Origin of the sequence: Azomonas agilis, assembly GCF_007830255.1 — a bacterium.
Lineage (GTDB): Bacteria > Pseudomonadota > Gammaproteobacteria > Pseudomonadales > Pseudomonadaceae > Azomonas > Azomonas agilis.
In genome coordinates, this window is the sequence record NZ_VLKG01000005.1 from 173,015 (window position 1) to 228,728 (window position 55,714).

The following is a 55,714-nucleotide window of genomic DNA, read 5'->3' on the forward strand; positions in this document are numbered from 1 at the left end:
AGAGGCTCCGGGGTTGAAGGAGCGAGAAACCTCTACTTCATTACCTTTGCTGTCCAAGATGGGGATACCGCCCCAACTGGAGCCTGTGGGAATGCTTTTGTTGTAATCAAAGCCCGCCGTTAGAAGCGTAGCGGGGGACAAGTCAAACTCCATAATCCCGTAATAGGCTTTATTTTGGCGTTTGTAATGATCTAGGTAGGAGTGCTTATCTTGAAAGGCACTGGCGAATCGTCCCCGAATACTGCCGCTCTCGTTTAAGGGGCCGCCTATGTCCACTTCTGTGCGGTAATTGTCCCAAGAACCGGCTTCCGCCGTCATATGGCCGGACAGCTCGTAGGTAGGTTTTTTACGGATCAGGTTTAGGGTCGCGCCCGGTGTTCCTGCGCCTGTGGTTAAGCCGGTGGCTCCTTTTAGGATTTCCACCCGGTCGTAAATAATCATATCGCTCAAGTTGTTGCCTGAGGCGTAGGCCGCGTTACGCTGAATGGGAATACCGTCGTACTGATAGGTGGTAATGGGAAAGCCTCGGGCGTAGTACTGGGTGCGCTCAGAGTCGAGGGTATTCACCGTAATACCTGGTGTGTGCTGCATGACTTTGTCGATGTCAGTCAGGTTAAAGTCATCCATATGCTGGCGGGTGATGACGGTAACCGTTTGCGGCGTTTCGCGTGGAGTTAAGACCAGACGAGTCGAGGTAGCAATAGTCCCCGGCGTATAGGATTTTGTTTTCTCGCTGATGGTGCCGAGTTGGTTATCTTCCACCCGCATCATATCCAAACTGAGGGGATCGCCTAGGTCGCTAACCTGTTCAATCAGCAGCGTATCGCCGGTTAGGGTGCCCACTAAACCGGTATCCGCCAATAACTGCTGTAAACCCTGTTGAATACTGTATTGACCTTTGAGTCCGGGGCTTTGATGGCCTGCCAGCAGTTCACTGGCTACGATTAAACGCAGTCCGCTCTGGTCGCTAAAGCGGGTGAGCACTTGTCCTAAGGGGCCGGGAGCAATGTTGAAATTTTGAGTGCTGATTTGTTGAGTCTGTTCAGCGGCGTGACTGACGAGGCTATTGCCGATCAAAAAGCTGGTAGCTGCGCTGAGGGCTAAATAGATAAGCGTAGGTTTAAAAGATTGCCGCATACTGTCTTCCCCGCCTGATTGGCGTATTGAAAATTAATCTCAACAAAGAAGACGCTGATGTTTAAAAACCTGACAGTGGGGTGTGAAAAATTTTTGAGGAAGAGGTGTTTAGGGGTGTTGGTCGTCGCGCTCAATCAGCGTTAACCAAGGCAGGCGACGAATGCGGATAGGCAAGGAGCGCTCCAGCAATTCCAGTTGGGCTTGGGGGTTTTTTGTATCGAATAACCCCGTAACCGGTAATTGACGTAAGTCTTTATCCGGTACCCACAAAAGTCCCGAATGATAACGGGATAGTGCGTCCAGTACTTGGCCCAAGGGTTGCCCATCAAACACCAAGCGATCCCGTCGCCATGCGGTGGCGCTTCTGACATCCACTGGGACGGGGACAGATAATCCCTGTGCGTTGTACTGTAGCCTTTGTCCGGCCTGAACTTCAGCTTGTTGCTGGTCTATCTGTACTTGGACAGCATGTTCAGTGACGATCAGTTGAACCTGTTCAGCGGTACGTTGTACATCAAAGCCGGTTCCCAGCGCGCGAATTTGACCTCCAGCCGCTGTAACGAGAAAGGGACGCGTGGGGTCTTTAGCGACTTGTACATGCAGCTCTCCGGTGTAGAGGTGTACGATCCGCTGCTGATCATTGAAATCCAAATCCACACGGGTTTGCGGAGCCAGTTCGAGCAGGGAGCCATCGGCTAGTTGCAGCCGTCGGTGTTCTCCCACGGAGGTTTGATAGTCTGCCATCCAACCCTGTTCTTGTCCTTGCCATAGCAAGAGGGAAGCCGAACCCAGCGTCAGCATCAAAGCTACCATAGGAAGTAAACGCCGCCGGGGTGGACGTTGTAAGCTACCCAGTTGTTGCCACAGGTGCTCTGCGGTTTGGGCCGCCGCTTGGTGCTCGGTACTCGTTTGGCACCAACACTCGTAAGCTTCCCAGTCAGTGTCACGGGCATCACCTGCGTGTAGACGTACCAGCCATTGCAGGGCTTCTTCAATCAATGGTGGTAAGGATTGATCCAGTTCTTCGTCGGAGGGTTTGGGCATAGCTTTAGTTCATTGGTCCACTAAACCCAGATGCCGGATGCAGTGACGTAAGGCGCGCATGATGTACTTACAGACCATGCTAGGAGATACGCCCAAGCGTTTGGCAATCGCCACATGGCTTAAACCTTCCACGCGATTGAGTAATAAGGCATCTCGACAAGCCGGGGACAGCTCGTTCAAAGCTTGGTGGAGTAAGGTCAGTTGTTGACGCAGTTCCAGCAGTTGTTCGGGATTAGGCTGCGGATCATAAAGCTCGGCCGCTACTTCATCCAGCAGTGCATGTTCCCCACAGCGGACTCGATTGCGGCCAAAGTCGGTAATCAGGTTGCTTAGAATGCGCCAAAGAAAGTAGCGGGGCTGATTAATGGGCTGGTTGGGTTGTTTTTGGGTAAAGCCTGCGTAGCGTACAAAGGTATCTTGTGCCAAATCCGCAGCTAATTCGGGGTCACCGACGCGTTTATAAGCCAGGTGCCGCAGCTCACGGTGATATAGGCGAAATAACTGATCAAGATCATCAGCCACAGTCAAGCCCATCCTATGCAAGCATCAAGCCTCTAGTGGCGATGCTTAGATTGCTCACTATAAATAGGAATACTTCGTGATAAAAGCACAGGATGGTGAAAAAGAGACCTCAGTCACTTTTAATCCAGTGAAAGGATGTAGGCGTTAAATGGATCTATGCCGCTTGAGGCCTGTGTTTTTAAGGAGGTAAGGTTTTAAGGCTGGTTAAAAAAACGAAAGGTATTTTTACCGGCTCGTTTGGCTTGATATAGGGCTTGATCAGCGGCTGATAGCAGCGTTTCTGAGTCTTGTCCGTGTTCAGGAATGCAGGCAATACCGATGCTCAGCCCCACTGAAATGTCTAAAGCACCGTATGAAACGGGCTGAGAAATACTGGCAATCAGTCGCTCGGCCAGTAACGCAACTTCAGTACGATTGGCCTCAAGCAGAAGGGTAAATTCGTCGCCACCCAAGCGGGCTAGCTGATCCCTAGACCTTAAAGCCGCTCGAAAACGCTGGGCTACTTCTTGCAGCAAAGCATCCCCCGCTTGATGTCCGTAGGTGTCGTTGATCTGCTTAAAGTGATCAATATCCATAAACAACAAAGCAAAGGATTTATCGGCCTGAATTTGGGTTAAAGCTTCGTGCAATTGTTGGTTGAATAACGCTCGGTTGGCCAGTCCGGTGAGGCTGTCGTAGGAGGCCAAATAGGTTAACTGGGTTTCCAGCGCCTTGCGCCGATCCATCCCGCGTACAGAGGCCACATAACCGTCGGGAATGCCGGTTGTGGGGTCGCGGGTGAGGCGTACCGAGGCTTCTAACCAAACCCAAGTGCCGTTTTTGTGCCGCTGACGCTGTTCAGTAGTGCCGACTTCTAAACGGCCTTCGCGTACCTCTTGCATCAGGGCTTTAAACGCGAGGGCATCCTCCGGGTGGGTTAATTCAATGGCTTTACGGCCAATCAACTCCTCAGGCTTATAGCCCAATAGAGTTTTCACTGAGGGGGAGATATACAACCGCACGCCGTCTAAATTGCCGCGCACAATGGTATCGGTTGAGGTTTCGGTTAATAGGCGAAATTGAGCCTCTCGGGTTAGGGCCGATTCGGCAGTTGTCCACAGATTCAGCCATTGGTGGGCCATTGCCGCTAGATGTTCAAGCTGAGACAGGGCTTGCGCTGAGGTGCTATGGGGGTGGGTGTCGAATAATCGCAGCCAACCGCCGAGTTCTGGCGTGCCAAAGGGAGCATGGGCTATAAAACGCACGCTGGGTGTGAGGTAAATCTGGGGGCCGGTTCGGAAAACTTCATGGGTTTGTGTGTCCGCTATCCAGAGCAAGGCACTCCCTAGTTTGAGACTGTTTTCCGGTTGCATCAGCCAATCCCAAGCCGAGGCCTGCACTTCAGGAGCGCAATCCAGCCAATAACGCTGGGCGTTAGGAAGGTAGAGCAGAACCACCGGAACCTCAAACAGGGTTCGGGCCATGCGGCATAACAGCTCAAACTGAGGTTCAGGCAAAGCAATCACGACTCAACATCCTGTGGGAAACCCTCAGTGGGCATACTACCGAATGCCTGCTGAGGTTCATTGGGTTTTTACATTGATTTATACAATTTGGAGCCTGCATCCTTAATGCGTTTAGCCTGTTCTTTGGCGTAGTTGCCTCCTTATTACCAGCCGATTCCAGTGCTTAGTGGATGGGCACGGATGATCCATTTGCCCGCTCCATTGATAGGAGGTCGGAACTATTTTTGCGCCTCATCCTCTAATCAGTAAGAAAGGTAGCTATTTAGGCTACTGCGGTCGCCCTCAATTTTGGAGAGGACATTTCCATGAAACGCCTACCTGCACTCCTGCTCGGCTTGGGTCTCAGCCTATCGCTGAGTGCCCCCCTAATGGCAGGCGAAAAAACTGAAACCGCTATCGGTGGTGCCCTCGGCGGTGCGCTGGGCAGCATTGTCGGTGGATCAATGGGAGGCTCTACAGGCTCGACCATTGGCGCAGGCGTTGGTGGCGCCGCCGGTGGTGCTCTTGGCTCCCATAAAGGCAACCGCACTGAATCCGCCATTGGGGGCGCACTGGGCGCTGCCGGTGGTAACGTACTGGGCCGAGGTATGGGGGGCAGTACAGGCGGTGTGATTGGTGCCGCTGTGGGGGGTGCCGCGGGTGGCGCGCTGGGTAATGCCTATGCCGATAATGATGATGACGACCGTCGTGATCGCCGTCGTTACCGGGATGATGATCGTCGCTACTACGACGGTCACCGCCATCCGGGCCGTGGCTACGCTCATGGCCATTACAAGAAACACCATCGCGATTGATAACTTAGGTTATCCCCCACCAAAAACCCCCAGCTTAGACTGGGGGTTTTCGTTACTGCTCTAGGCGTTAAACCGGCTTATACAGTTTCGATCCTTCATCCTTAAAGCGTTCGGCCTGCTCTTTAAAGCCTACTTCGATGGCTTTGGTTTCTTCGCTCATGCCGTGTTCTTTGGCGTAGTCGCGCACCTCTTGGGTGATCTTCATGGAGCAGAACTTCGGCCCGCACATGGAGCAGAAGTGCGCCACCTTGGCTGATTCTTTAGGTAAGGTTTGGTCGTGGTAGCTGCGCGCGGTATCGGGATCAAGGCCGAGGTTGAATTGGTCATCCCAACGGAATTCGAAGCGCGCTTTGGACAGGGCATTGTCACGGATTTGCGCCCCCGGATGGCCTTTGGCTAAGTCCGCCGCGTGGGCCGCCAGCTTGTAGGTGATGATGCCGGTTTTGACATCATCCTTATTCGGCAGGCCAAGGTGCTCTTTGGGGGTGACGTAGCAGAGCATGGCGCAACCGTACCAACCGATCATCGCCGCGCCGATGCCGGAAGTGATGTGGTCATAGCCGGGGGCAATGTCGGTCACCAGCGGGCCTAGGGTGTAGAAGGGCGCTTCGTCACAGCACTCCAACTGCTTGTCCATATTCTCCTTGATCAGGTGCATGGGCACATGGCCGGGGCCTTCGATGATGGTCTGCACCTCGTGCTTCCACGCCAGCTTGGTCAGTTCGCCGAGGGTTTCCAGCTCACCGAATTGGGCGGCATCGTTGGCATCCGCCACCGAACCGGGGCGCAGGCCGTCACCGAGGGAGAAGGCTACATCGTAGGCCTTCATGATGTCGCAGATGTCCTCAAAGTGGGTGTAGAGGAAGTTTTCCTTATGGTGAGCCAAACACCATTTGGCGAGGATGGAACCGCCGCGCGACACAATGCCGGTCACGCGCTTGGCGGTCAGGGGCACATAGCGCAGCAACACACCGGCGTGGATGGTGAAGTAATCCACACCCTGTTCGGCCTGCTCAATCAGGGTGTCGCGGAACAGCTCCCAGGTCAGGTCTTCGGCAATACCGCCGACCTTTTCCAGCGCTTGGTAGATGGGCACCGTACCAATGGGCACCGGCGAGTTACGGATGATCCATTCGCGGGTTTCGTGGATGTGCTTGCCGGTGGACAAGTCCATGATGGTGTCCGAACCCCAGCGAATGCCCCAGGTCAGCTTGGCCACTTCTTCCTCAATGGAGGAACCCAAAGCCGAGTTGCCGATGTTGCCGTTGATCTTCACCAAGAAGTTGCGGCCAATAATCATCGGCTCCAGCTCAACGTGGTTGATGTTGGCGGGGATGATGGCGCGGCCACGGGCGACTTCAGAGCGCACAAACTCGGGGGTGATTTCTTTGGGGATGGACGCGCCAAAGCTTTGCCCCGGATGCTGGGCAATCAGCAAACCGGCTTCGCGGGCCTCGGCCAGCTTCATGTTCTCGCGGATGGCGACGTATTCCATCTCCGGGGTGATGATGCCTTTGCGCGCGTAGTGCATCTGGCTGACGTTTTGGCCTGACTTAGCGCGGCGCGGATTGCGCACATGGGCAAAGCGCATGGCGGTCAGTTCGGGGTCAGACAGACGGCGTTGGCCAAACTCGGAGGACAGGCCCGGCAGTTTTTCAGTATCGCCGCGCTCCTCAATCCAGCGTGAGCGCACATCGGCCAGACCTTTGCGCACGTCGATGACGGCGGTGGGGTCGGTGTAGGGGCCGGAGGTGTCGTAAATGGTGACCGGTGGGTTGATTTCCCCGCCAAAAGCCGTGGGTGTCACGTCTAAGCTGACTTCACGCATCGGCACGCGAATGTCAGGCCGCGATCCTTGAACGTAGATTTTCCGCGAGCGCGGGAAGGGCTGCACGGACTGTTGATCGACCTGTGCGTATTCGCTGAGGTTTTTCGGGGCTTCGCTGGACATCGGTTGACTCCTCTGGGCTGTCGGAGTGAACCTGATGCAAGGAGGCACGCCCAAAGGCGTTTCTTGTTCCCTACGCGGGCCTTAACCCGATCAGGTTCAACGGGATCCGGAACTGTCCGATCTCAGCCTCTGCGTTAAGGCACCCCGACAAGAACTGCTTAGAGTCTAATCAAGGGTGCGTCAGAACACCACAATCTTCCATCACCCCTCCCCAAAAGAAGGGGTGGAGAGGGTATTAGGAGAGGATTGCAACATCATCTTGATCATTGGCCGGACGAAGGTTAAAGATGCGAAACGCCTGGATATGGCCGTGATGCTGATGCACTTGGGCCGCTACTTTGTCACTGCGTGTTTGGCCGCCTGTGCCCATATGCATCTGAATCTGCGTGGGGTGCCATGATGAACCAAACTTTCGGTACCATATCGAATGCTCTACGTTGGGAAAACGGCCTTGGAGTCTCAGCGGGTCTGGCTGAGAATGATACGGTCGAACATACGGTCGCCTAGCCAGATGCGCATGTGGATCAGCATTTTGGCGAACTTGCCGGCTGCATAGCGCGTGTTGGGCTTACTGCTGGCGACGGCTTTGGAGACTACGTCTGCAATGACGCGCGGATCGCTGCCTGTGCCATGTCCATAGGTGTTTTTGATCGACTGGGCCACCATCTGCACTAGTCGACCATAAGGGCCGATGGCCGAGCGCTTGACGATACTGTCCGTGGCGACATCGCCAAAACCTGTCTCGATCACGCCAGGCTCAACGATCACGACCTTGATGCCGAACTCGCTGACCTCCAAGCGTAGGCAATCCGACCAGCCTTCTAGTGCATGCTTGGTCGCATGGTACCAAGCACCTAGGATGCTATACATTTTGCCGCCCATTGAGGTGATGTTGACGATGTAGCCAGAGCGCTTGGCCCGCATAGTGGGTAGCAGCAATTGAGTGAGTCGCGCCGCACCGAAGAGATTGACCTCGAACTGGTAGCGTGCTTCATCAATGCCTATTTCTTCCACCGGGCCGTATAGGCCGAAGCCGGCATTGTTGACCAGTACATCCACGCCACTCGTCTGGGCGAGGATAGTGTTGACACCGGCGATAATCTCCTCGTCCTTGGAGACATCCATGCGCAGAGGCTGTGCGCCTAGTTGGGCTAGATCCGCCATCTTATCGACGCTGCGTGCGGCCACATAGACTTGGTAGCCATCTTGGATCAATCGTTTGGCAATGGCTTTGCCCATGCCTGACGATGCGCCGGTGACTAAGGCCATCTTCTTTCCTTTGGTGAACATGCTGTACCTCGCTTGTTAGGTTGCTGTTAGTTTTTCAGGAAAGGCTAAAGTCAGGTCTCGCATCCTGTGCCAAGCGGCTTGCTATTTGCGCCATTGTGTTGGGCGCTATGCCAGTCAATGGGCTTTCTGAACGTGGCGTGTCTAGCGCCACACATCGGTAGGTGATATTCATGCTGTCTGGGTCAAGCACTGCTTCTACATGCACGACCGGGCCCTCACCTGTCTTCGCATAGGCGAGGCTGGAGGGGGCTTCACCATAGAGGGCTAACCTTTGTTGTGTGGATTTGGGCACATCTGTGAACGCCCCCAGCATCAGGGGTACAAATGCTTTCTCACCTCAAGCCCGCTCTGCACCGAGGCGGGCCAGCACGTTGGATGGGAGAGCAACCACGCCCTGGGCCGTGGGCAGGGTTCGCACCAGTGCTTGAGCAACGGCCCGAGCGTGCACGGGCTTGTACGCGCCGGGCAGGATGGGTGCAAGCAGCTTGGCAATGGGAATTGCGATGATCTCACCGTAGCGTGTCGGCTGGCCTAGGCCGTCGCGGTAGTCCAGCAGCAACGAAGGTTGCGCGATTACTAGAGCTGTGAGGGGCATGGCCTTGAGCGCATCTTCCAGTTCGCCCTTGACGCGGTTGTAAAACATGGTCGACTTAGCGTTTGCCGCTCCGGCGCTGATAAGCCCTACCCGCCGTGCACCCGCCGCGAATGCAGCCTGGGCTACGGCTAAGTTGGCGTCGAAGTCTACTGCACGGAAGGCCGCTTTACTTCCTGCCACCTTGATCGTAGTACCTAGGGCTAGGTATACCTCATCAGCCGGTGGCAGCTCGGGCAGGCAGGTGAAGTCTACTAGGTGAGTCTGCAGCTTGGGGTGACGGATTGTCAGGGGCCTGCGGCTCAGGGTATGCACCTGTGCGACGCTTGGGTCGATCAACAGGGCCTGTAGCATAAAGCTGCCCACGAGTCCGGTCGCACCGGCCAGCAGCACGGTGCGTTGTTCACTTGGCATCGTCATAGCTCATTCCAGTTAAATTCAAGCGCATGGCGTGGCGGGCAGTATCGGGTGTTTGCCCAGTCCAGCTTTGGAAGGCGCGGTAGAAGGAGTTTGGATCTTCGAAGCCCAGCAAGAAGGCGATCTCGCTACCGGACATGTTGGTGTTGCCCAGATAATGGCGGGCTAGGCTTTCCCGGCTGGCATTGACGAGCGCGCGAAAGTTCTCTCCCTCGTCTTTTAAGCGGCGCTGCAGGGTACGTTTGCTCAACCCTAAGCGCTCGGCTGTCTTCTCGATGGTGGCGGCATTGCTGGGCAACAACTCCAGTAGCACGGCGCGTACGCGCTCAGCTGTGGTGGCTACTGCATCAAGTTCACTGAGCCGGCGGCGCAGGTCGGGTTCGAATACGCACCACATGCCTTCATTCAGGGTCAGAAAGGGGCGCAAAGCATCGACTGCGGCAAAGCTGATGCAGGGGGGCTCACCGTGCCGCACGGGTACACCGAAGAAGCTTTCGAAGCGCCGTGCGTAGCCATTGGGCGGAAGCTGCGGTAACACAACCCGCAGAGCCTGCACGGGTTCGCGCGTTGCTAGCCGGGCTAGCCGCAGGAAGAATGCAAGCTCGGCTACCTGTAGCGAGTACGGCAGCTCAGTCTGCACCGGCAGCCAGCGTGGCGATACTGTCAACACGCCTGCCCGGTTTACGTTCACCTCTAAGTTCATGGGTGCCACAAGTTGCTTGTACTTGGCTAGGCGTTGTACTGCCTGCATCAGGTTGGCACTGCACAAGGCAGCGAACAGAGGCGGGTCGAACACTTCAGCCGACACTATCTCAACCAAGTGTAAAGGAAACATAGCATCGCCAGCCTCCAACTCTAGCGCGTGCCAGAAGCGGAAGTACTCGTCTGTGTCGAGCCCATACCCAGCGCGGGAAAACAAGTCTTCGGGCAGCCCAGCCTTGCGCAGCACGTATTCGGGCTGTAGGCCGAAATCCTTTAACAGCGTGCGCCAGCCGATGTCTAGGGAAAAAGTAAGATTACGTGCCATGGGAATGCTTCTGCTGTCGATAATGACCAGACAGGCTCTGGCGTGTGGTGACAGTTTAGCCCTGAATCACGATTGCCGATATGCGATATACGCCACACTGCTGGCAATACGCGCCACACTGTATGGCCCGTCAGTACAGATTTGTGTGAGCTAGGTGTGTGCAAGGAGCCGTTTTGCATGCAAGCATGGCAGAGGTTACGCATTTCACGGCTCGTTGTTGCTCGCTCTAGTGTGCACTGACAAGGTTCCTATGTGGTTATTGATCGAACGTGCGCGCAATCAGCGCTGAGATAAAACTGCTCTAACCTATTAGCCTGAAAGGCTTTTTACTACTATCAGTTTCAACGCGGGCCTCAACAGCAGACATTTTTCATGGATATTAAGGCAACAGCATGGCGTGGGCGGAACGTTTTTGGGCGTTAGATCAGTGGCTGGTGCAGCATCAAAACCTATGGCGGCCTCAACCCTTTATGCACCTAAGTTTGCCTTGGGAGGCTCTGTATCCGTGCTTAGCCCAATGGTTGCGCCAGCAGACATTGGAGCAGGCCGAGTCTTTAGAATACCTCCAAGCCCCTGCGCCCTTCGGAGATTGGTGGGCGCAGGCTCAGGCGTTAACCGCTTTGCCTTCCTTAACTCAGGTCAGTGCGCCGCCGCGTTTAAGCGCCCACCTCAGCACCGATATTCCGGGGCGCAAAGCACAGCAAATCGAAGCTTTTGCCGCTCATCTGAATTTTACTCAGCCGGTACAGCATTGGGTGGATTGGTGTTCTGGCAAAGGTCATTTAGGGCGTTTATTGGCTCAGCAAGCTGAAAAGCCGCTGACCTGTTTGGAATACGATGCCGAGTTGGTGGCTGCCGGTGCGCAACTGAGCCAACGTTGGTCAATCTCGGCCCAGCATATCCAGCAGGATGTATTAGCGGATGACGTGGGCTTGCACCTGTCTTCTGAATCTACGCCCGTGGCTTTGCACGCCTGCGGTCTGTTGCATCGGCAATTGTTAAGGCAAGTTGTGCGCAAGGAGTGTCGGCAAATGGCCCTTGCTCCTTGCTGTTACAACCGCAGCAGCGAGCCTATGTATCAGCCGCTATCCGCCCAAGCCCAAAAGACTGAATTAAGGCTGAGTGCCGAGGATTTACGCCTACCGATCCGGGAAACCGTTACCGCTGGGGCGCGGGTGCGGCGGCAGCGCGATCAGTCTATGGCGTGGCGATTGGCCTTTGATTTATTGCAACGCCAGATTCGTCAATCTGATGAATATTTGCCTATGCCTTCTGTATCCGCGCAATGGCTGCACAAGCCCTTTGCGGATTATTGCCAAGACCTAGGCGCATTACGCGGGGTTCAAGTCCCACCACAACAGGATTGGAGCACCTTAGAAGTCCAAGGCTGGCGGCGTTTGGCCAAGGTGCGCAACTTAGAGCGGGTACGCAATCTGTTCCGGCGGCCTTTGGAGCTGTGGCTGGTACTGGATCAAGTGCTGTTTCTGGAGGAACAGGGGTATCGGGTACAGCTTGGAGCTTTTTGTGCCCCCGAATTAACCCCCCGCAATCTGCTGTTGTTGGCGGAGCGAATTAGCTGAGCTGCACCACAGAAACCTGAGGGTCACGGGACTTACCCGCCTGATGTAAGGCGTTTAGGTATTCCGCCCATAACTCAGCTTGGTGGGTGGCCAGATGCTCCAAATAATCCCAAGAATACAGGCCGGTATCGTGGCCATCGTCAAAGCTCAGTTTGAGGGCATACTGGCCCACCGGCTCCAGATTTTCTAAGGCGACCTGCTGTTTGCCGTACTGTAATACCGGATTGCCATGCCCCCGTACTTCTGCCGAGGGTGAATGCACGCGCAAAAATTCCGCGCTGAGGGAATAGCAGTCAGCGCCGTAGCAAAGCTCTAAGGTTTTGATGCTTTTGTGCAGCTTGATGCGGCTGGGGATACGCATAGAAGAGCCTCCGCGTAAGCGCTGTATCGTGAAAGGATGATCATTATGCAAAACGAAGGCACATTTTTTACAGTCGTTTAAGAGTGATCACGCGGAAGTTTTTTGCATTCATCCTATAACCTGAATGCAGTCTGAAGACGATGCCTGACTCAGGCGCTCTCTGTTCATACTCGGGAATATTTAGCCCATGATCCCTTTAAAATTTCGTACCTTAGCTTCTGTACTTGCCCTCTGCTCTGCCTCAGTTTTAGCCCAAGAAAGCCCCAGCTATGGCCCGCGCTTAGAAGGTTTTGAATACCCTTGGCCGGTGCAGCAGTATCAGTTCACCTCACAAAAGCAAGCGCTGGAGATGAGCTATCTGGATGTCGCGCCTGTGGGTAAGGCTAATGGCCGCACGGCGGTTTTTTTGCACGGTAAAAACTTTTGCGCCGCCACTTGGGAGCAAAGCATCAAAGCCCTGTCTGAAGCCGGTTGGCGTGTGATTGCCCCCGATCAGGTCGGTTTTTGCAAATCCACTAAACCCGCTGAATATCAGTACAGTTTGGCGGGTTTAGCGGCTAATACCCATGCTTTGTTGGCTTCTTTGGGTATCACCAATATTGATCTGGTGGGGCATTCTATGGGGGGAATGCTCGCCATTCGCTATGCCCTGATGTACCCCAAAGAGGTGGCCCATTTAGCTTTGGTGGGGCCCATTGGCTTGGAAGATTGGAAAACCCGTGGCGTGCCGTATGTGAGTGTCGAACAGTGGTACGAAAACGAGCTGAAAACCAGCTACGAAGGCATCAAACGCTACCAAATGGATGTGTATTACGCCGATGCGTGGAAGCCAGAGTTTGAGCGTTGGGCGCGGATGCAAGCCGGTATGTATCTGGGCTCTGGCAAAGAATTAGTGGCTTGGAACCAAGCCCTAACCTACGACATGCTGCTCCATCAGCCCGTTGTTTATGAGCTGCCCCAACTAAAGGTGCCCACCACTTTGTTTATCGGTGCCCACGACAAAACCGCTTTGGGTAAAGGCTTTGCTCCAACAGAGATTCGTCCCACCTTGGGCAATTATGTCGAGTTGGGTAAGCAAGCGGCTAAAACCATTCCCAACGCCACATTGGTGGAGTACCCCGATTTAGGGCATTCGCCACAGGTGCAAGATCCGGCGCGTTTTAATGCGGATTTAATTAAAGCGCTAAATCCTTAGTGGCTTGAGCGTTGGTTTTGCAGCGCCCAATGGCTTGAGTAATCAGCTATTGGGCGTACAGATGCCTTTAGGGCGTTTTAGAGAATATACCGCGATAAATCCTCATCCTGAGCCAGTTCGCCCAGATGAGCATTCACATAGTCCGCATCAATATTCAGCACGCTCCCGGCTTGGGTAGTGGCGATGTCCGAAGCCCCAAAAGACACCTCTTCCAGCAACCGCTCCAGCAAGGTATGTAAACGACGTGCGCCGATGTTTTCGGTTTTTTCGTTGACCTGCCAAGCGATTTCCGCCAGCCGTTTAATGCTGCTGTCTTCAAACTGAATCTCTAAGCCTTCGGTTTTGAGCAAGGCTTGATACTGCTCGGTGAGGGAAGCGTGGGGCTCGACCAAAATACGCTCGAAGTCTTCCGGGGTGAGGGCTTTGAGTTCGACGCGAATGGGCAGACGGCCTTGCAGTTCCGGCACCAAGTCACTGGGTTTGGCCAGATGGAAAGCCCCTGAGGCGATAAACAGAATATGGTCGGTTTTCACCATACCCAGTTTGGTATTCACGGTGCTGCCTTCGATCAAAGGTAGTAGGTCGCGCTGCACGCCTTCACGAGACACATCCGCGCCGCTGGTGTTGCCGCGCTTGGCTACCTTGTCGATCTCGTCGATAAACACGATGCCATTTTGCTCTACTGCTTCGAGGGCTTTGGCTTTGAGCTCTTCTTCATTGACCAGGTTGGCAGCTTCTTCGTCGCGTACCATTTTCAGCGCTTCTTTGACCTTCATGCGCCGGGTTTTTTTGCGCTCTTTGGACAGCCCTGAGAATAGGTTCTGTAGCTGATTGGTCATTTCCTCCATACCGGGAGGAGCCATGATTTCTACCCCTGTAACCCCTTCGGCCACTTCGATGTCGATTTCTTTGTCGTCCAGTTGGCCTTCGCGCAGACGCTTGCGGAACAGTTGGCGGGTGCTGGAGTCTTCAGAGCGGACGTTGGCTTCGTCGCTAAAGTTATTTGGACGAGCAGGGGGGAGCAGAGCATCTAAAATGCGCTCTTCAGCGGCATCTTCAGCACGGTGGCGTAGGCGGTGGATTTCCTGTTCGCGCAGCATTTTCAGCGCCGCGTCGGCCAGATCGCGGATAATGGACTCCACATCGCGCCCAACATAGCCTACTTCGGTGAACTTGGTTGCTTCAACCTTGAGAAAGGGCGCGTTGGCCAGTCGGGCCAAACGGCGCGCGATTTCGGTTTTACCCACGCCCGTTGGGCCAATCATCAGGATGTTTTTGGGGGTTACTTCTTGACGCAATTCTGCGGGTAGCTGCATACGCCGCCAGCGGTTGCGTAGGGCGATGGCCACGGCGCGCTTGGCATCCTCCTGACCGACAATGTGGCGATTGAGTTCGTGGACGATTTCGCGGGGCGTCATGGACATGCGGGATACTCCAGGGCTGGATGGGCTTATTCAGCCGAATCCAGCTCCTCCAAAGTCAGGTTTTGGTTGGTAAAGACGCAAATGCTGCCGGCAATAGTAAGGGCGGTTTCAGCGATCTGGCGCGCGGAGAGATCAGGGTTGTGCTGGAGTAAGGCTAGAGCAGCCGCTTGAGCAAAGCCACCACCCGAGCCCATGGCGATGAGTCCGTGCTCGGGTTCAACCACATCGCCGTTGCCGGTGATGATCAGGGAAGCATCTTTGTTAGCCACCGCTAGCATGGCTTCTAAACGGCTGAGGGAGCGATCAGTACGCCAGTCTTTGGCCAGTTCTACAGCAGCACGCACTAGATGGCCTTGGTGCTTTTCTAACTGGCCTTCAAAGCGCTCGAACAGGGTGAAGGCATCGGCAGTGGCTCCGGCAAATCCGGCCAGCACTTGCCCGTGGTATAGGCGACGTACTTTTTTGGCGTTGCCCTTCATCACGGTATTGCCGAGGGAGACTTGTCCGTCACCTCCCATAACAACCTTACCATTGCGACGCACTGATACGATGGTGGTCAAAGCAAAATCTCCACAGTGTTCGGGCATGAAAACCCCATCCGTGGGATATAGGGTGGCTTGGGGGATTTTTCAAGCAGGCCGCAGCCCGTTTATGGAAAACGGGCTGGAGGAAGGCATCAGACGCTGAGCGTCCAATCGTAATCTACAATCAGCGGTGCATGTTGTGAGAAGCGAGGCTGGCGAGGCAGACGGGCATTGCGTACAAAGCGGCGTAAACCCGAGGTCAGAATCTGGTAGTCGAAACGGCAGCCCAGATTGAGCATTTTGGCCTGTTCGGTATCAGGCCACCAGCTATACAAATCTCCTTCGCGGCAGACTTCGCGCAGGGCATCCACATAGCCTAGGTTGCCGAATAACTCATCCAGCCAAGCGCGCTCTGGCGGTAAAAAACCCGGTGTTTGCTGATAATCACGCCAGTTTTTAACGTCCAGCTTTTGGTGTGCTACATACAGTGAACTACAGTAGATGTATTCACGACGTTTGCGCCGTTGTTTATCCATATAACGGATAAACTCATCCATAAACTTGAGTTTTTGGTTTAAATGCTCATCCGTTTGCCGACCCGAAGGCAGCAACAAGGTGGCAATACTGAGCTTATCAAAGTCAGCCTGTAGGTAGCGGCCATAGCGATCCGAGAGTTCAAAACCAAGCCCCATGATCACTGCTTTGGGTTGTAATCGAGAATAAAGTGCTACCCCGCCCTGTTCGGGAAATTCCCCGTCGCAGGCGTAGAGAAAATAACCATCCAGCTGATAGGCGGGATCGTCCAGCTCCACGGCGGAGGCACGGGTATCTTGCAGACAGATGACATCGGCATTCTGGGCCTGCAACCAGCTGAGTAACCCACGCTGCGTTGCTGCATGAATGCCATTCACGTTGACGCTGATAATCCGCATAAATGGCCCCTGAAAAATTCAGCGTGTATGATAACCGAGACTGTATTTTTCGCCACATCTGCGGCTTCTGGAGCCTATTTTCATGCACGCTTATCAACGGGACTTTATTCGTTTTGCGCTTGAGCATCAGGTACTGCGTTTTGGTGAGTTCACCCTGAAGTCAGGACGCAAAAGCCCGTATTTTTTCAACGCCGGTTTATTTAACACAGGTTCCATGCTCTCACAGCTAGGGCGTTTTTACGCAGCCGCCATTGTAGACAGCGGCCTTAATTTTGATGTGCTGTTTGGGCCAGCGTACAAGGGCATTCCCCTGGCCGCTGCGACTGCCGTGGCTTTAGCCGATCGGTATCAGCGGGATGTGCCTTGGTGCTTTAACCGTAAAGAAGCCAAAGACCACGGTGAGGGTGGCTCTCTGGTGGGTGCGCCTTTGCAGGGTAAGATCCTAATTATTGATGATGTGATTACCGCCGGTACCGCCATCCGTGAGGTGATGCAGATTATTCAGGCTCAGGCCGATGCGCAGGCAGCGGGAGTTTTGATTGCCCTCAATCGTCAGGAGCGCGGAAAAGGCCAATTATCGGCGATTCAGGAAGTTGAACGCGATTACGGCCTGAACGTCACCAGCATTGTGGCTTTGGATCAGGTGTTGGAGTATTTAGCCACTGACACTGAACTCAAAACCTTCTTACCCGCTGTAGAAGCCTATCGAGCCGAATACGGCGTTTAAGGTTTTTATCTTGAGGTGATTTTCGACTGAGCTTGTCTAGCAAGGGGTTTTGCGACTGAATCACAATTACTAAAAGGTCGGGATGAGTGCTTTGCCGTCTCAGAGTATTTTAACCCGTCCAATTAAAAATTTAGTAATTGACGACTATGACCGATAGCAACCTAAGTAGTTATCGCGACCTTCATAAACCGAAGGAAGCCTTTGCCACCCGCGCTGAATATCTGGAGCATGAGCTGACCATCATGTCTCCACGGCGTTGGGGAATCAATTTACCCGGTCGTGATTATCGCTTTGAGCCAGAGGACTGGGTTCCGGCCATGGCCGCTACCATCGGTAAGATCGTGATGGTGGCTGCGGTGGTTGCGGCTTTTGCAGGGCCTTTAGGACTGTCCAGTGACTTTGTGATTGAGAACGTCCGCTTTGAAATGCTGGTTGTAGCTCTGCTGTTTGTTATTTTGTGTTCTGGGGTATTTAACCCTACGGCTAATTTGGCCGGTACCCACGGCCCCTTGATTCCCCTTATTCCCCTGATCGTTGCCGCCGGTGGTCACCCGATGGCGCTGGGCATTATGGTCGGGGTTTTGGGGCTGATTCTGGGGCTGTGTAAAGGCGGCAGTTTACTAGCGCGCCTTACCAGTGACGGGGTGTGCGGTGGCTTGCTGCTGTATCTGGGTTTTATTGGCGTAACTTCCCAGATTGGTGCGCTGTTTAAGTGGGCTAATGGATTTGATATGGGCTACATCGCCTTTGTGGTGGTATTTGCCACTATTGTGATGTACGCCTATTTAGAGCATGTGCGCTTGCGTTGGTTGGCGATTCCCTTAGGCGCAGTGATGGCCGCTTTGATCGCCTTTGCCTTGGGTGCGCCTTTTGAGTTCCATACCACCCCCGGCATTCCTAACTTAGACCCCAGCTATTGGTGGGGTGAGGATACGGGCTGGAAGCTGGGCTTGCCGGAATTACAGCATTTTGTCGCCGTAGCGCCTTTTGCCATCTTAGCGGTGGCTATGTGGTCGCCTGACTTTTTGGGCCATCGCGTGTTTCAAGAGCTGAACTATCCACCTAAAACCGACAAAGTGCTGATGAACATCGACGATACCATGTGTATTGCCGCCGTTCGTCAAGCGGTGGGTACTTCTTTGGGCGGCGGTAACCTCGCGTCCTCTTGGGGTACTTATATGATCCCCGCTGCCATTGCTAAGCGTCCGATTCCGGCGGGTGCGATTTTGACCGGCTTGCTGTGTATCGTAGCGGCCATTTGGGGTTATCCCATGGATTTGGCGGTATGGCCGCCGGTGTTGAGCGTGGCTCTGTTGGTGGGTGTATACATTCCGCTGCTGGAAGCTGGCATGCAGATGACCCGCGAAGGCAAAACCTCCCAATCGGCAGCCATCGTGGTGTTTTCCTCGGCGCTGGTAAACCCGGTGTTTGGCTGGTCGCTGACCATGCTGCTGGATAACCTTGGCATCATCGGGGATAAAGAGCGCGGTCAAAGTTTGACGGCGCGCGATCGTTGGGTGATTCCAACCATCGTCTTTATCCTGCTGTGTGGCATCATGGCTTGTATTGGTATGTTGCCGGGTATTCCTGCTTTAGTAGAGTCGTTCCGCGCCCACGCGGTTTGAGGCTGATAACACATAGAAACCCTGCTAAGGCGGGGTTTTCTTTGGCTGCGCTATATCCTTGAACTCAGCTAGAGTGAAAACTCTGCACCACTTCATTGTAAGGATATTGGGTCATGAGCCATTCCAACGAAAATAACCAGCCGACTTCCGACCGCTTAGAAAGCCTAGCCGTAGGCACCCGCCACGAATTGACCTATCAGGTAGCCGCCTTTGATTCGCCACGCACACTGCGCTTGGAGGATCAGGATGAGTTTCCGGATGTGTTAGCCACTGCCAAAATGGTGGGCCTGATGGAGTTGGCCGCCGCCCGTTTATTGCGCCCTTTATTGCAGCCAGGGGAGTTATCGGTAGGTGTGCAGGTGAATATTGAGCATCTAGCGCCCACGCCTTTATTTTCCGAGGTGCGCGCCTGTGCCACCTATCAGGGTAAAAACGGCAAGCTGCATCTGTTTGAGGTGGAATTGTTAGACGCGGGTGGCGTGGCCGGTAAAGGAACCCATGCCCGTGCCATTGTGCAAAACCAACGCCTGATGGAAGGGGCTCAACGTCGGTTAGCCGGCCCAAAATGATGTTAATGTGGCTTCATCGTCTCTAGCACGCTCCTTAGCGCTTGACCTAAAAGCGACATAAGACTGTCATCTTTTCCTTTCAGTATTCCCTGCCTGTATTCAGACCGACTCATGGGCAGGGGAGAACATCGGGGTGGGGTCAATCACGCGCCGCCGGATCGTACAAGGCTTGGGAGCCAGCGTGTTGCTGCCTTGGTTGAGCGGCTGCGCGCAACCTATGCGATCTACCAGCAGCTCTGCGCCTTTGGAGCTGTTGTACATCGCCGATACGCTGGATGCTCGTCAGCCGTCCTTGCCCGTCGTTCCGCGTACCCGCCTTGGGCCTGCGACCCATATTGGCCAAGCCCCTTGGATGACCGGTAGTTCCGCCCGTCTAGCCTCGGGTGCGTCGGCGGATATGATCGCACTGTTGGACAACACTCATCCGGCTCAGGAAACCGGTGGCTACGCGGTATTGGGAGGCTTATTGACCCAGATGACCGCCCAAGCCGGAGTCGATAACAGCCTGATTCTGGAAAATGGCCAATGTTGGAACGGCAGCGGCCTAGCCTACCTCAGTCAAGGCGGATCTGGCGTGCAAGGTAGTCAGCTATTGGGCTCCGATGTAAGAGTCAGCAGTGATGAGCGCAGCCTCTGGCCTGCTCAAGCCGCCAGCCTGTACCGACAAGCAGGAATTCCCGTATTAGGCGCGGGTTTATCTGAGGCACAGCAGCAACGCTTGGGGACTCAAGGCGTGGCTTTTTTTGAGCGCGCGGGCGTGCGCATCGGTGTAGTGGGGGTGATCAATCCCTACGCCCGTGATCAAGAAGCGCCACTCAGCCAATGGTTAGAGCGTCTGCAAGCGCCGCTGAACCAAGCACGGGAGCAATCCGATTTAGTAGTAGTGCTGGCCGATGTGGGCACTGGGCCTAGTTTTTGGTTAGCCAAACAGCTTCCACAAGCCGATCTGGTGTTGGGCGCTCGGGGGCAGGATTTATGGCCACAGCCGATTGGGGTACGCCAAAGTTCAGGGCGGGAAATTCCCCTGATTTTAGCCGGTAGCCGTGCCAGTGGTGTGCAACGGATTCGCTGTCAGCGTGTCGAAGGACGTTGGGAGATTCAAGCTCAGTTTCAACCGGCTTTTGCTCAAGGATTAAATACGCAGGGACAGGAGCGGGCAGTCCATCTAAAAAGTCTGTTGCAGACTCAAAGAGCGCCCCATGCCAGTTGGTTGGATCAAGCTTTAGGCCACGCGCCACAGGATTTATGGCGGCGGGATATTCGCGCTGGTACTTGGGATCAGTTGATCTATCAGGCTTTGGCAGACAACTACAGCGGACAGGTGTTGCTGCCCGGTTTGCGTTACGACTATCCCCTTAAACGCGGCCAAGCCATTACCCGTGAACATCTGCTTAGCTTAACCGGCAGTTATGCCGCGCCGGTGGTGGAGGCTCCCGCGAGTGCTTTAGAGCAAGTCTTAGAGCATTCGGCAGAGCAGCTCTTTGGCCGCACCTTGTTGCTGGATAACAGTCAGGATTTGCCGCGCTTATTGGGGCAGGATTGGCAAGTAGCCTACAGCCCTTCGGGTAAGCGCATCAGCGGTTTGGCCAGCAGCACCTCAATGTGTCGCACGCTAGGGATGAATCAATCGGAGCAAGAAGGCCGCCCGCTGTGGCAATACATGGAGGCTTTTTTGCGCGCCCAGCCGGTTGGCTGGCAGATGCCGGAGCCGAAACTACCCCATTTGCTGTATGTGCAAGGTCATCCCGGTTGGCATCCACGGGAGCCCGCCTGATGCAGTCCTTGATGCAGCTCGTGCTGACGGTAGCGGCGGCTTGGTTAGCCGCTCAGTCGGTATTAGCGGTGTGGCGCACGCCTCAACCGGAATTACCCCAAGCCTTTGAGCTGCCCAAAATACCGGGATTATTGGCCCAACATTGGCGCGCACCACCTGTAGCGCAAGCCAGCGACTGGCCGCGTACTACCTTGGATGTGCAATGGATTGGCAGCCTGAAAGCCCAGTCTCTACAGGACACGATAGTGGTGCTGACGGTGAATAAGCAGCAGCGCGCCTTAAGTGTGGGCCAGCGTTTAGCCCCCGGCGTGGTATTGGAACAGATTGATGGCCGTGGATTGGTCTTTAACCGCAATGGTCGTCGGGAGCGCCTGCCTTGGCCAGAGGAGCGGCCTGTGGTGGGCATCAAAAAAGCAGCCAATACATGAAGCGATGGATAGGAATACTCAGCCTGCTGTGGCTCAGCTTTGCCTTCAACGAAGCCGCCGCACAGGAGCCAGAGCGCTACGAAGTCAACTTCGTGAACACCGAGATCACCGAATTTATCGACAGTGTGTCGCGCATTACCGGCATCACCTTTATTGTCGATCCCAAGGTGAAGGGGCCGGTAACGGTGCGCAGTGCCGAGCCGGTTACTTCTGATCAACTGTACGGCATTTTCTTGGCGCAGTTGCGGGCGCAGGGCTACGCTGCCGTAGATTTACCCAACGGCCATGTGAAGATTGTGTCCGACCAAGTGGCCCGTTTAGAGCCAGTGCCGGTGGACGTGGGAGACATTCAGGTTGCGGGAGCCGGTAGCGATGGCATGGCGACTCGGGTATTCAGTGTGCGCAATGCCGGCAGTGAGCAATTACTCAACGTACTCAAACCCTTGGTCGATCCCCGTGTGGGGGTGGTCACGCCCTATCCTTCGGCTAATTTGCTGGTGGTCACGGATTGGCGCAGCAATCTAAGCCGCATCAGCGATCTGTTGCGCGAAGTGGATCAGGTCAGCAATGAGCCGCTGGAAGTGCTGCCGGTACAGCATGCGCGCGCCAAGGAGCTGGCTCCCTTGGCCAACCAGCTATTAGCCAAAAATCCGGCCACCACACAGGCCCAAGTGTTGGCCGATCCGCGTACCAATACCCTGCTGGTGCGGGGCAATGCGGAGGCGCGCACTCAGGTGAAGGCCATGCTGCGGCAACTGGATACCCCGCGTGAACCTTCCGGTAATACTCAGGTGTTTTATCTGCGCCACGCCAATGCCGCCGATGTACTTAAGGTATTACGCGGTTTGGCTCAGGAAAGCCAAGCCCCCACCGAAAGCGCAGGAGAAAGCACCACGGCAGCCACCAGTCCCGCTCAAGCCTTAGTCACCGCCAACGGAGTGCGCATGGAAGCGGAGGAAGGCACCAACGCGCTGATTATGATGGGCCCGGACAATGAGCTAGCCACCTACAAAAATATCATTGAGCGGTTGGACATTCGCCGCGCGCAGGTCATGGTGGAAGCCATCATCGCCGAAGTTTCAGAAAACCGTGCCCGCGAGCTGGGGGTGCAGTGGCTGTTTCTGGATCAAAACGGCTCGACGGTGCCGGTGGGTAGTATCAACTTCACCAACAGCAGCGGTGGAGCCAGCATTAACTCCTTGGCCGCCGCCGCTCTAAGCGATGACACCAGCGGTCTGGGCGATATTTTATCCGGGATGCAGGGCAGTACCTTTGGTATTGGCAATCTAGGCAGCGGGATTAATTTCGTCACCTTGGTGAATGCCATTAAGACGGAAACCGGCTTTAACCTGCTGTCCACGCCGACTCTATCCACGCTGGATAACGCCGAAGCCTCCATCATGGTGGGGCAGGAAGTCCCCTTTATCACCGGATCGGTCACTCAAGACAACAGCAATCCCTATCAAACCATTGAGCGTAAAGAGGTCGGGGTGAAACTGCGGATTCGTCCGCAAATCACCATCGACAACACGGTACGTATGGACATTGTGCAGGAGGTCTCCTCCCTGACCGACAGCAGCCTAGCCAGCGATGTGATCACCAACAAACGGGAAATTAAGACCACGGTAATGGTAGAGGACAGCGGCGTGGTGGTGCTGGGCGGTTTAATCAGCGATGAGGCCAGCGACAGCGACCAGCGCGTGCCTTGGCTGGGTGACTTGCCGGTGGTGGGACAATTGTTTCGTTCTGCCTCCCGCAGTCAGCTCAAGCAAAACCTGATGGTGTTTATCCGTCCACGCATCGTGCGCGATCCTCAGAGCTTGGCCCAACTGAGCACGGACAAATATCAGCACCTGAAAAGCCTAAATCCGCAACTCCCGGCCATGCCAGAGGGCACTAGTTTGCTCAACTTGTTTCCACCCAGTCGAGCCCGTTTAGGGACACTGGAGCTGCCATGAGCCCCATGCTGCCCTATCGCTTGGCGCGTCAAACCGGCATTTTGGTGACTGAGCAGGAGGAGGGCTTTGTGCTGTCCCTCAGCCCTAACGCCGATTACAGCCAAGTACAGGAGCTGATTCGGGTGCGAGGCTGGCCACAGCAAACCCACGTATTGGATCAAGCCCAGTTTGCCAGCGAATTGACCCGCCATTATCAAGGTGGCGAGCAGGCCACCGCCGCTTTAATTGAAGGCATTGCCGACCAAGTAGATTTAGACAGCCTGATGAGCGAGTTGCCGCGCACCGAGGATTTGCTGGAAACCGATCAGGAAGCCCCGGTGATCCGCCTGATTAATGGGTTGCTGGCCGAGGCGCTGCGCTTGCAGGCTTCGGATATTCACATCGAAACCTTTGAGCAGGCCTTAGTGGTGCGTCTGCGGGTGGATGGCCATTTGCGCGAAGTGTTGCGCCCGCCGCGTCCTTTGTCGGCCATGCTGGTGTCGCGTATCAAGGTGATGGCGCGGCTGGATATTGCGGAAAAACGCCAGCCCCAAGACGGACGCATCAGCCTGCGAGTAGGCAGTCGGGAGATGGATATTCGCGTGTCCACCCTGCCCGGTATGCATGGCGAGCGGGTGGTGATGCGGGTATTGGATAAGCAAGCCAATCTGCTGGAGCTGGGGCAGTTGGGGTTCCCGCCGCGTTTGGAGCAGGCGTTACGCCAGTGCTTGCAGCAACCCAATGGCATCCTCCTGAGCACCGGCCCCACGGGTTCGGGTAAAACCACCACTCTGTATGCCAGCCTGAACCTGCTGAATGACGGTAGCCGCAATATTTTGACCGTGGAAGATCCGGTGGAATACGCCATTACCGGCATCGGGCAAACGGCGGTGAATCCCAAAGCGGGCCTGACCTTCGCCGGCAGCTTGCGGGCGATTTTGCGCCAAGATCCGGACGTGATCATGGTAGGGGAAATTCGCGACACGGAAACCGCGCAAATTGCAGTACAAGCCAGCCTCACCGGGCATTTGGTGCTCTCTACCCTACACACCAACAGCGCGTTGGGCGCGGTAACGCGACTGCGGGATATGGGGATTGAGCCCTTTCTGATTGCCTCCAGCCTGAAAGGGGTTTTGGCCCAACGGCTGGTGCGGCGCTTATGCCGTTGTGCTCAGTTGCAGCCGGTGCAGCCCGCTGATTTCAGCTTATTGGAAGGTTTGGAGCGGCTGGAAGTAACGGCCCATCCCGTGGGTTGCCCGGATTGTCAGCACACCGGCTATCAAGGCCGTTTGGGGCTGTATGAGTTTATTGTGTTGGATGAAGGTTTGGTGAGCCTGCTGTACCAAGGTGCCGATGAGTTAGCCATGAGTGCTTACTTAGCCGATAAGCGCCAAAGCCTCGGCGCTATGGCTCTGGAGGCTTTAAGCCAGCGCCACACCAGTTTGGCGGAGGTGCTGCGTGCCGTACAGCATTGAGCCAGGAGCCTAAGTCATGCCCTGCTACCAATATCAAGCCTTGGATTTACAGGGCCGCACCCGCAAAGATCAGATTCAGGCTGATAACGAGCGCCAAGCTCGGCAGCGCTTGCGCGAACAGGGTTTATTCGTGCGCCATTTGCGTGAACAAAGCAGCAATTCATGGGCCGTCCGCCGTCATCAACTTAATCACAGTCAGCGCTGTGAGCTGACCCGACAGCTATCTACCTTGCTGGGGGCGGGTATCTCCTTAGTCGAGGCACTGAGCACCCTAGAGCGACAGCTCACCGACAGTGCCACCCGCCATCTATTACGCCGTCTAAGCCATAGCTTGGGAGAAGGACATGGCTTGGCCGAAAGCCTACGCCGCCAAGGCAGCTTTGATGCTCTGTACTGCGCCTTGGTAGAGGCGGGGGAAAAGTCCGGCAAGCTGGCCGCTGTGCTGGAGCGCTTGGCCGAGTATTTAGAGCAGGTACAACGCCAGCGCCACAAAGCCCGTACCGCACTGATTTATCCCTCATTGTTGCTGCTGGTATCTTTGCTGGTGGTGGTGGGCTTGATGGTGTTCGTGGTGCCTAAACTCACCGAGCAATTTAACCACGCGGGGCAAAGCCTGCCCCTCATCACCCAAATTTTGATCAGCCTGAGCGATGCTTTACGCCAGATTTGGCCCTTGCTGCTGGGGCTCATAGTGGCGGTGGCTTTAGTGCGCCACTGGATGTTGGCTCATCCCCATTGGCGCTATCGGCACGACCGTTTACTGCTGCGCCTGCCGCGTTTGGGGCTGCTGTGCTCGGTGCTGAACAGCGCTCGCTTATCCCGCAGTTTGGCGATTTTGACCGGCAGTGGCGTTCCGTTGTTGGAAGCCTTGCAGGTCAGCACCGCTTCGGTCAGCAACCAAGCCATTTATCGGGCGTTGCAGCAGGTGCAAATGCAGGTGAAAACCGGCATCAGCTTGCACCGTGCGTTGGATCACAGCGGCCATTTCCCACCTTTATTGCTGAACATGGTGGCCAGCGGCGAGGCCAGCGGCACCCTGCCCGAAATGCTGGGCCGGGTGGCGGAGGATCAAGAGCGCGGCTTTGCCCGTCAGGTGGATTTAGCCCTCGCCCTGTTTGAGCCGGTGATGATTCTGGTGATGGGTGCGGTGGTGCTGTTTATCGTGCTGGCGGTGCTGCTGCCGGTGATGCAACTCAATCAGGGGCTGAATTTTTAACTACAGGAGGTCATAGCAATGCCCGTTCTTCGCTCGACTCAGCGCGGTTTTACGCTGATGGAAATTATGGTGGTGATTTTTATCATCGGTTTGCTGGTGGCCATCGTCGCTCCTAATGTGCTGGGCAATCAGGATCAGGCCATGCGCCAAAAAGCCCGTGCCGACATCGCCACCTTAGAACAGGCCTTGGATATGTATCGGCTGGATAACCTGCGCTATCCCACTACCGAACAGGGCTTAGCCGCCTTGATAACTAAACCTCAGACTGAACCTCTGCCGCGTCAATGGCGGACGGATGGCTATATTCGTCGGTTGCCGGAAGATCCTTGGGGTAATACCTATGGCTATCGTTCACCGGGGCAGCAAGGCCGCATCGACCTGTATTCGCTGGGCGCAGATGGCCAAGAAGGGGGTGAGGGTATGGACGCTGACATTGGTAATTGGAACCTCTAAGCCGTGATACGGATGCAGGGGTTTAGCCTGTTGGAGCTGATGCTGGTGCTGGCGCTGTTGGGGTTGATGACCGCCTTAAGCGTGGCGTGGCTTGGCCCTGCATCCTCTATTGGCTCGGCGTTGGAGCAGCTAGCCGCCCAGAGTCGTCAATTGGCGCAACAGGCGCAACTGTCGGGGCGCATTCTGGGCTTGCGTTGGACAGGGCAGCATCCGCAGTCGGTACAGTTGAATCTGAACGAAGGCCGCTTAGTCTGGACTCCCTTAGACAGCAGTACCCAAGGATGGGCCGATTGGCCGCAGGAGTTACGCCCCGACCGCCCTGCTGCCCAAGAACCTTGGGTAATTTTTACCCCCAGCGGTTTAGCGCAGCCGGTGCAAGTGCGTTGGTCGTGGCCTGAGGGTGGCGAGCGTTGGCACTGGCAAACCAGCACCCGGATACAGGTGCAGCCAGCACCATGAAGATGTGTCGGTACAGGGGATTTACCCTGCTGGAAGTCATGGTCGCCTTATTAATCGCAGCGATCATGGTGGTGTTGGTCAATCAAATCGTGCATCAGCGGATCAACAGCCGTGAGGCCGCGCAGCAACATCTGTTGGCCAGTTTCTGTGCGCGGGAATTAAGGGCGCGTTTTGAGGTGGAGGGTTATTGGCCTTCCGCAGGGCCACAGCAAGGCCAGTTGACTCAAGGCGGGCAGCCGTGTTTCTGGCGTTTGAGTCTGACCGATACCGGCGTAAAGCAGCTCAGACGCGGGGATTTACAGCTGTTTGCCGATGCGCAGGCCAAGCAACGCTTGGGGCAGTTTATCTTCTTTATCGGGCGGCGGTCATGAGTTTTGCGGTGCCCCATTTAGGCCGTCAGCAACAGGGCTTAACCCTGATGGAGTTGCTGGTCGCCATCGCCCTGACTCTGGTGTTAAGCCTGCTGATTGCGGCGGTGGTGCAAGGCTGGCAAGAGGCGCGCACCCACTTGGCTCACACCGCCGTGCCTCCGGTGTTGGAGTTTTGTCTGCTGCTGGAGCAAAGTTTGGATGCCTTAGTCCCTGTGGCCGAATCCAATCGAGCCGATCCTTCTGGTGGTTTGGACTGGCAGGCTTCCCCTTGGGCCTTGGAGTGGCTGGCTTTGCGGGGTTGGCCGCCTGTAGCGGGAATAACGGCGTTGCAACCTCAGCGTCTGCATTATCAGGTGGATACTCAGGCATTGGAGCTCTTAAGTCGTGCTAATCCCTATGCTATACGGGACACCTCTTGGCAGGTGCAAGCGCGGTTGGACTCGGTGGTCTATCCCAGTCTTCAGTTTTATTACGGCCAGCGTTGGCAAGCGGAAGTGGCTGGACTCAAGGATTTTCCCGTTCAGGGTGTGCGTTTGACGCTACAGCAAGGTGGGTTGCCCTATGTCTGTACCTTTAGCCTGCCGGATCTACGGCCTTGAGCGACTGAGGTGAGCATGAAAAAACTCCGGCGTTTTTGGCCCCGTGCGCCACTACCTAACCTATTAATGCTGCGTCCCCCGCGTCCGCACAGTGCTGATCTTTGGTATTGGCAACATTGGCATCAAGGGCAATTGCTGGCTCAGGGGCAGGGCTGGCCGCCAGAGACGTTGCGCAATCTTCAGTGTGCCTTGGTGATACCGGCTCCTTGCTGTGCGCATTTTGAGCTATTGGCTCCCGTGGGATTAAGGCCCCACGAATGGCCCCAAGTATTAGAAGATCAGCTCTTACAGGAGCCAGATCAGATACAGATCCTGTGTTTTGGCCATCAGCAACAGCGTTTGCATTTAGCTGTTGTCAATCAAGAGCTGCTACAAGACTGGCAACAGGGAATGCAGCAACAGGGTTTGGAGCTGAGTTACCTATGGACGGAATTTTTATTACTGCCTGAACCCACCAACGAGCACGACCTGTATTGGTCAACCGAAGGCTATGGCTGTTATCTAATGCAGGATGCTCAGGGCGTTCGGCAGCGTTTGACTTGGCCTGCGGATCAGCCTTGGCCCCTTGTTTCTGAGCGCCCGATGCAGCGCTTAGACAGCACTGGAATTTTGCCGGAATTGAATGCTGATCGACTCAGCTACTTATTGAGTCGCTCTCAATCTCGCACTCGGCGGCGCTGGATGATGCCGCGTCCCAGTCGAGCGGTGCAGCGTCTGGCGGCTCTGTGCGCGGGGTTGGGGCTGTGTGCGCTGCTGTTGGAAGGCTATGCCCTGTATCGTCAAACGCAGGTATGGCGGGCTCAGGTGGTGCAACAGCTAGGCACTGTGGTCTCCAGCCAGCAAGCGCAGCAGCGTTTACAACCGCTGCTGCGTTCCCAGCATACCGAGCAGATAACTCAGCAGCTCTTGGCCGAGCTGGAGCGCACTTGGGGGGATTGGTTAAGCCGTCAATCCGAATGGCAACTGGTCGAAAGCCGCTTTAACGGTCGTGTATGGCAACTCACTGTGAGCGGATCGCAGCCGCCTACTGCGGAGCTGAGCGCCCGCTGGCAGTCTTTGGCCAAAGCGCTGGCCGTTAAGTTGGGGGTACAGGTTCAGCCGCAGGAACAGGCCACTCAGGTACGACTGAGCTTCGATTTAGACGGTGCAGGGGGCGCATGATGAATCTGGCAGCTTGGCAGCGCTGGTGTAGCAAAATGCAGGAGCTCCCCCCGATGCGGCGACGATTGCTCTGGGCCGGTTGGGGTGTCATTGGGCTGATGGTGCTGTGGCTGCTACTGCGTCCTGTGTGGAGTTTTTGGCAGGAGTCTCAGCAGTGGCAGCGTTTAGCTGCTCAAGTGGCCCAAGTACCGCGCCCACAACCCATGACTCAAGGACAATGGCACAGTCTGCTGCAAAACCATCAGGCTTTACTCACGGATATTCAGCAGCAAGGCGCGCAATGGCGGGTGTTGGGGCAGGTGGGGCAAGTGGTTCACATGCAGCGCTTGTTGCACAGCATTCAGCAGCAGGGGTGGCAAGCCCGTGAGTGGGTAATACGCCGCAGTGACGGGGAAAAGCTGGATTTTGAACTGCAACTGGCCCCTCTGGGAGTGCAGCCATGAAGATCGCAGGTCTGTGCTGCATAGCGCTGTTGGTCTTTCTAGGGCACCTGATCCCTAACAGTCCTGCTCATTTTTGGTTGGAGTGTTTCACTTGGCCCAAGGATTGGCAGCCAGTGGGCGTGACAGGTCGTTTGGTACAAGGGCGTATTGAGCAACTGGGTTGGTTGGGGCCTGTGACTTGGGATACGAACTTATGGCCTCCGCGTCTCAGTATGGAAGCGGGGCTTCAGCAACAAAACTGGCAGGTGCAGTTAGAGGGCTGGCCTTGGCAGTGGCAAGCCCGCGTGTGGCCAACCCATAAGCAGCCTACCCCCCAAACAGCGGTGCATTTGGAAGGGGATTGGCACGGCCAAGTGCAGATTCAAGGACAGGGTTTAGTCTGCCAAAGCGCTAGCGGTCAGATTCAAGGCCAGTGGTTACAACTGGTCAGCCCTTGGAGCATGCCGCTTGGTCAGGCGCAGATCAGCCTGCTGTGTGCCAAGGAGCCCCAACTGAAACTCAGTGTGCAGCAGCCGGAGAGCCATCAATTGAACATGGAGGCCTATCCGTATGCCCAGCGCAGCCATTGGCAAGGACAATTAGCCTCCGGCAGCGAATGGGTGCCTATCTTGCGCCAATTGGGTTGGTTAGGCGCGGATGAACACCGTTTTGAGCGGAATCTATCTTGGTAAAACTTCATCCAGCACCGCAAAAAGGCATCGCCTTGTTGATGGTGTTATTAGCGCTGGCTTTAGTAAGTGCCGGTTTGCCTTGGCTGGTGCAGCAAGGTCGTTATGAGTTGGATGCAGCGCGTTTGTTACAGCAACAGGTTCAGGCGCGGATGATGGAGCAAGCGGCGCGCTCCTTTGTGGTTCAGGCTTTTACCGATCCCTTATGGCGGCAAAATCCTTTGTTTTGGCAGGCGGTGCGGGGTTTTCCGCTCAGTTATCCTTTTGCAGAAGGCAGTGCCCGTGTGCGTATCCGCGATTTGCGTACCTGTTTTAATCTCAATGCCTTGTTGGGAGAAGACCAAGAACGTGCCCATCGTCAACTAGTGCATCTTCTGAGTCGTCGCTTAGGCGCTCTGAGTGCCGAGCAATACGCCCAACAGGTGAAGGATTGGCTAGATGCTGATGATCAGCCACAACTCTTGGGGGCAGAAAGCGACCACTATGCCCGTCAAGCCGAACCCTATCGCGTGGCCAACCGAGCCATGCGTGACCGAACCGAGCTGAATCTGATTCCCGATCCTCAGGCGCAACGCTACCTAAGTTATCCCGAACTCTGTGTGGTGCCGGATCATTCGGGGTGGCGTTTAAATGCCAATGCCCTGACCTTGGAACACTTACCCTTGTTGGAGGCTTTGTACGAGGGGCAGGTATCGCGCACGGTGTTGACTCAATTAATTACCGCTCGTCCGATCACGGGGTATCCCGATGCAGAGGCACTGCGTCAGGCTTTGGGTGCGATGGATGACAGTAGTTTTGCCCGCTTAGCGGAGGGCTTGGTACTCAATACCGACCATATTCTGTTAGGGCTGGAGATTAGCTTGCAGGAGCAGCCGTTCCGCTCTCTGCATCAGGTGGAGGCGCGTGGGGTTTCCCGCTGGCATGCACGGATTCCGGCCCAGTCGGTGCGCTTTCGTGGCCGCCAGCCTGCACCTCTGTGGCAGGCTGATAGGGGTATATTTAGTCTGGGGTTTTGATGAATTTAGTGCTGGGTGTGCAGCCGCTCATTGAGCTGATCCACTAATAAAGCCCAGTCTGCATCGAACTGCAGGGCTTCTTTAAGCATGGAGGCTTGGGCTGAATTCCAGAACGGAGCCTCATTTACCACCACATGGTCGGGAAGACTGTGGCTGGTAATAAAGGTGTTGATGCTGGCTGAGTCGGATTTAAGACCCAACTGTTCAAACAACAGAGATAAATCATGAACGGGCGCTTGCATGATGGATTCCTCCACTGATGTTGAGGCATGGCGAAAGTGCCTATCTTCAGCATAGTGCAGATTCCTACTTTAGGAGAGCGCCCGTCCGTCTGGAGGGCGTTCTGTACGACTGAGGATTAAGCAACGCCGATATCGCCACCATCAACCCGCTGAATCGCCACGGTAGAAGCACGGGGGCGCACGCTGGTGCCGGCAGGTGTTACCTCGGTGGCATCGGTGCTGTAAGGCCAGTTGCCGGGGTGTTGAATATTCACGAACATGGTTTTGTGGTCGGGCGTGAACGCCAATCCAGTGACTTCGCAGCCATTGGGGCCGACGAAGAAACGACGCAGGGCGGTTTGGTTTTCTGCGCGGATGGTTGCTTGATTACCTGATGCATCCAGCAAGGTGGTGGGGATCACAGCCAGCACTTGGTCGTTGGTAGCACTGGCTACGGCGTTGCCCCCGTTATCGGTTTCGATCCACAAAATACCCCGGCTGTCGAAGGACAGACCGTCAGGGCTGGCGAACTGGTTGAGGTCGGTTAAGCCAGAGAAGTTAGTGGTGGTGGGGTCAGCCGCTGCATCGGAGCCAAATACGAAGATATCCCACGTAAAGCTCACCCGATCCTCTGCATCATGCCAGCGGATAATATGACCGTTGAGGTTGCGGGTACGTGGGTTGGCGGCGTTGGCTTCGGTGCGGCTAGAGTTATTGGTTAGCGTTAGGTAGACATCTCCATTGAGGGGGTTGACGGCGGTCCATTCAGGGCGATCCATCGGGGTGGCTCCCAAGGCATCGGCTGCGCCACGGGTATTCAGAATGATGGTAGCCAGATCCCCGTAGATACTGCCTAAAGTACGCCCGTCGGTGGTGGAGCTATCCACCGTCAGAGGCAACCAGCGTCCGGTACCATCGGCATCAAAGCGCGCCACATACAAAGTGCCTTCGTCCATGTATTTAGCACCAGTGGCCAAGGGATCAGAAGGCGTGGCATCTGCGGCCGTCCACAGAGCCGCGGAAACGAACTTGTACAGGTATTCATTCTGAGCATCATCGCCCATGTAGAAGGTTACGGGTTGTCCTTCTACCGGCAGAATGGGCCAGCAGCCTTCGTGGCGGAAGCGACCTAATGCGGTGCGTTTTACCGCACGGCTGGAAGCATCAAAGGGATTGATCTCGACAATGTAGCCGTAGGTACTGGCTTCGTTGCGGTAGTCTTCTTCGGCGCTGGCGGCGGTGGAGGCGAGGTTAAAGCGGGTGAATTCATCGTTGACTTCAGTGCTGTCACCGGCGGCGCTTTCCCAGCCATAGCTGGTGCGGCTGGTGGCAATCCCAATTCGGCGCTGATCTTCTGGCAATGGCGTGCTGGTATTTAGGAATACGTTGGGCCAGTTTTCCTCACAGGTGAGATAGGTGCCCCAAGGCGTGTAGCCGTTGCCACAGTTGTTATTCGTGCCGCGTGTTTGGGTGCCATTTTTGGAGAATTTGGTTCTCACGTGGGCCGTACCGCGTAGGGGGCCAGACAGATCCATCAGGCTGGCCGTGGTGAAGCGGCGGTTGAGTGGGTCGTTATCGACCACTTGCCAGCGGCCATTGACCTTGGTAATCCGAATAACGCCCGCACCGTGAGCGTTGATTTCTTTGCGTACCTCTTCGGCAGGACGACGGCCTTCCGCATCCCGAGTCGGGCCATCGGGGTGTAAGGCGCTTTGGTCGATGTATTCAAAGTTGATCGCTAATAAGCCGTCTTCTGAGCTGCCATTGATGGGGAAAAAATGCATGCCATCGTGGTGCATCCCCACGGAGTTGGCCTGATCTTCTGAGCTGTTGCTGCCGTCACTTTGCCAAGGATTGGCCAGAGTATTTAACGGCGTCCCCCAAGGAGCCAGCACTTGGGCGGTATATCCTTGGGCTACAACACAGCCATCGGTTTTGGAGCCTGCAATGGACTCAAAACCCAAACTTAGGGGCTGAGCCGGTGTATCGGTCGCAGGAGTACTGGAGCCGCCACCACCGCTGCTACCACCGCCATCAAAGCAGCCGGTCAGGCTGGTTGAGGCCATCATGGCAAAAGCCGCACTCAATCCACCGCGTAATACGGTACGCCGCGATAGATACTTTTCTAATACGGAAGCCATAGGTTCATTTTGGCTGGTATTAATCACATGGGTATTTCCGGTTTCGCGGCTCATAGCGTCTGGAGTCCCTTAGAGGTTTAGAAATAGAAACAGGACTCTAGGGAGGAAAGATGATGATTTGGTTAAGCTAGAGCCTTTTAAGTCGTACAAAAAATTGCCTCAGAACACAGAGTGCAACCGATAATGCCCCTCTGTTGTAGGAGATAAGCGATGCGTGTGTGGATTGATGCCGATGCGTGCCCAAGGGCGGCTAAAGATCAGTTGATCAAATTTGCTTTAAAACGCCAGTTTGAGGTGATTCTGGTAGCTGGCCAGAGTCAAATTAAACCCAGCTTTGCCTGCGTAAAACTGATCGTAGTACCTGCTGGCCCCGATGCCGCCGACGATTACTTGGTGGAGCACGCCGAGCCGGGAGATCTGGTGATTTGCAGCGATATCCCCTTAGCCAGCCGCTTGATCCACAAAGGCGTAGCCGCTTTAGATCCTAGAGGGCGTGAGTTTGATGAGCGCAACATGGGTGAGCGCTTAGCGGTGCGTAACCTGTTTACCGAATTGCGTGAGCAGGGTCAGGTGGGTGGCGGGCAAGCGGCGTACAGCGACCGTGATCGCCAGCAATTTGCCAATGCGCTTGACCGCCTCCTGACCCGTTTGATGCGTTGATTAAGCCAGTGCCACCAGACGGGCGATCATTTTTTCGATGCCGGTGGCCGCTTCTGTCAGGGACTGAGCCACCATATAGGCGGGCGTAGTCAGCAATTTGCGCTCAGTATCCTCGACAAACTGATCGGCGGCGCAGCCTTTAACCTCAGCACCTAAGCGGCGCACCGCTTCAGCGGCATCACAACCGGCATCGCCCAGTGTGCAGACAACGCCTTCCCCGTAAATCTTCACTGCCATCACTGGGGAGATACAGATTAAGCCCACCGGCTTGGAGGCTTCGGCGAAGTCTTGGGCCGCGCGCAGTACGTCGTGGCGCACCTGAAACTCGGCCCCTTGGGTGGCGAAATCGCACAGATTTTTTGCCGCCCCAAAACCGCCGGGTAATACCAGAGCATCGAAGTCTTCTACCTTCAACTCGGTGAGCGGTTTGATTTGACCTCGGGCGATGCGCGCGGCTTCAACCAGCACATTGCGGGTTTCTTCCATGACCTCGCCGGTCAAATGATTCACCACATGCATTTGTGGAATGTCGGGGGCAAAGCACTGTACCTCGGCGCCACCGCGATCGAGGGAGACGAGCGCAATCACTGCTTCGTGGATTTCAGATCCATCGTAAACGCCACAACCAGCTAGGATGACCGCTACTTTCTTGTTCATTTCACACCTCCAAGGTGCCAGATTGAGTACGGGCGAGCTGATGCTACTGCCCAAGGTACTTAGGAGCAAACTCCCATTTTTAAGCGGATAAAACCATTGGCAGGCTGGATGAAGCTGGCCACAATGGGAGGTCGCTCCCTGCTGTGTTGTCATCAGCATGTCATAGAGCTGGCGTATAACTGTCATATTCGCCCGTTGCACGGGTTTGGAGTCTGCTGTGAGCTTTAACGCTGCCAACCGCTTATTCCCTGCCACTCGACTGCGTCGCAACCGCTGTGATGATTTCTCCCGCCGCTTGGTGCGTGAAAACCGTCTTAGCGTCGATGATCTGATTTTGCCGGTGTTCATACTGGAGGGCGAAAACCGCCGTGAGCCGGTGCTGTCCATGCCGGGTGTGGATCGACTCTCCATTGATCAATTACTGCTGGAAGCCGAAGAGCTGGTGGCTCTGGGCATTCCAGCCATTGTGCTTTTTCCCTATATCACCTCCGAGTATAAATCCCTAGATGCGGCTGAGGCGTGGAATCCTGAGGGCTTAGTGCCGCGTACCATCCGCGCGTTGCGGGCGCGTTTTCCTGAGCTGGGTGTGATCACTGACGTGGCCCTTGATCCTTACACCACCCACGGTCAAGACGGCATCATTGACGAGCAGGGTTATGTGCTGAACGATGTCACCATTGACGCTTTGGTGAAACAAGCCTTGTGTCATGCTGAAGCAGGGGCTCAGGTGGTATCGCCCTCCGACATGATGGACGGTCGGATTCAGGCCATCCGCGAAGCCTTGGAGCTGGCAGATCACACCAACGTGCGCATCATGGCGTACTCAGCCAAGTATGCCAGTGCTTACTACGGCCCCTTCCGGGACGCGGTGGGTTCGGCGGCGAATCTGGGCAAAGCCAACAAGTTCACCTATCAGATGGACCCGGCCAACGGAGACGAAGCCTTACACGAGGTTGCTGCCGACTTGGCGGAGGGCGCAGATATGGTGATGGTGAAGCCGGGAATGCCCTATCTGGATGTGCTGTGGCGGGTGAAAGATACCTTCAAGGTGCCCACCTTTGTCTATCAGGTCAGTGGAGAATATGCCATGCACATGGCCGCCATCCAAAACGGCTGGCTGAGTGAGGCTGTGATCTTGGAATCATTAACCGCCTTTAAGCGTGCCGGGGCGGACGGTATTCTGACCTACTTTGCTAAGCAGGCCGCACAACAACTGAAACGGGATCACTAATCCCTAGAGGCAAGCCCATGATCCACGAAGGACTCAAGGACAGCGAAGCGGATAACACGCCTATGGATACGCAGGATACAGCTCAAGCGTCTGAAGTTGAGCCTACAGAGGCAGCGGCTGAGGTTGTCCCTGAGCCGGTTGTAGCTGCACCCAGTCCGGCGCTGAATATTCCGGATTTGGATGACACTAGCCTGTACATCCATCGGGAGTTATCACAACTGCAATTTAATATTCGCGTGTTGGAGCAGGCGCTGGATGAATCCTATCCCTTGCTGGAGCGCCTGAAATTTTTGCTGATCTTCTCCAGTAACTTGGATGAGTTCTTCGAGATCCGGGTGGCGGGCCTGAAAAAACAAATCACCTTCGCCCGTGAGCAAGCTGGAGCCGATGGTCTGCTGCCCCATGTAGTCTTGGCGCAAATCTCTGAAATTGTGCACGTACAGGTGGAGCGCCAATACGCCATTCTGAACGAAATCCTGCTGCCAGCGATGGAGCAGCAAAATATTCGTTTTGTGCGCCGTCGCCACTGGACACCCAAAATCAAAACCTGGGCTCGGACTTATTTCCGGGATGAAATCGTGCCCATCATGACTCCCATCGGGCTTGATCCGACCCATCCCTTCCCCTTGTTAGTGAATAAAAGCCTTAACTTCATCGTCGAACTAGACGGCGTAGATGCCTTTGGGCGCAATTCGGGGATGGCGATTATTCCGGCTCCGCGCCTACTGCCACGGGTGATCCGTATTCCTGAAGAGGTGGGTGGGCCGGGGGATAATTTTGTCTTCCTATCTTCCATGATCCACGCACACGCCGATGAGTTGTTCTTAGGCATGCGGGTGAAGGGCTGCTACCAATTCCGCTTAACCCGTAACGCTGACCTGTCGGTGGATGCCGAGGATGTTGAGGACTTAGCCCGCGCCCTGCGCGGCGAGCTGTTTGCCCGTCGTTATGGCGATGCGGTGCGTTTGGAAGTGGCGGATAATTGTCCGCTGCATCTGACCGATCACCTGTTGCAGCAGTTTGGCTTGACGGAGTCGGAGCTGTATCGAGTCAATGGCCCGGTCAACCTGACCCGCCTGTTCAGTGTGACCGGGCTGGACAGCCATCCAGAGCTTCAGTTCCAGCCTTTTACCCCGGCGATTCCGCGCTGGCAGGACAGCGATACCCTATTCCGGGCCATTCGTCGTCAAGAAATGTTGCTACTGCATCCCTACGAATCCTTTACCCCGGTGGTGGACTTCCTGCGCTTGGCGGCTAAAGATCCCCATGTGGTGGCCATCAAGCAGACCCTGTACCGCAGTGGTGCAAACTCAGAAATTGTGGATGCTCTGGTGGAGGCCGCCCGCAACGGTAAAGAAATCACCGCCGTGGTGGAGCTGCGCGCGCGCTTTGATGAGGAGTCCAACCTAGCCCTGGCCAGCCGCTTACAACAGGCTGGAGCCGTGGTGATCTATGGAGTGGTGGGCTACAAAACCCACGCCAAAATGATGCTGATTCTACGGCGGGAAAACGGCGACTTTGTGCGTTATGCCCACTTGGGAACGGGTAACTACCACGCTGGTAATGCCCGTTTATATACCGATTACAGTTTACTCACCGCCGATGAGGCGCTGTGTGATGACGTGGCCAAGCTGTTTGGTCAGTTGATCGGTATGGGTAAAGCGGTACGGATGCACAAGCTGCTGCACGCGCCATTCACCCTGAAAAAAGGCCTGCTGGATTTAATTGCCCAAGAGACACAGCACGCTTTGAACGGTCAGCCTGCCCATGTGATCGCTAAGATCAATGGCTTGACCGATGCTAAGGTTATTCGCGCTTTGTATAAGGCCAGTCAGGCCGGAGTGCGTATTGACCTGATCGTGCGCGGCATGTGCTGCCTGCGGCCCGGTATTCCGGGGGTATCCCACAATATTTACGTGCGTTCTATTGTGGGGCGCTTCTTGGAGCACAGCCGTATCTATTATTTCCTCAATAACGGGGAGGAGAAGCTCTACCTATCCAGCGCGGATTGGATGGAGCGCAACCTCGATAACCGTATTGAAACCTGCTTCCCACTGGAAAATAAAAAGCTATTGTCACGGGTGAAAAAGGAACTAGAAACCTATCTGAACGACAACACCCAAAGCTGGATCTTACAACCCGATGGGCATTACATCCGTAATACTCCCACCGGTAATCAACATCCGCGTAGTTCGCAGAGTGCCCTACTGTACAAGTTGACCAACCCCACCGTGCGGCGTTGACTCTGTAACTTCTTTGAGGGCAACACCCTCAGCGCACGCTGAGGGTGAAATCAATGCGTTTTAGCCACTCGGCTTCTTGCTCAAAATCGGCTTGAGTCAGCGGATGGGTGGCCAACCAACCTTGGGGGAAGGCAATATCCAAGGTATCTTGACCCGCGTGCAAGCGAATTTCCGGTGCTTGCAGGGGGTCACGAATGTGATGGAACACGATGGCAAAACGCAGGATGACGCACAGACGTATCAACGTAATGCCATTGGAAAGGGCCAGCAGTTTTTGCTTGGGAATATTGCGCCGGTGGCTTCTGACCAATAAAGCCAAGGTGCGCTGATCTTGACGGGAAAATCCGGGAAGATCGGCATTTTCGATCAGGTAAGCGCCGTGCTTGTGGTAGTGATAATGGGCAATTTCCAGCCCTACCTCGTGAATACGTGCCGCCCAACTTAATAGCTCTCGATCGCGCTCGTCGTCTAAATTCCAAGCATCCCGAACTTGGTCGAAAGCTTCTAGGGCTTTGGCCTCTACGCGGGCAGCTTGATCCAGATCTACATGGTAGCGGGTCATCAGGCTGTTTAGGGTGCGCTCCCGCACATCTTCGTGGTGGTGGCGGCCAATCAAGTCGTAGAGTACACCTTCGCGCAGTGCGCCTTCAGAAATACTCATGTCCTTAATGTTCAAGGCATCAAAGATGGCTTCCAAAATCGCTAACCCGGCGGGAAGCACCGCTTGGCGTTCAGGTTTAATACCGGCCACATCAATCTTATCTACAGAGCCCAGTTTCAGGACTTTTTGCTTCAGCCACCCCAAACCTTCGACCGTGGCTTGACCTTGGCCTAAGCCCGCCTCTTGAGTGGCGGCGGCAATGGAGCGAATAGTACCTGAGGAGCCAATGGCCTCTTCCCAACCCAAACGGCATAGGTTTTTCTCAATGCCCATCAATTCTAAGCGGGCGGCGGTATAGGCTTGCTCGAAGCGCTGAGGGGTGATTTTTCCATCGCGAAAATAACGCTGGGTATAGCTGACACAACCCATTTGCAGGCTTTCGCGCACTTGGGAGTCAAACTCTTGGCCAATGATAAATTCTGTACTCCCCCCGCCGATATCCACCACCAAGCGTTTAGCCGCTCGTCCGCTAAAGGTATGGGATACGCCCAAATAGATCAGGCGCGCTTCTTCGCGGCCTGAAATCACCTCAACCGGGTGTTTTAGAATCAATTGGGCGCGGCGGATAAAGTCATCCCGGTTACGGGCTTCGCGCAGGGCGTTGGTACCAACAATGCGTACAGCGCCTTCGGGCAAACCATTGACCAATTGAGCAAAGCGGCTTAAGCAATCCAGACCCCGCACGATGGATTCTTCCGTCAGATGGCGGTTTTCGTCCAGTCCTGCGGCTAATTGGACTTTTTCGCCCAAACGGTCAAGGATGCGTAATTCCCGATCACTGGTACGGGCTAAGACCATATGGAAACTATTGGAGCCCAGATCAATAGCAGCAATGAGCGGGAAGTTAGGGTTGGATTGCGGCATTTTGGGTGCGTTCCGGATAATTTTCAGCCAATCCTGCCACGAGCTGAGCCGTTACGCCAATTGACTGCTGCTCATAAAGGAGCTCAAAGGCTGCATTTCAGACTACTTGCTTGCAGGAGCGTGACGGATTGACTCATAGGGATCAGAACAGACAGATACCTTTCGGTGTGAGCCAAGCCAAGCTATTATTGGAACACTTTTGTTTGACGATCTGGAGAGATCCATGAGCAATGCCATTTTTAATGTGAGCGATGCCAGCTTTGAGGCAGATGTCCTCAAAGCAGACGGCCCTGTGCTGGTGGATTACTGGGCGGAGTGGTGTGGGCCTTGCAAAATGATTGCCCCAGTTCTAAATGAGATCGCCAGCGAGTATGAAGGCAGACTCAAGGTATGCAAACTGAACATCGACCAAAACTCCGAAACTCCAGCGAAATACGGAGTACGGGGCATTCCTACGCTGATGCTGTTTAAAAACGGCAGTGTAGAAGCCACTAAGGTGGGCGCTTTATCCAAGTCTCAGTTGGCTGCTTTTTTGGACGGCAATATTTAACTGCTGCTTACAGGCCGGGACCCTCAGTTAATTTGAGGTTTATCGTGTCCCGGCTGGACGCACCGAGCATGGGGTGCTAAATTCAGATCCTGATGACAGCTCATGTCATCCCTACTATCCCATGCGACCGCCGACGCTCGCCTGCCCGACATATACAGCCAATTCTGTCCGTCCGTCTCTTGCTGCTCGGCATTCCCAAGCTCAATGCTTCTTTTATCCTTCCTGAACTATGAATCTGACCGAACTCAAGCAAAAGCCCATTACTGAGCTGTTGGAAATGGCCGAACAGATGGGCATCGAAAACATGGCCCGTTCGCGCAAGCAAGATATTATTTTTGCGTTGCTAAAGCGTCACGCTAAAAGCGGCGAAGAAATTTCCGGCGACGGTGTATTAGAAATTTTGCAGGATGGTTTTGGCTTCTTGCGCTCGGCGGATTCCTCTTATCTGGCTGGCCCTGATGATATCTATGTGTCACCGAGCCAAATCCGCCGTTTTAACCTGCGTACCGGCGATACCATCGTGGGTAAAATTCGTCCGCCCAAAGAAGGCGAGCGCTACTTTGCCCTGCTCAAGGTTGACTCCATCAACTTTGACCGTCCGGAAAATGCCAAGAACAAAATTCTGTTCGAAAACCTGACACCGCTGTTCCCCAACTCGCGGCTGAAGATGGAGGTCGGTAATGGCTCTACCGAAGATCTGACCGGACGAGTCATCGACCTCTGTGCCCCCATTGGTAAGGGTCAACGCGGTTTGATTGTGGCTCCGCCGAAAGCGGGCAAAACCATCATGCTGCAAAACATTGCCGCCAACATCACGCGCAATAATCCCGAGTGCTATTTGATCGTGTTGTTGATCGACGAGCGCCCGGAAGAAGTAACCGAGATGCAACGCACCGTGCGCGGCGAAGTGGTGGCTTCGACCTTCGATGAGCCGCCAACCCGCCACGTTCAGGTCGCCGAAATGGTGATCGAGAAAGCCAAACGCTTGGTCGAGCACAAAAAAGACGTGGTGATTCTGCTCGACTCCATCACCCGTTTGGCACGCGCCTACAACACCGTGATTCCCAGCTCCGGCAAAGTACTGACCGGCGGTGTGGATGCTCATGCCTTGGAAAAACCCAAGCGCTTCTTCGGTGCGGCACGAAACATTGAAGAAGGCGGCAGCCTGACCATCCTCGCCACGGCACTGGTGGAAACCGGCTCCAAAATGGACGAGGTGATCTACGAAGAATTCAAAGGCACCGGCAACCTAGAGCTGCAATTGGATCGCCGTATTGCTGAGAAGCGCGTGTTCCCAGCCATCAACATCAACCGCTCCGGCACCCGCCGCGAAGAGCTCCTGACCTCTGATGAAGAGCTGCAACGCATTTGGATTTTGCGCAAGCTGCTGCATCCAATGGACGAGATCGCTGCCATTGAGTTCTTGCTCGACAAACTCAAAGACACCAAAACCAACGACGAATTCTTCTTGTCCATGAAGCGCAAATAAACAACCGGCGAAAACCGCTAGAGGCTAGAAGCTAAAGGCGGTGTATCGCGTTTATTCGTCCAGCCTTCAGCCTCTGGCCTTCTTTGTTCGGGTTTTAGCGATGCAATACTCTGATCTGCGCGATTTTATCCGTGTCCTTGAGCAGCGTGGCGAACTCAAGCGCATTTCTGTGCCGGTTTCGCCGGTACTGGAAATGACTGAAGTCTGTGACCGTACCCTGCGCAAAAAAGGCCCAGCGCTGCTGTTTGAACAGCCCACAGGACATAGCATCCCCGTGCTGGGCAATCTCTTTGGCACCCCCAAACGCGTCGCCTTAGGCATGGGTGCAGAGGAGACCTCCGAACTGCGGGAAATTGGCAAGCTGTTGGCCTTCCTTAAGGAGCCAGAGCCACCTAAGGGCTTAAAAGATGCTTGGGCTAAGCTGCCCATCTTCCGGCGCGTACTGGGTATGGCTCCTAAGGTGGTTAAGGATGCACCCTGTCAGGCGGTAGTATTGGAGGGTGATGCGGTTGATCTGTATAAACTGCCCATCCAACACTGTTGGCCGGGGGATGTTGCGCCGCTGGTCACTTGGGGGCTGACCATCACCAAAGGCCCGAACAAAGAGCGCCAAAACCTTGGGATTTACCGTCAGCAATTGATTGGCCGCAACAAGCTCATCATGCGTTGGCTCAGTCATCGCGGCGGTGCTTTGGATTTCCGAGAGTGGTGCAAAAAATACCCGGGCAAGCCCTATCCCGTATGTGTGGCTTTGGGTGCTGATCCGGCGACTATTCTGGGTGCGGTTACGCCAGTGCCGGATACCCTGTCTGAGTATGCTTTTGCAGGTTTGCTGCGCGGTAGCCGTACCGAGTTGGTTAAAGCCATCGGCAATGAACTACAGGTCCCAGCCAGTGCAGAGTTTGTGTTAGAGGGAGCCATTTACCCCGGTGAAATGGCTCCCGAAGGCCCCTATGGTGACCATACGGGCTATTACAACGAGGTAGATCAGTTCCCGGTATTTACGGTGGAGCGCATTACCCATCGGCAAAACCCGATCTACCACAGCACCTATACCGGACGACCGCCAGATGAACCTGCCATTCTCGGCGTGGCTTTGAATGAAGTCTTCGTGCCCATCCTGCAAAAGCAATTTCCGGAAATTGTAGATTTCTATTTGCCGCCAGAAGGTTGCTCTTACCGTATGGCCGTGGTCACCATCAAGAAACAGTATCCCGGCCATGCTAAGCGGGTGATGTTGGGGGTATGGTCGTTTTTGCGTCAGTTCATGTACACCAAGTTTGTGATTGTCACCGATGACGACATCAACGCGCGCGACTGGAATGATGTGGTTTGGGCCATTACCACCCGCATGGACCCGAAACGGGATACGGTTTTGATCGACAACACGCCCATTGACTATCTGGACTTTGCCTCGCCGATTTCGGGGCTAGGTTCCAAAATGGGCTTGGACGCTACCCATAAATGGCCGGGGGAAACTAACCGCGAATGGGGGCGAGCCATTACCCGTGATGAGGCGGTGGTGCAGCGTATTGATGCGCTTTGGAATACGCTGGGGATTGATTAAGGATGCAAAAGCTGGCTTACCTTCAGCATGCAGAGGATTTTCAAGATGAAAAATTGGGTCATTTGGCTGTGTTTGGTCATGCTGCCTTCAACCGTTTTGGCGGAGGCCAAAAAGGAAGGTGAGCAGGATAATAAAGTTGCCTACGTCAGTTTGTATCCGCCCTTAGTGGGGAACTACAACGCCGGAGAAAAAAAGCTGCGCTATTACAAAGCGGATATTTCCTTGCGCGTTGTGGGCAATGCCGCTGCTGAGCAAATCAAGCGCCATGATCCCTTAGTGCGTAACCAGTTAGTGATGTTATTTGCCCAGCAGTCTAGCGATGTGTTGGAAACTTTGGACGGTAAAGAACAGCTCAGGCGCGAGGCTTTGAGGCAGCTCCAACAACTACTGACCCAAGAGACGGGAAAGCCTTTGGTAGACGACTTGTTATTTAACAATTTGGTGGTGCAGTAATTAGGAACTTCTGAATTTAAGATCAGTCAACTCTAACCTTGATGGGCTTAGCAAAACCGACGTACGGGATTTGCTTGGCTTAGTACTTTGTCTGAGAATGCGGCCCTTTTGATCACTAGGGACATTTTCAGTTACCGCATGCTATGGATTTAGGCCATGGGGTTAGAGCAGGTTATGAAATGCAAACGCAAACGTAAGCCAGATGTGTTGTGGATTTTGACCATTTTATTTGGTTTAGGGGTGGTGAGCACGGGGTACACGCAAAGCCTAATGGCCGAGCACGTGGATTACCATGCTTCGGTGTCTACGCCCTATAGAACCCGCTGATTACTTGAAGGATTAGCTCAGCGAGTGCTGTAAAAACCACCATCCGTCACTATGGATTGCATGCGGATATCCCATGTTTGTATCGGAAGTTGATCTACTTTTTGGCATTCATGGGCCAGTCCAAATAACAGCGGACGGTGGGTTGGCGCTTGGTTGTGAAAGGCCAAGCAGCGGTCGTAAAAGCCTCCACCCATTCCCAATCGCCCTCCTTGCTCATCAAAGCCGACGAGTGGCATCAAAATGAGGCTCAAAGTCCAAGCTGCGCGCTGTTGTGTGGGCTGAAAACGGGGTTCTGCGATGCGAAAACGATTGAGTGACAGCGACTCTTTAGGCCGCAATCGTTGAAAGTGCATTTTGTGGCGGGGCCAGCGGGCCAATACAGGCAAGTAAATGGCTTTATTACGCCGTTGTGCAGCTTTCAGTAAGTAGTGGGGATCAATTTCGCCGTCGTTGGCAAGGTAAAACGCGATATGGCGAGCGCGCCGGAATATCGGATGTTGCACCAGTTGCCGGTATAGCTTCTGGGCGGCTTGTCGCTGCTGTTGAGCAGAGAGTGCGCGTCGGCGTTGGCGTAGCAAGCGCCGCAACTCAGAGCGCGAACCTTCATAGGTGTGAATCATTAAAAACTCCCCGGCCTGCCGCTGCAGGCGTAGGCCCTTGAACCCGAAAGTTCAAGGTGGTGACTACAGGGAGTTTTTAGGCTTTCCGTCTGGCGGACATGCACACCAACTCCACTGGTAGCCCCCGTTTGTTTGCGTATCGGGAGAGGGACATCACCCGCTGGCAAACAGGCCAGGGCGTTGTCGGCAGTATACCCTAATCTTTTAAGATTCACTCATTAGGCGTGTGCCCTTCGTCGCTGAGCGCTGTATCTGCGCGCTCCAGCAGTTGACGCATTTCGCGCTCCTTTTCTCGTGCTGAGGTTTTTTTAGGCGGTTCAGGTGTAGGCGTGGCACGTCCGCCGTACAAGAGTTCGTGGGTGATGTTTAACGCGGCCATCACAGCCACGCGATCAGCACCGATCACCTTGCCGTGGCTGCGAATTTCCCGCATCCGACTGTCCAGATAGCGCGCCGCGTTTTCAAGATTAGCGCGCTCATCAGGGGGACAGACGATGTGATACATCTTGTCCATAATGTGAATAGTGACAGTGTTCTGCTGGTTCATGGGTCTTGCTCCAGAGCTTTCAGACGCGAAATCATGGATTCGATCTTATGGCGGGCCAGTTCATTTTTTTCAATCAGTTGTTTGCGTTCTTGTTGCCAAGACTGTTCATTGGCACGCAGTTGCCGATTTTCGGCTCTGAGCTGGTCAATGCGTTGAATGAGTTGATCCAATTTAGCGGACAGCAGTTGCAAGTCGGCGTCTTCCATGGAGTTCTCGGGTAATTAAGGGACAGATCAGGATCAAAAGCTTAAGGGTTGATGGTTTGACTAGTCTGCCAGTGCTAGGATATTGGCTAATCATTCTAGTCATTGATCCTCTCTACGCCTAGCCATCATCATGCCGAACCCTAACTCTCCTTATTTTGCCCTAGCCAGTTTGTTGGGGAATTGTCCAAACGCCATTACCCCTGCGGAGTTGCAGGGAGTATTGCTAGGACGTAGCTGTGCTGGGGCAGGCTTTGCTCCTGAGGCTTGGTTAGCTGAAGCTTGTGAGCTATTGGGAGCCCCCGCAGAGGGTGCTTTGCAACAGGCTCTGCTGGGTTTACAGCGTATGGTTCAAGAAGAGCTTATCAGCACTCAGTTAGCCTTAACTTTGCTATTACCTGAGGATGAAGCGCCCCTCAGTGTTAGAGCCCAGGCATTAGGGCAGTGGTGTCAAGGGTTTTTGGACGGCTTTGGGCAGACCATTGGTGATCAAGCCCTAAGCTTAGAAGCCGTTGATGGTTTACAGGATTTGACTTCCATCGCTCAAATTGGTGATCAGTTAGAAGATTCTGAAGACAGTGAAACCGACTATATGGAAGTCACCGAATATGTGCGGGTAGTGCCACTGTTATTGTTTACCGAGTGTGGTCGAGTACCGGCTGCGGCTTCTTCGGCACCAGTACCTCCCGTAGACATCCTGCAGGATGCTGATGCCGCTTCTAAAACCCTTCATTAAGAGATGGGGATGTGCCTATGGTGAGTATCCCGCGTGAGGAATATCGGCAGCGTCGCCAAGCCTTGATGACCCAACTGGGGCCAGACAGCATTGCCATTGTACCGGCCGCTTCTGTGTATCCACGCAACGGGGATGTGGAGCACGATTACCGCCAAGACAGTAATTTTCAATATTTAAGCGGCTTTCCAGAGCCTGAAGCCTTGCTAGTGCTGATTTCGGGCCGGGAAGAGGGTGAGTTTGTCCTGTTTTGCCGTGACCGTAATCCTGAACGTGAGTTATGGGACGGACGGCGCGCTGGGCAAGAAGGAGCGGTACGCGATTACGGGGCGGATCAGGCTTTTTCGATCAGTCAAGTGGATGAGCTGATCCCAGATTTGTTGAACGGCTGTGTTCGAGTCTACTATCCATTAGGACGCACCCAAGATTTTGATCAAAAACTGCTTGGTTGGTTGAATCAAGTACGGGCTAAGGCACGCCAAGGGGCTCGTCCTCCTCAAGAGTTTGTAGATTTAGCTCCGTTGATCCATGAGCTGCGTTTGTATAAAAGTCCAGCGGAGCTTGAGGTGATGCGCTATGCGGCTCAGGTTTCGGCTCAAGCCCATGTTCGAGCCATGCAGGCCAGTCGTGCTGGTTTATATGAGTATCATCTGGAAGCTGAACTGGATTATGCCTTCCGCTTAGGTGGGGCTAAACGACCGGCCTATGGTTCTATTGTGGGATCTGGCCCTAATGCCTGCATTCTGCATTATCGAGAAAACGATGCTTTGTTGAAGGAAGGCGATTTAGTCCTGATTGACGCAGGATGTGAAATTGACTGCTACGCCAGTGATATTACCCGTACTTTTCCCGTAACCGGATGCTTTACGCCGGAACAAAAAGCCCTGTACCAACTGGTACTGTCTGCTAACGAGCAAGCTATTGAGCGCGTTGCGCCGGGTCGCCATTGGAATGAACCCCATGAGGTGACGGTGCGGGTAATCACGGAAGGTTTGTTAGCGCTGGGCTTGTTGCAGGGTGATTTAGAGGAACTGATCAGCAGTGAAGCCTATAAACCCTTCTATATGCACAAGGCCGGACATTGGTTAGGCATGGATGTGCATGATGTGGGGGAATACAAAGTTGGTGATCAATGGCGCACCCTAGAGCCGGGCATGGTGATGACCGTTGAGCCTGGCATCTATATTGCTCCCGATAATCTTCAGGTTCCTGAGCCGTGGCGGGGCATCGGTATTCGTATTGAGGACGATGTGCTGGTCACTCAGGATGGCCATGAAGTGCTGACCCAAGATGCTCCCAAAGGTTTGGCAGACATTGAAGCACTCATGGGGGCTTATACAGAATCGAGGCCGTAGTGGAACAGATAGACACAGATATTGCCATCATCGGTGGTGGGCTTGTGGGGGCTAGTCTGGCGTTGGCATTACAGGCTGATGCTAAGCAAAGAGGATGGCGCATTCGCCTGATTGAGCCCTTTAAACCCGGAGATAGTTACCAGCCTAGCTACGATGCGCGCTCATCGGCCTTGTCTTTTGGTACTCGGCTTATCTACCAAAAATTGGGTCTGTGGGAAGCCATTGCACAGCATGCCGAGCCGATCAAGCAAATTAAAGTGCTAGAGCGGGGGCGCTTGGGTTCTACCCGTTTGGAAGCTCAAAAAGAGGGTGTGCCTGCGCTGGGCTATGTGGTGGACAACGCTTGGATTGGCCATTGCTTATGGCAAGCCTTAGATCAAAACGTAGTAACGCTGGACTATCCGGCTAAGGTACAGCAGCTCAAACCCCAAGTGGGCGGCTATCAGCTGCACTTGGAGGATGGGCGGCAGTTAAATTGCGCTCTGGCTGTCTTAGCTGATGGCGGTCGTTCCGAGTTGCGGGAGCAGTTGGGCATTCACATTAAAACCCGTAGCTACGATCAAACCGCTTTGATTGCCAATGTGACAGTCAGTGCTGCCCATGCTGGACAGGCGTTTGAATGCTTTACCGAACACGGCCCCTTAGCGCTGTTGCCGCTGTCCGGTCACAACTGTGCTTTGGTTTGGACTCGTCCTGCGGATGATGCGTTGCGCTTAGCCGCTTTGGATGAGTCCGCCTTTTTGCTGGAGTTGCAGCACGCCTTTGGTTCCCAGTTAGGCCAATTTACTCAGGTAGGCCGTCGCTATGCTTATCCCTTGGCTTTGGTTGAGGCAGAAGAGCAAGTACGTTCGCACTTGGTTCTGTTGGGAAACAGTGCCCACAGTCTGCATCCCATCGCAGGACAGGGCTATAACCTGTCGTTACGGGATGTCATCACACTGGCCGAAACGCTGGTTAAGAGTCCAGAGGCTCCGGGGCATTTAGCGACCTTACTTCGCTATCAAGAGCGCCAACATTTGGATCAGTGTTTAACCATTGGTTTTTCGGATCAATTAGTGCGTCTGTTTGGGCAAGGATCGCCTTGGGTAGCGCGGGCGCGCAGTGTGGGTTTGGTTGCTTTAGATAATCTGCCGATACTCAAACATTGGTTTGCACGGCAAGCGATGGGTTTGGGTGTACGCCCCTAATACGACCTCTGAGGTCGATGATTTCCTACTCAGGAGCACAGATGCAAACAGATCTCATCATCGTAGGGGCGGGAATGGTCGGCAGTACGCTGGCTTTAGCTCTGCAACACAGTGGTTTGGCTATTACCCTGATTGATGGCGGCTCTTTGGACGTGCAACCCTTTGACACCGCATCCCCCTTCGAGCCCAGGGTCAGTGCGCTTTCCCTAGCCAGTCAGCATATTTTGCAGCACTTAGGTGCTTGGTCGGGTGTGCTAGCCCGTCGGGCCAGTCCTTACACCAATATGCAGGTTTGGGATGGTACAGGAACTGGCAGTATCGCCTTCTCTGCTTCCTCAGTACATGCTGAGGTGCTAGGGCATATTGTGGAGAATCAGGTGGTACAGGATGCGCTCTTGGAGCAATTGGAGACTACCAAGGTGCGTTTAATCTCCAATGCACATTTATCAGCATTAACACGCCTTGATAATGGCTGGTGCGTCACCCTAGATAATGGCCAACAACTGAATACACCCCTAGTAGTGGGTGCAGATGGCGCTCGTTCGGCCGTGCGTCAATTGGCAGGCTGTGCAACCCGTGAGTGGGATTATTTTCACGATGCCATCGTGACCAGCGTGCGCTGTCAGCAGCCGCATCAAAAAACGGCGTGGCAGCGTTTTACTGAGTATGGCCCCTTAGCTTTTTTACCCTTGGCTCGCCCTGAAGACCCGCAACATTGGTGTTCCATTGTTTGGTCTTGTCCACCCCATGAGGCTCAGCGCCTGATGGCTTTAACGGACGAGCAGTTTGCCGCTGAGCTAGGGCGGGCCTTTGAGTTTAAGTTGGGTGGTATTGAGGCCGTAGATCCCCGCTTATGCCTGCCTTTGCGTCAACGGCATGCCAAGCGCTATATCCAACCCGGACTGGCTCTGATTGGCGATGCGGCCCATACCATTCATCCTTTGGCGGGACAGGGTGTCAATCTGGGGTTGTTGGATGCAGCGGTATTAGCCGAGGTTCTGCTCAAAGCTCGGTCGGTAGGGCAGAATTTAGCGGATACTTCGGTATTGGGTCGCTTTGAGCGGCGGCGTATGCCCCAAAACCTGAGCATGATGGCCGCGATGGAGGGCTTGGAGCGTCTGTTCCAAAGTGATTCGTTGACAGTGCGTTTGCTGCGTAATCTGGGACTCAAGCAAGTCCAGCAGCACGCCTTAGCTAAGGCTTTATTTGTGCGTCAGGCGCTTGGGCTCAGTGGAGATCTTCCTGAACTAGCCCAAGCACCCAAAGCCGCCTAATTAAAGCGCTGGCTCCAGCCTATACCTGTGCTTCGCTCCCGCATATGGGCGCGCCATCCCAGTATCAACAGAGGCAAGCACAGGATGAGCAAAGGCCAGACACGCGCACGAAGATAAGGCGTTAATCCCTGCATAGGGACGACTTCTCCGTACAGTATGGCCTCTTGGAAGGCGGGAATTTGCTGGGTAATCTGCCCAAAGGGGTCGATCAGTGCAGTAATGCCATTGTTGGTGACACGAATCATCCAGCGTCCTGACTCTAAGGCGCGCATGCGTGCCATCTGTAAATGCTGAATGGGGCCAATAGAATGGCCAAACCAAGCATCATTGCTGATGGTCAGTAGTAAATCGCTGTGCGCGGCTGAGCGGGCGGCCAATTCGGGATACACCACCTCGTAGCAAATATAGGGCGCGATTTTGTAGTTGTGGGCTTCTAGCAAGGGTTGATCAGCAGGGCCGCGTGCAAAGTCAGACATGGGCAGATCAAAAAAACCGATCAAACCGCGCAGCAGATCCTGCAAAGGAACATACTCCCCAAAGGGAACCAACTGTTGCTTTAGATAGGTGCCTTGGCCTGTACCTGTGACGGTGATTCCGTTGTAGTAGCGCATTTCCCCTTCTGAGTTGGGCTGGCGCACTGGAATGCCGGTTAGAAGTGCCGCTTCCCGCGAATTGGCAAACCGCCCCATCATATCCAGATAATTGGTGGCTCTGTCCTTAATGATAGGAAGTGCAGTTTCAGGCCAGATGATTAAGTCAGCCGGCTCGCTTTCCAAGGTCATATTTTGGTACAGGCGTAGCTGTGTTTCTAACTGTTGGGGGTTCCACTTTACGCTTTGCTGAACATTGCCTTGCATAGCTGCGACTTGCAAGGGATCGCCCTTAGCTTCTGTCCAAGCATATCCTTTGAGTAAAGGGCCGATGATCCAAGGCACAATGAGCAGCAGAAGGGCGCGTAATAAGCCACCTTTACGGCGGATTAGAATGCCCGGAATATTGGCCAATAGCACGGCGGTTAAGGCCACACAGAAGCTAATCAGCCATACGCCGCCTAAGGGGGCCAGTCCTGACAGAGGGCCATCAAGTTGGCTATAGCCGGTATACAGCCAAGGGAACCCGGTTAAAAACCAGCTACGGAACAGATCTTGTGCTACCCAGAGGGCCGCAAAGGCGAGGGCATCCACCAAGGGTCTATGGCTACAGCGTAACCAGCGCGCCCAGATCCATGCCGGTAGTGCCAAAAACAGGCCCATAGCCGCCACGAATAATAGCGTCAGCACACCTGCCAGTAATGGGGAGGCTGCACCAAAATCATGGATGCTGATGTAAATCCAGCTTGTGCCCGCGCCAAAGAGTCCAAAACCGTAAAACCAACCCCGAAGAGCCGCTTGCTTAGGCGTAAGACTGCGTAGCCCTGTATGAAACAATCCCACAGAGAGCAGGGCAAAAATCCAATAATCAAAAGGAGCTAGCGAGAGGGTCGTGAGTGCCCCTGCCCCAAAAGCGGCTAAATTCCCCAACCAGCCGGGGCGAATGATCCAGCGCATGCAGAACCCTCCGAGATCAATGGCGTGTCAATTGTTGAGCCGGGTCAGGCGCAACAGATGTACGCGCCGGCTATCTGCATTGACCACACGCCAACGAAAACCTTCCAACTCGGTGGCTTCGTTACGTTTGGGGAGGTGCCCAAAGTGGCTCATAATCAGGCCCGCTACGGTATCAAAGGCATTATCGGGGAATTCTGTATTAAAGAAGCTATTGAATTGCTCAATGGGGGTTAAGCCGCGTACCAAATAATCCCCACTGGGGAGCTGGCGAATGCAGCTATCTTCTTCAATGTCGTGTTCGTCTTCGATATCGCCGACAATCTGCTCCAATACGTCCTCAATGGTCACTAAACCTGCTACGCCGCCGTATTCGTCGATGACGATGGCCATGTGGTTGTGATTGGCACGAAAGTCATGTAAGAGCACATTAAGGCGCTTGGATTCAGGCACGAAGATCACTGGATGTAGCATTGCTCGTAGATCAAATTCTGAGCGCTCATCGTTAAGCAGCAGCGGTAGCAGGTCTTTGGCTAATAGAACGCCGATGACCTCGTCCAAGCTTTCCCCAATGACCGGATAGCGAGAGTGGGCTGCTTCGATGATGATGGGTAACAGATCCCGTAAACGGTCGGTAGCCTTGATGCTGATGATCTGTGAGCGGGGAACCATGATATCGCGCACTTGTAGGTCAGCGACCTGAATCGCCCCTTCAATGATGGACAAGGCCTCGCCATCAAGCAGCTTGTTATCGTGGGCTTCGCGCAGTAGCTCTAGCAGCTCTTGGCGGTTTTTGGGTTCGTGGGTAAATACCTGGGCAATGCGCTCTAACCAGGATTTATGCTCGTTACTCGATCGGTCTTCGCTCATGGGGGGTAACTCAAAGTTCCTTCAATGATCGGCTGGAGCTTCATCTCCAGCGTAGGGGTCGGGGTAGCCTAATTCAGCTAATAACTGACGTTCTAGGTGTTCCATGACTTCAGCTTCAGCATCCTCTAAATGATCATAGCCCAGCAAATGTAAACAGCCATGAATCACCAGATGCGCCCAGTGAGCCTCCAAGGCTTTGCCTTGCTCAATGGCTTCGCGTTGTACCACGGGAACGCAGATCACTAAATCACCGAGTAGGGGAATATCCAGCAATCCTTCTGGAATGTCAGCCGGAAAAGACAGCACATTAGTGGGATAGTCTTTATGGCGGTAAGTGTGGTTTAGCTCGCGGCCTTCAGCTTCATCCACTAAACGAATGGTCAGCTCTGAGTCGGCTTGGCGCTCGCGCAAGGCCAAGGTACACCAGCGATAAAACTCATCTTGGTTGGGGGCCGGGTCGGAGCAGGCTAATTGCATGTCCAGTTCAAGCATGGGGTTTCTCGGAGCTGGGTTGTCTATGGCTGGGCTGTTCTTGTTGTTTTTCAAAGGCTTCGTAGGCTTCAACGATGCGTTGCACTAAGGGGTGGCGTACCACATCTTTGGGCTGGAAATGGGTAAAAGAAATGCCCGGCACTTGGTTGAGTACCTTGATAACGTGAGCTAAACCCGATGGCGTGCCGCGTGGCAAATCCACTTGGGTCACGTCTCCGGTAATCACGGCAGTAGAGCCAAAACCGATACGGGTTAAAAACATCTTCATCTGTTCTAGGGTAGTGTTCTGACTCTCGTCTAAGATGATGAAGCTGTTATTAAGGGTGCGTCCGCGCATGTAGGCGAGGGGCGCAATTTCGATGACCTGTTTTTCGATCAAGCGGGCTACATGCTCAAAACCGAGCATTTCGTACAGTGCATCGTAGAGCGGGCGCAGATAGGGGTCGATTTTTTGGGCCAAATCACCGGGTAAAAAGCCGAGTTTTTCCCCTGCTTCAACCGCCGGGCGCACTAATAAAATCCGCCGCACCTGTTCGCGCTCTAACGCATCTACGGCACAGGCCACCGCTAAATAGGTTTTGCCCGTCCCTGCGGGGCCAATGCCAAAATTGATGTCGTTATCGAGGATAGCGCGCACATAATTCTGCTGATTAGCACCGCGCGGGCGGATATTTCCCTTGCGGGTGCGCAGGCTAATCTGAGGTTCGCTAGAGGCTTGGCTCAAAGCCTCCATCCCTGACTCTTGCAGATACAAGTGCACCATATCGGGGGACAGATCGGTGGTTTTCGTCTCTCGGTACAGACGGCGCAGCAATTGTTCTGCGGAATGGGTCGCCGAGGCTGGGCCAATCAGCTCAAACTGATTGCCTCGGTTGCGAATTTGGATGGATAACCGTTGTTCAATGAGGCGTAAATGCTCGTCTAATTGACCACAAAGGTTAGCAAAACGAGAAGCTTCAAAGGGCTCCAGAATAAAACGGTAGGGTTCTATGGGCGCGTTCAAGGGTGTGTAAGGGCCGTCAGAGAGTGGCAGATCACTACAGGATAAACCCTGAGCGTCCTCCGACGGAAGACGCGCTTGGAGTCTCTATCCATTATGCCTGTAAGCGTTCTTCACTCAGCAAGCGCCCACGCAATGAGTGTGGCAACGCATCTTCGATTAACACTTCGACAAATTGCCCAATCAGCAACGGGTCATCGGAGTAAAAATTCACAATACGGTTATTTTCGGTACGCCCTTGCAGCATTTCCGGGGCTTTTTTCGAGTAATCCGTCACTAAAATGCGCTGGGTCGTACCCACCATATGGCGGCTGATTTCAAAGCCTTGCTGATTGATGCGCTGCTGAAGCTTTTGTAGACGCTGCTTTTTCACTTCTTCCGGAGTGTCGTCGGGCAGATCGGCAGCGGGGGTTCCGGGGCGCGCGCTGTACACAAAGGAGTAGGAGAAATCGAAGCCAACGTCCTCAATGAGCTTAAGGGTTTGCTCGAAATCCTTTTCCGTTTCGCCGGGGAAGCCGACGATAAAGTCGGAGCTGATGCAAATATCCGGTACAGCCGCTTTTAGCTTGCGGATGCGGGATTTGTACTCCAACGCGGTGTGATTGCGCTTCATGGCCGCCAAAATGCGGTCTGAGCCAGCTTGTACGGGTAAGTGCACATACTTCACTAACTCTGGTACTTCGGCGTGGGCTTGAATCAGAGCGTCTGAGAACTCCAAGGGATGGGACGTGGTGTAGCGAATACGGTCAATGCCATCAATATTGGCCACAATGCGGATGAGGTCGGCTAAATCAGCGAGCGTACCTTCATCGGTTTGTCCGCGATAACCGTTGACGTTTTGTCCGAGCAGAGTGATTTCGCGCACTCCGTGTTCAGCCAGATGCAGCACTTCAGCCAGTACGTCATTTAAGGGGCGGCTGACTTCTTCGCCTCGGGTGTAGGGCACGACACAGAAGGCGCAGTACTTGCTGCAGCCTTCCATGATGGAGACGTAAGCGCAGGGGCCTTCAACGCGGGGTTCCGGTAAACGGTCGAATTTTTCGATTTCCGGGAAGGATACGTCTACCTGTGGCTGGCGAGTATCACGCACGGCCGCGATCATTTCCGGGAGTCGGTGCAGGGTTTGCGGGCCAAATACCACATCTACATAGGGAGCACGGTCGCGGATGGCAGCACCTTCTTGACTGGCGACGCAGCCGCCTACACAAATAACCAAATTTGGGTTATTGGCTTTTAAGGGTCGCCAGCGGCCCAATTGGGAAAACACCTTTTCTTGGGCTTTTTCCCGAATGGAGCAGGTATTGAGCAAAATCACATCGGCCTCAGCCGGATCATCGGTCAGGCTCATGGCCTGATCTTCACTGAGCAAATCCACCATGCGCGAGCTGTCGTACTCGTTCATTTGGCAACCGTGGGTTTCGATAAATAGCTTGCGGGTCATGATGGAGTCAGTCATTGCTTAAAAAATGACCGTACATTATAGGTTTCGAGCCTCTAGCGGAAAAGGGTATAGGCTCTGAATGGGCGTTGGGAGTTTAATCCTATCACTGCTTTCTCTTATACTTTCCGGTTCTCACTTATCCCTACCGGAGCCCGCCCATGATTCACA

The 55,714-nt window shown here is 54.5% G+C and carries 56 protein-coding genes, 1 other RNA gene and 1 riboswitch (2 of these 58 cut by a window edge); of the genes, 32 read left to right on the plus strand and 25 right to left on the minus strand.

Annotated elements, in window-relative coordinates; all coding sequences use genetic code 11:
• From LX59_RS08470 to LX59_RS08485, 4 genes are all read right to left on the minus strand, one after another.
• Nucleotides 1-1,137: the 5' end (the start) of a TonB-dependent siderophore receptor gene (locus LX59_RS08470; RefSeq protein ID WP_144571415.1), read on the minus strand. 1,263 nt of this gene lie to the left of the window's left edge; the window shows 1,137 of its 2,400 coding nt (coding positions 1-1,137); it begins with the start codon at nucleotides 1,135-1,137; its stop codon lies beyond the left edge, outside the window.
• A 108-nt stretch (nucleotides 1,138-1,245) separates the two neighbouring features.
• Nucleotides 1,246-2,181 carry a FecR family protein gene (locus tag LX59_RS08475; protein ID WP_144571416.1) on the minus strand — a complete coding sequence of 312 codons (936 nt, stop codon included), beginning with the start codon at nucleotides 2,179-2,181 and terminating at the stop codon, nucleotides 1,246-1,248.
• A 9-nt stretch (nucleotides 2,182-2,190) separates the two neighbouring features.
• Nucleotides 2,191-2,703 (minus strand): RNA polymerase sigma factor, encoded by a 513-nt coding sequence (locus LX59_RS08480; RefSeq protein WP_144571417.1) that lies wholly within the window; start codon nucleotides 2,701-2,703, stop codon nucleotides 2,191-2,193.
• Nucleotides 2,704-2,897: 194 nt separating this feature from the next.
• Nucleotides 2,898-4,208: a diguanylate cyclase domain-containing protein gene (locus tag LX59_RS08485; protein WP_144571418.1), complete on the minus strand. Its 1,311-nt coding sequence runs from the start codon at nucleotides 4,206-4,208 to the stop codon at nucleotides 2,898-2,900.
• 305 nt (nucleotides 4,209-4,513) lie between these two features.
• Here LX59_RS08485 and LX59_RS08490 point away from each other — a divergent pair, with 305 nt between their 5' ends.
• Nucleotides 4,514-5,002 carry a glycine zipper domain-containing protein gene (locus LX59_RS08490; protein WP_144571419.1) on the plus strand — a complete coding sequence of 163 codons (489 nt, stop codon included), beginning with the start codon at nucleotides 4,514-4,516 and terminating at the stop codon, nucleotides 5,000-5,002.
• 67 nt (nucleotides 5,003-5,069) lie between these two features.
• Here the strand turns inward: LX59_RS08490 and thiC are convergent, their stop codons facing one another.
• The 4 genes from thiC to LX59_RS08510 all read right to left on the minus strand — a co-directional run bounded on the left by thiC (nucleotide 5,070) and on the right by LX59_RS08510 (nucleotide 10,279).
• Nucleotides 5,070-6,953, minus strand: a complete 1,884-nt coding sequence (gene thiC / locus LX59_RS08495) for a phosphomethylpyrimidine synthase ThiC (RefSeq protein ID WP_144571420.1) — start codon at nucleotides 6,951-6,953, stop codon at nucleotides 5,070-5,072.
• A gap of 50 nt (nucleotides 6,954-7,003) precedes the next feature.
• Nucleotides 7,004-7,110: riboswitch (TPP riboswitch) on the minus strand.
• 302 nt (nucleotides 7,111-7,412) lie between these two features.
• Nucleotides 7,413-8,243, minus strand: coding sequence for an oxidoreductase (locus LX59_RS08500; protein ID WP_144571421.1), 831 nt, complete (start codon nucleotides 8,241-8,243; stop codon nucleotides 7,413-7,415).
• Between the two features lie 337 nt (nucleotides 8,244-8,580).
• Nucleotides 8,581-9,255 carry a Rossmann-fold NAD(P)-binding domain-containing protein gene (locus tag LX59_RS08505; RefSeq protein ID WP_144571422.1) on the minus strand — a complete coding sequence of 225 codons (675 nt, stop codon included), beginning with the start codon at nucleotides 9,253-9,255 and terminating at the stop codon, nucleotides 8,581-8,583.
• On the minus strand, nucleotides 9,239-10,279 hold the full coding sequence (locus LX59_RS08510) for an AraC family transcriptional regulator (protein WP_144571423.1): 1,041 nt from the start codon (nucleotides 10,277-10,279) through the stop codon (nucleotides 9,239-9,241). The genes LX59_RS08505 and LX59_RS08510 overlap by 17 nt, the downstream gene beginning before the upstream one ends.
• Nucleotides 10,280-10,671: 392 nt before the next feature.
• On the opposite strand from LX59_RS08510, the gene LX59_RS08515 reads away from it, so the two are divergent.
• Complete coding sequence (locus tag LX59_RS08515; protein WP_144571424.1) at nucleotides 10,672-11,859, plus strand: methyltransferase; 1,188 nt, start codon at nucleotides 10,672-10,674, stop codon at nucleotides 11,857-11,859.
• Here LX59_RS08515 and LX59_RS08520 read toward each other — a convergent pair.
• Complete coding sequence (locus LX59_RS08520) at nucleotides 11,852-12,220, minus strand: gamma-butyrobetaine hydroxylase family protein (RefSeq protein ID WP_144571425.1); 369 nt, start codon at nucleotides 12,218-12,220, stop codon at nucleotides 11,852-11,854. The two genes, LX59_RS08515 and LX59_RS08520, sit on opposite strands and share 8 nt — an antisense overlap.
• A 187-nt stretch (nucleotides 12,221-12,407) precedes the next feature.
• On the opposite strand from LX59_RS08520, the gene LX59_RS08525 reads away from it, so the two are divergent.
• Nucleotides 12,408-13,415 (plus strand): alpha/beta fold hydrolase, encoded by a 1,008-nt coding sequence (locus LX59_RS08525; protein WP_144571426.1) that lies wholly within the window; start codon nucleotides 12,408-12,410, stop codon nucleotides 13,413-13,415.
• Between the two features lie 77 nt (nucleotides 13,416-13,492).
• Here LX59_RS08525 and hslU read toward each other — a convergent pair whose 3' ends face one another.
• The 3 genes from hslU to LX59_RS08540 all read right to left on the minus strand — a co-directional run bounded on the left by hslU (nucleotide 13,493) and on the right by LX59_RS08540 (nucleotide 16,295).
• A complete protein-coding gene (gene hslU / locus LX59_RS08530; RefSeq protein ID WP_144571427.1) occupies nucleotides 13,493-14,839 on the minus strand; it encodes an ATP-dependent protease ATPase subunit HslU in 1,347 nt (448 codons plus the stop codon).
• A gap of 26 nt (nucleotides 14,840-14,865) precedes the next feature.
• Nucleotides 14,866-15,399 carry an ATP-dependent protease subunit HslV gene (gene hslV / locus LX59_RS08535; RefSeq protein WP_144571498.1) on the minus strand — a complete coding sequence of 178 codons (534 nt, stop codon included), beginning with the start codon at nucleotides 15,397-15,399 and terminating at the stop codon, nucleotides 14,866-14,868.
• 116 nt (nucleotides 15,400-15,515) lie between these two features.
• A complete protein-coding gene (locus LX59_RS08540; protein ID WP_144571428.1) occupies nucleotides 15,516-16,295 on the minus strand; it encodes an exodeoxyribonuclease III in 780 nt (259 codons plus the stop codon).
• An 82-nt stretch (nucleotides 16,296-16,377) separates the two neighbouring features.
• On the opposite strand from LX59_RS08540, the gene pyrE reads away from it, so the two are divergent.
• From pyrE to gspK, 16 genes are all read left to right on the plus strand, one after another.
• On the plus strand, nucleotides 16,378-17,022 hold the full coding sequence (gene pyrE / locus LX59_RS08545) for an orotate phosphoribosyltransferase (RefSeq protein ID WP_144571429.1): 645 nt from the start codon (nucleotides 16,378-16,380) through the stop codon (nucleotides 17,020-17,022).
• 146 nt (nucleotides 17,023-17,168) lie between these two features.
• Entirely contained in the window at nucleotides 17,169-18,647 is a 1,479-nt protein-coding gene (locus LX59_RS08550; protein WP_144571430.1) for a DUF3360 family protein, read from the plus strand.
• A gap of 113 nt (nucleotides 18,648-18,760) precedes the next feature.
• On the plus strand, nucleotides 18,761-19,216 hold the full coding sequence (locus LX59_RS08555) for a thioesterase family protein (RefSeq protein ID WP_144571431.1): 456 nt from the start codon (nucleotides 18,761-18,763) through the stop codon (nucleotides 19,214-19,216).
• 133 nt (nucleotides 19,217-19,349) lie between these two features.
• Nucleotides 19,350-20,990 carry a bifunctional UDP-sugar hydrolase/5'-nucleotidase gene (locus LX59_RS08560; RefSeq protein ID WP_170234354.1) on the plus strand — a complete coding sequence of 547 codons (1,641 nt, stop codon included), beginning with the start codon at nucleotides 19,350-19,352 and terminating at the stop codon, nucleotides 20,988-20,990.
• A complete protein-coding gene (locus LX59_RS08565) occupies nucleotides 20,990-21,418 on the plus strand; it encodes a type II secretion system protein N (protein WP_144571432.1) in 429 nt (142 codons plus the stop codon). Before LX59_RS08560 ends, LX59_RS08565 begins: the two co-directional genes overlap by 1 nt.
• Nucleotides 21,415-23,376 carry a type II secretion system secretin GspD gene (gene gspD / locus LX59_RS08570; protein ID WP_144571433.1) on the plus strand — a complete coding sequence of 654 codons (1,962 nt, stop codon included), beginning with the start codon at nucleotides 21,415-21,417 and terminating at the stop codon, nucleotides 23,374-23,376. The genes LX59_RS08565 and gspD overlap by 4 nt, the downstream gene beginning before the upstream one ends.
• A gap of 5 nt (nucleotides 23,377-23,381) precedes the next feature.
• A complete protein-coding gene (locus LX59_RS08575) occupies nucleotides 23,382-24,830 on the plus strand; it encodes a GspE/PulE family protein (RefSeq protein ID WP_144571500.1) in 1,449 nt (482 codons plus the stop codon).
• Between the two features lie 16 nt (nucleotides 24,831-24,846).
• Nucleotides 24,847-26,046: a type II secretion system inner membrane protein GspF gene (gene gspF / locus LX59_RS08580; protein ID WP_144571434.1), complete on the plus strand. Its 1,200-nt coding sequence runs from the start codon at nucleotides 24,847-24,849 to the stop codon at nucleotides 26,044-26,046.
• A gap of 18 nt (nucleotides 26,047-26,064) precedes the next feature.
• Nucleotides 26,065-26,499, plus strand: coding sequence for a type II secretion system major pseudopilin GspG (gene gspG, locus LX59_RS08585; RefSeq protein ID WP_144571435.1), 435 nt, complete (start codon nucleotides 26,065-26,067; stop codon nucleotides 26,497-26,499).
• Between the two features lie 12 nt (nucleotides 26,500-26,511).
• Nucleotides 26,512-26,958, plus strand: a complete 447-nt coding sequence (gspH, locus tag LX59_RS08590; RefSeq protein WP_246118723.1) for a type II secretion system minor pseudopilin GspH — start codon at nucleotides 26,512-26,514, stop codon at nucleotides 26,956-26,958.
• Nucleotides 26,955-27,329, plus strand: coding sequence for a type II secretion system protein (locus tag LX59_RS08595; protein ID WP_144571437.1), 375 nt, complete (start codon nucleotides 26,955-26,957; stop codon nucleotides 27,327-27,329). Before gspH ends, LX59_RS08595 begins: the two co-directional genes overlap by 4 nt.
• Nucleotides 27,326-27,928 carry a PulJ/GspJ family protein gene (locus LX59_RS08600; protein WP_144571438.1) on the plus strand — a complete coding sequence of 201 codons (603 nt, stop codon included), beginning with the start codon at nucleotides 27,326-27,328 and terminating at the stop codon, nucleotides 27,926-27,928. Before LX59_RS08595 ends, LX59_RS08600 begins: the two co-directional genes overlap by 4 nt.
• A 15-nt stretch (nucleotides 27,929-27,943) precedes the next feature.
• Entirely contained in the window at nucleotides 27,944-29,089 is a 1,146-nt protein-coding gene (locus tag LX59_RS08605; RefSeq protein ID WP_144571439.1) for a type II secretion system protein GspL, read from the plus strand.
• Nucleotides 29,090-29,142: 53 nt separating this feature from the next.
• Nucleotides 29,143-29,532, plus strand: coding sequence for a type II secretion system protein GspM (gene gspM, locus LX59_RS08610; protein ID WP_170234356.1), 390 nt, complete (start codon nucleotides 29,143-29,145; stop codon nucleotides 29,530-29,532).
• Nucleotides 29,529-30,203 (plus strand): type II secretion system protein N, encoded by a 675-nt coding sequence (locus LX59_RS08615; protein WP_144571441.1) that lies wholly within the window; start codon nucleotides 29,529-29,531, stop codon nucleotides 30,201-30,203. Before gspM ends, LX59_RS08615 begins: the two co-directional genes overlap by 4 nt.
• Nucleotides 30,197-31,216 (plus strand): type II secretion system minor pseudopilin GspK, encoded by a 1,020-nt coding sequence (gspK, locus tag LX59_RS08620; RefSeq protein WP_281284840.1) that lies wholly within the window; start codon nucleotides 30,197-30,199, stop codon nucleotides 31,214-31,216. Before LX59_RS08615 ends, gspK begins: the two co-directional genes overlap by 7 nt.
• A gap of 5 nt (nucleotides 31,217-31,221) precedes the next feature.
• Here gspK and LX59_RS08625 read toward each other — a convergent pair whose 3' ends face one another.
• Nucleotides 31,222-31,458 carry a DUF2789 domain-containing protein gene (locus LX59_RS08625; RefSeq protein WP_144571442.1) on the minus strand — a complete coding sequence of 79 codons (237 nt, stop codon included), beginning with the start codon at nucleotides 31,456-31,458 and terminating at the stop codon, nucleotides 31,222-31,224.
• 116 nt (nucleotides 31,459-31,574) lie between these two features.
• Complete coding sequence (locus LX59_RS08630) at nucleotides 31,575-33,632, minus strand: PhoX family protein (protein WP_144571443.1); 2,058 nt, start codon at nucleotides 33,630-33,632, stop codon at nucleotides 31,575-31,577.
• A 156-nt stretch (nucleotides 33,633-33,788) separates the two neighbouring features.
• Between LX59_RS08630 and LX59_RS08635 the strand changes: the two genes are divergently transcribed.
• A complete protein-coding gene (locus LX59_RS08635; RefSeq protein ID WP_144571444.1) occupies nucleotides 33,789-34,238 on the plus strand; it encodes a YaiI/YqxD family protein in 450 nt (149 codons plus the stop codon).
• Here the strand turns inward: LX59_RS08635 and elbB are convergent, their stop codons facing one another.
• A complete protein-coding gene (gene elbB, locus LX59_RS08640; protein ID WP_144571445.1) occupies nucleotides 34,239-34,895 on the minus strand; it encodes an isoprenoid biosynthesis glyoxalase ElbB in 657 nt (218 codons plus the stop codon).
• 217 nt (nucleotides 34,896-35,112) lie between these two features.
• On the opposite strand from elbB, the gene hemB reads away from it, so the two are divergent.
• Nucleotides 35,113-36,126, plus strand: a complete 1,014-nt coding sequence (hemB, locus tag LX59_RS08645; RefSeq protein WP_144571446.1) for a porphobilinogen synthase — start codon at nucleotides 35,113-35,115, stop codon at nucleotides 36,124-36,126.
• Between the two features lie 62 nt (nucleotides 36,127-36,188).
• On the plus strand, nucleotides 36,189-38,369 hold the full coding sequence (gene ppk1 / locus LX59_RS08650; RefSeq protein ID WP_144571502.1) for a polyphosphate kinase 1: 2,181 nt from the start codon (nucleotides 36,189-36,191) through the stop codon (nucleotides 38,367-38,369).
• A 28-nt stretch (nucleotides 38,370-38,397) separates the two neighbouring features.
• On the opposite strand, the gene ppx is transcribed toward ppk1, so the two are convergent.
• The gene (gene ppx / locus LX59_RS08655) at nucleotides 38,398-39,894 is read right to left on the minus strand and encodes an exopolyphosphatase (protein ID WP_144571447.1); all 1,497 of its coding nucleotides are present in this window, start codon (nucleotides 39,892-39,894) and stop codon (nucleotides 38,398-38,400) included.
• A 223-nt stretch (nucleotides 39,895-40,117) separates the two neighbouring features.
• On the opposite strand from ppx, the gene trxA reads away from it, so the two are divergent.
• The 5 genes from trxA (at nucleotide 40,118) to LX59_RS15610 (ending at nucleotide 44,280) form a co-directional block, all read left to right on the plus strand.
• On the plus strand, nucleotides 40,118-40,444 hold the full coding sequence (gene trxA, locus LX59_RS08660; RefSeq protein ID WP_144571448.1) for a thioredoxin TrxA: 327 nt from the start codon (nucleotides 40,118-40,120) through the stop codon (nucleotides 40,442-40,444).
• Nucleotides 40,445-40,673: 229 nt separating this feature from the next.
• Nucleotides 40,674-41,933 carry a transcription termination factor Rho gene (rho, locus tag LX59_RS08665; protein WP_144571449.1) on the plus strand — a complete coding sequence of 420 codons (1,260 nt, stop codon included), beginning with the start codon at nucleotides 40,674-40,676 and terminating at the stop codon, nucleotides 41,931-41,933.
• Between the two features lie 100 nt (nucleotides 41,934-42,033).
• A complete protein-coding gene (gene ubiD / locus LX59_RS08670; RefSeq protein WP_144571450.1) occupies nucleotides 42,034-43,500 on the plus strand; it encodes a 4-hydroxy-3-polyprenylbenzoate decarboxylase in 1,467 nt (488 codons plus the stop codon).
• A 45-nt stretch (nucleotides 43,501-43,545) separates the two neighbouring features.
• Nucleotides 43,546-43,953: a flagellar basal body-associated FliL family protein gene (locus LX59_RS08675; protein ID WP_144571451.1), complete on the plus strand. Its 408-nt coding sequence runs from the start codon at nucleotides 43,546-43,548 to the stop codon at nucleotides 43,951-43,953.
• Between the two features lie 174 nt (nucleotides 43,954-44,127).
• A complete protein-coding gene (locus LX59_RS15610) occupies nucleotides 44,128-44,280 on the plus strand; it encodes a hypothetical protein (protein ID WP_170234357.1) in 153 nt (50 codons plus the stop codon).
• 17 nt (nucleotides 44,281-44,297) lie between these two features.
• On the opposite strand, the gene LX59_RS08680 is transcribed toward LX59_RS15610, so the two are convergent.
• The 4 genes from LX59_RS08680 to LX59_RS08695 form a co-directional block, all read right to left on the minus strand.
• A complete protein-coding gene (locus LX59_RS08680) occupies nucleotides 44,298-44,900 on the minus strand; it encodes a 5-formyltetrahydrofolate cyclo-ligase (RefSeq protein ID WP_144571452.1) in 603 nt (200 codons plus the stop codon).
• 3 nt (nucleotides 44,901-44,903) lie between these two features.
• Nucleotides 44,904-45,082: non-coding RNA, 6S RNA (gene ssrS / locus LX59_RS08685), on the minus strand.
• A 29-nt stretch (nucleotides 45,083-45,111) separates the two neighbouring features.
• Nucleotides 45,112-45,447, minus strand: a complete 336-nt coding sequence (locus LX59_RS08690) for a cell division protein ZapA (protein WP_144571453.1) — start codon at nucleotides 45,445-45,447, stop codon at nucleotides 45,112-45,114.
• A complete protein-coding gene (locus LX59_RS08695; RefSeq protein ID WP_144571454.1) occupies nucleotides 45,444-45,653 on the minus strand; it encodes a TIGR02449 family protein in 210 nt (69 codons plus the stop codon). Before LX59_RS08695 ends, LX59_RS08690 begins: the two co-directional genes overlap by 4 nt.
• A 130-nt stretch (nucleotides 45,654-45,783) precedes the next feature.
• On the opposite strand from LX59_RS08695, the gene LX59_RS08700 reads away from it, so the two are divergent.
• From LX59_RS08700 to LX59_RS08715, 4 genes are read left to right on the plus strand one after another with little or no spacing between them, the layout of a single operon-like run.
• Nucleotides 45,784-46,386 (plus strand): UPF0149 family protein, encoded by a 603-nt coding sequence (locus tag LX59_RS08700; RefSeq protein WP_144571455.1) that lies wholly within the window; start codon nucleotides 45,784-45,786, stop codon nucleotides 46,384-46,386.
• A 17-nt stretch (nucleotides 46,387-46,403) separates the two neighbouring features.
• Nucleotides 46,404-47,738: a Xaa-Pro aminopeptidase gene (pepP, locus tag LX59_RS08705; RefSeq protein WP_144571456.1), complete on the plus strand. Its 1,335-nt coding sequence runs from the start codon at nucleotides 46,404-46,406 to the stop codon at nucleotides 47,736-47,738.
• A gap of 8 nt (nucleotides 47,739-47,746) precedes the next feature.
• The gene (ubiH, locus tag LX59_RS08710; RefSeq protein WP_144571503.1) at nucleotides 47,747-48,925 is read left to right on the plus strand and encodes a 2-octaprenyl-6-methoxyphenyl hydroxylase; all 1,179 of its coding nucleotides are present in this window, start codon (nucleotides 47,747-47,749) and stop codon (nucleotides 48,923-48,925) included.
• 41 nt (nucleotides 48,926-48,966) lie between these two features.
• Nucleotides 48,967-50,199, plus strand: a complete 1,233-nt coding sequence (locus tag LX59_RS08715) for a 2-octaprenyl-3-methyl-6-methoxy-1,4-benzoquinol hydroxylase (RefSeq protein WP_144571457.1) — start codon at nucleotides 48,967-48,969, stop codon at nucleotides 50,197-50,199.
• On the opposite strand, the gene lnt is transcribed toward LX59_RS08715, so the two are convergent.
• The 5 genes from lnt to miaB all read right to left on the minus strand — a co-directional run bounded on the left by lnt (nucleotide 50,196) and on the right by miaB (nucleotide 55,546).
• Nucleotides 50,196-51,746: an apolipoprotein N-acyltransferase gene (lnt, locus tag LX59_RS08720; RefSeq protein WP_144571458.1), complete on the minus strand. Its 1,551-nt coding sequence runs from the start codon at nucleotides 51,744-51,746 to the stop codon at nucleotides 50,196-50,198. The two genes, LX59_RS08715 and lnt, sit on opposite strands and share 4 nt — an antisense overlap.
• A gap of 27 nt (nucleotides 51,747-51,773) precedes the next feature.
• Nucleotides 51,774-52,613: a CorC family transporter gene (locus LX59_RS08725; RefSeq protein WP_144571459.1), complete on the minus strand. Its 840-nt coding sequence runs from the start codon at nucleotides 52,611-52,613 to the stop codon at nucleotides 51,774-51,776.
• 21 nt (nucleotides 52,614-52,634) lie between these two features.
• Nucleotides 52,635-53,105, minus strand: a complete 471-nt coding sequence (ybeY, locus tag LX59_RS08730) for an rRNA maturation RNase YbeY (RefSeq protein WP_144571460.1) — start codon at nucleotides 53,103-53,105, stop codon at nucleotides 52,635-52,637.
• Entirely contained in the window at nucleotides 53,098-54,108 is a 1,011-nt protein-coding gene (locus tag LX59_RS08735) for a PhoH family protein (protein WP_144571461.1), read from the minus strand. Before LX59_RS08735 ends, ybeY begins: the two co-directional genes overlap by 8 nt.
• A gap of 91 nt (nucleotides 54,109-54,199) precedes the next feature.
• A complete protein-coding gene (gene miaB, locus LX59_RS08740) occupies nucleotides 54,200-55,546 on the minus strand; it encodes a tRNA (N6-isopentenyl adenosine(37)-C2)-methylthiotransferase MiaB (protein WP_144571462.1) in 1,347 nt (448 codons plus the stop codon).
• A gap of 158 nt (nucleotides 55,547-55,704) precedes the next feature.
• On the opposite strand from miaB, the gene LX59_RS08745 reads away from it, so the two are divergent.
• Nucleotides 55,705-55,714, plus strand: partial view of a YicC/YloC family endoribonuclease gene (locus tag LX59_RS08745; protein WP_144571463.1) — the 5' end (the start) only. It continues 854 nt past the right edge of the window; only the first 10 of its 864 coding nucleotides appear in the window; it begins with the start codon at nucleotides 55,705-55,707; the stop codon falls past the right edge of the window.

Bases quoted from the DNA above. Each gene is read 5' to 3' on its own strand.
- LX59_RS08475 (WP_144571416.1), bottom strand. From the start codon at position 2,181: ATGCCCAAACCCTCCGACGAAGAACTGGATCAATCCTTACCACCATTG.
- LX59_RS08490 (WP_144571419.1), top strand. From the start codon at position 4,514: ATGAAACGCCTACCTGCACTCCTGCTCGGCTTGGGTCTCAGCCTATCG.
- thiC (WP_144571420.1), bottom strand. From the start codon at position 6,953: ATGTCCAGCGAAGCCCCGAAAAACCTCAGCGAATACGCACAGGTCGAT.
- LX59_RS08500 (WP_144571421.1), bottom strand. From the start codon at position 8,243: ATGTTCACCAAAGGAAAGAAGATGGCCTTAGTCACCGGCGCATCGTCA.
- LX59_RS08505 (WP_144571422.1), bottom strand. From the start codon at position 9,255: ATGACGATGCCAAGTGAACAACGCACCGTGCTGCTGGCCGGTGCGACC.
- LX59_RS08510 (WP_144571423.1), bottom strand. From the start codon at position 10,279: ATGGCACGTAATCTTACTTTTTCCCTAGACATCGGCTGGCGCACGCTG.
- LX59_RS08515 (WP_144571424.1), top strand. From the start codon at position 10,672: ATGGCGTGGGCGGAACGTTTTTGGGCGTTAGATCAGTGGCTGGTGCAG.
- LX59_RS08520 (WP_144571425.1), bottom strand. From the start codon at position 12,220: ATGCGTATCCCCAGCCGCATCAAGCTGCACAAAAGCATCAAAACCTTA.
- LX59_RS08525 (WP_144571426.1), top strand. From the start codon at position 12,408: ATGATCCCTTTAAAATTTCGTACCTTAGCTTCTGTACTTGCCCTCTGC.
- hslU (WP_144571427.1), bottom strand. From the start codon at position 14,839: ATGTCCATGACGCCCCGCGAAATCGTCCACGAACTCAATCGCCACATT.
- LX59_RS08540 (WP_144571428.1), bottom strand. From the start codon at position 16,295: ATGCGGATTATCAGCGTCAACGTGAATGGCATTCATGCAGCAACGCAG.
- pyrE (WP_144571429.1), top strand. From the start codon at position 16,378: ATGCACGCTTATCAACGGGACTTTATTCGTTTTGCGCTTGAGCATCAG.
- LX59_RS08550 (WP_144571430.1), top strand. From the start codon at position 17,169: ATGACCGATAGCAACCTAAGTAGTTATCGCGACCTTCATAAACCGAAG.
- LX59_RS08555 (WP_144571431.1), top strand. From the start codon at position 18,761: ATGAGCCATTCCAACGAAAATAACCAGCCGACTTCCGACCGCTTAGAA.
- LX59_RS08565 (WP_144571432.1), top strand. From the start codon at position 20,990: ATGCAGTCCTTGATGCAGCTCGTGCTGACGGTAGCGGCGGCTTGGTTA.
- gspD (WP_144571433.1), top strand. From the start codon at position 21,415: ATGAAGCGATGGATAGGAATACTCAGCCTGCTGTGGCTCAGCTTTGCC.
- LX59_RS08575 (WP_144571500.1), top strand. From the start codon at position 23,382: ATGCTGCCCTATCGCTTGGCGCGTCAAACCGGCATTTTGGTGACTGAG.
- gspF (WP_144571434.1), top strand. From the start codon at position 24,847: ATGCCCTGCTACCAATATCAAGCCTTGGATTTACAGGGCCGCACCCGC.
- gspG (WP_144571435.1), top strand. From the start codon at position 26,065: ATGCCCGTTCTTCGCTCGACTCAGCGCGGTTTTACGCTGATGGAAATT.
- gspH (WP_246118723.1), top strand. From the start codon at position 26,512: ATGCAGGGGTTTAGCCTGTTGGAGCTGATGCTGGTGCTGGCGCTGTTG.
- LX59_RS08595 (WP_144571437.1), top strand. From the start codon at position 26,955: ATGAAGATGTGTCGGTACAGGGGATTTACCCTGCTGGAAGTCATGGTC.
- LX59_RS08600 (WP_144571438.1), top strand. From the start codon at position 27,326: ATGAGTTTTGCGGTGCCCCATTTAGGCCGTCAGCAACAGGGCTTAACC.
- LX59_RS08605 (WP_144571439.1), top strand. From the start codon at position 27,944: ATGAAAAAACTCCGGCGTTTTTGGCCCCGTGCGCCACTACCTAACCTA.
- gspM (WP_170234356.1), top strand. From the start codon at position 29,143: ATGCGGCGACGATTGCTCTGGGCCGGTTGGGGTGTCATTGGGCTGATG.
- LX59_RS08615 (WP_144571441.1), top strand. From the start codon at position 29,529: ATGAAGATCGCAGGTCTGTGCTGCATAGCGCTGTTGGTCTTTCTAGGG.
- LX59_RS08625 (WP_144571442.1), bottom strand. From the start codon at position 31,458: ATGCAAGCGCCCGTTCATGATTTATCTCTGTTGTTTGAACAGTTGGGT.
- LX59_RS08630 (WP_144571443.1), bottom strand. From the start codon at position 33,632: ATGAGCCGCGAAACCGGAAATACCCATGTGATTAATACCAGCCAAAAT.
- LX59_RS08635 (WP_144571444.1), top strand. From the start codon at position 33,789: ATGCGTGTGTGGATTGATGCCGATGCGTGCCCAAGGGCGGCTAAAGAT.
- elbB (WP_144571445.1), bottom strand. From the start codon at position 34,895: ATGAACAAGAAAGTAGCGGTCATCCTAGCTGGTTGTGGCGTTTACGAT.
- ppk1 (WP_144571502.1), top strand. From the start codon at position 36,189: ATGGATACGCAGGATACAGCTCAAGCGTCTGAAGTTGAGCCTACAGAG.
- ppx (WP_144571447.1), bottom strand. From the start codon at position 39,894: ATGCCGCAATCCAACCCTAACTTCCCGCTCATTGCTGCTATTGATCTG.
- trxA (WP_144571448.1), top strand. From the start codon at position 40,118: ATGAGCAATGCCATTTTTAATGTGAGCGATGCCAGCTTTGAGGCAGAT.
- rho (WP_144571449.1), top strand. From the start codon at position 40,674: ATGAATCTGACCGAACTCAAGCAAAAGCCCATTACTGAGCTGTTGGAA.
- ubiD (WP_144571450.1), top strand. From the start codon at position 42,034: ATGCAATACTCTGATCTGCGCGATTTTATCCGTGTCCTTGAGCAGCGT.
- LX59_RS08675 (WP_144571451.1), top strand. From the start codon at position 43,546: ATGAAAAATTGGGTCATTTGGCTGTGTTTGGTCATGCTGCCTTCAACC.
- LX59_RS15610 (WP_170234357.1), top strand. From the start codon at position 44,128: ATGAAATGCAAACGCAAACGTAAGCCAGATGTGTTGTGGATTTTGACC.
- LX59_RS08680 (WP_144571452.1), bottom strand. From the start codon at position 44,900: ATGATTCACACCTATGAAGGTTCGCGCTCTGAGTTGCGGCGCTTGCTA.
- LX59_RS08690 (WP_144571453.1), bottom strand. From the start codon at position 45,447: ATGAACCAGCAGAACACTGTCACTATTCACATTATGGACAAGATGTAT.
- LX59_RS08695 (WP_144571454.1), bottom strand. From the start codon at position 45,653: ATGGAAGACGCCGACTTGCAACTGCTGTCCGCTAAATTGGATCAACTC.
- LX59_RS08700 (WP_144571455.1), top strand. From the start codon at position 45,784: ATGCCGAACCCTAACTCTCCTTATTTTGCCCTAGCCAGTTTGTTGGGG.
- pepP (WP_144571456.1), top strand. From the start codon at position 46,404: ATGGTGAGTATCCCGCGTGAGGAATATCGGCAGCGTCGCCAAGCCTTG.
- LX59_RS08715 (WP_144571457.1), top strand. From the start codon at position 48,967: ATGCAAACAGATCTCATCATCGTAGGGGCGGGAATGGTCGGCAGTACG.
- lnt (WP_144571458.1), bottom strand. From the start codon at position 51,746: ATGCGCTGGATCATTCGCCCCGGCTGGTTGGGGAATTTAGCCGCTTTT.
- LX59_RS08725 (WP_144571459.1), bottom strand. From the start codon at position 52,613: ATGAGCGAAGACCGATCGAGTAACGAGCATAAATCCTGGTTAGAGCGC.
- ybeY (WP_144571460.1), bottom strand. From the start codon at position 53,105: ATGCTTGAACTGGACATGCAATTAGCCTGCTCCGACCCGGCCCCCAAC.
- miaB (WP_144571462.1), bottom strand. From the start codon at position 55,546: ATGACCCGCAAGCTATTTATCGAAACCCACGGTTGCCAAATGAACGAG.